We start from the raw sequence: 57,671 nt of genomic DNA on the forward strand, positions 1-57,671 counted from the left end.
GAAGGGTTGAGTAATGCTACTTTCTAAGGTCTTTAAACCCAGTGAAATATCCGCCAAACCACTAAAAAAATCGAGCGTCTGACTAGACTGATTTGACTTGGGACGGATATTTAAACTGGCTTTAATAAGATGTTCAAAATAAAAGTTACCGCTTTCCCCGATACTCTGTTGACCAGTCAATGCAGTCATATGAGTCAGCTGTGTTGCTTGAAATACAGCAGCTAACGCCAATGCACGATTTTGGCGAGTATTCAGAGTCTGAGGCTGTTGAAACGGTAACTCTGTCATCCGAAACAATCCTTATACAATAAAATCCGGTTTAGGCGCATTGGTATGATGAATCACACCGCCACCTAAACAAACTTCACCGGTGTAGAACACCACACTTTGACCCGGTGTAACAGCACGTTGTGGCTCATCGAATTCGACACGCACACCATTTGGCGCTGTAGAGTCTTTAAATAATGTACAGTCTTGGTCAGGCTGACGATAACGAGTTTTCGCTGTGCAGCGGAAACCTGATTCAGGAATCTCATGTTCACCAGCCACCCAATCAATCGCTTCAGACCATAAAATGGTGCTTTGCATGAGTGGATGTTCATGACCTTGACCAATGACTAGGCGATTACCTTCGATATCTTTATGCAGTACAAACCAAGCGCCTTCTTCAGCACCTTTTAGACCACCAAGACCGATGCCACCACGTTGGCCGAGCGTATAGTACATTAAGCCGTGATGTTCACCAACCTCTTTACCTGTGTCAAGGACGATTTTTCCGGGTTGAGCAGGTAAATATTGCTTTAAGAAGTCATTAAATCGACGTTCACCAATAAAGCAGATTCCTGTTGAATCTTTTTTCTTCGCGGTGATTAGACCTAATTCTTCAGCGATTTTACGCACTTGTGGTTTTTCAATTTCACCCACAGGGAACAAGGTCTTGTTAATTTCACGACCATGCACTGCATGTAGGAAATAGGTTTGGTCTTTATTGTTGTCTAGGCCACGCAGTAGAGGGGCATACTCTTCACCACGTGAATTTTTTAGTGTTTCACCACGGCGGCAATAATGGCCTGTCGCAATGAAGTCAGCACCTAAGTTCACAGCATGGTCGAGAAATGCACGGAATTTAATTTCTTTATTGCAGAGAATATCTGGGTTTGGTGTACGACCAGCAGCATATTCTTCTAAGAAATGCTCAAAGACACGGTCCCAATATTCCATCGCAAAGTTCGCGGTATGCAGTTTGATACCAATTTTGTCACAAACGGCTTGAGCATCGGCAAGATCTTCCATTGCCGTACAGTATTCCGTGCCGTCATCTTCTTCCCAGTTTTTCATGAAAAGACCTTCAACTTGATAACCTTGTTGAAGTAAAAGTGCTGCAGATACAGAAGAATCTACACCACCAGACATACCGACGATGACACGTTGTTGCATAGGATTAAGCATCCAAATTTGAAATTAAGGGAGAATTTTGGTGCTCGTAAATGAGCGATAAAGGAAATTTTTGACCTGAAAGAGCATCTTGCACTGCTTTAATCACTAATGGACTGCGCGCACGGGCAGATTCAATGAGTTCATCAAACGTCATCCATACTGCACCGACAATACCTGTGTCTAACTGTGCATCGGCATGGTGCTGAATGTCTTTAGCTAAGAAACAGAAACGGAAATAAGTACGATCAGGGAACATCGGGGGAGTATAAGTATACATGCCTAGAAGGTTCGTGATTTCTACATCGTGACCTGTTTCTTCCATGGTCTCTCGAATGGCGGCTTCAATAATGGTTTCGCCAGCTTCGACATGACCTGCAGGTTGATTAAATACAGTATGGGTCACACCTTCTGTATGTTCTTCAACAAATAGGAATTTTCCGTCTTTTTCAACGACTGTCGCAACAGTGACGTGAGCAGTCCAAGCGGTCATAGAAAAGCACCATGGGGTAAAAACGCTATTCTACAAAATTTAGGGAGCGGTGGCTATGATGTGAAGGGATTTCTTTATTTATAGGTGAATTGTGATGATTTTCTATAAAATTTTAGAAAAACGATTGGCAAAATTCTTACTATTATCATCTAGGTTTTTGCTGTAAAAGCAGATAAAATCTATATAAATTATTATTTTTAAATGTTTTTTAATTGGAAACATTACTTTATCTATTATTAAAAAGTGATTTAAGGGGAAATTTAGAGAATGTACATACCTATTAGTGAATTAAATTTTGGATTTAATGATGCAATTAACTATAGACGTCGTGAGAATAAGAACGCTTTTAATCAGCTATTTGTAAAGAATGAAAAGCTCGATGATTTAATGAAATTATCTACTTATTTTCTCATAGGAGATAAGGGTACTGGTAAAACAGCATATGCTGTATGGTTAAGTAATAACGAATATAAAAATACGAGCTCAACACTCAACTATATTGGTGAGACGGAATATCAAAAATTTGTAACTTTAAAAAGGGAAAAGAACCTAACTCTTTCTGACTATACAAATATTTGGAAAGTAATAATTCTTTTATTAGTTTCTAAGCATGTTTATGAGAAAGAAGGTAAAGAAAACATAATTAATAAATATATTAAATTCCGTGCAGTCAATAAAGCTATAGATGCTTACTATGAAGGTGCATTTTCTCCTGAAATTATGAATGCTATTGAGTTTGTACATGACTCATCTGTATCAGCAGAATTACTAAGTGAATACGCTAACTTAGAAGGAATTACTAGTGTTAAGAAAACATTTACAGAAAGCCGTTATCAAACAAACTTACTCTATATACAAAGAAAATTTGAAGACTCTTTAAGATCCTTGAATCTCTCAAAAAATCATACTATTTTTATTGATGGTATTGATTTACGCCCTTCTGGAATTGACTATAGTGATTATTTAGAGTGTGTGAAAGGTTTAGCGAATGCTGTTTGGTCGATTAATAATGATTTTTTCTCCACTATTAATGATTCTAAAGGAAGATTAAAAGCCACAATTTTATTAAGACCTGATATTTTTAATGCCATTGGACTTCAAAATGCTAATAACCGTATTCGAGACAATGCATTATATCTAGATTGGAGGATACCTTTTAACAGATTTGAATATTCTGAATTGTATAAACTTCCAAATCGACTTTTATCAATAGGGCAGCCCAAAGATCTCCCAGATGATTCATTCTGGGACCACTATTTCCCTTATAAAGTAAAAGTACAAGGTACTGAGGAACATTCTTTTATTTCATTTTTGAGATTTTCATATTTTAGACCTAGAGATATTGTAACTATGTTAAATATCTTGAAAGAACTCCATCGTGAAAGTGGATCAAAAAGAAACTACTTTATTGAAGAAGATTTCAGAGATCCTCATTTTAGAAGAAGATATTCAGAATACTTACTGGGAGAGGTAAAAGATCATTTATCTTTTTATTATTCAGATAAAGATTATGATCTTTTCCTTAAGTTCTTCGAGTTTTTAAAAGGTGACTACTCATTTACTTATGATGAATACACTATATGCTTCCAAAAATTTCTTCACTTTGTAGATGAACAAGATATTGCAAGACCGGCATTCTTAGATAAAGAGGGAGATTTCTTACAGTTCTTATTTGAATTGAATATCATTTTTTGCATAGAAGAAGCGGAAGATGGAAAAAAGTTTTTCTTTTGGTGTTTTAAAGATCGAAATGTTTCCAATATTAATCCACGTGTGAAAACTAATTGTAAATATGAAATCTTTTATGGTCTTGGCAAGGCGCTAAACATGGGCAAACAGTTCATAGAATCATAATACCTCTAGAATAAAAGGGTATCTATGATGCCCTTTATTTTAAATAATTTTTTTATGCAAAATCTATTTTATTTATAATTTCCCGACACCTTCACATAATTCTGCGCTGAATACGGTAAAAATGCTTTTTCTTTATCGGTTAGGGGGCGGACTTTTTTGACTGGACTGCCCACATATAAATAACCACTTTCCAAAACCTTATTTGGTGGAACAAGTGAACCAGCACCAATCATCACATCATCTTCAACAATTACATCATCCAAAATAATCGTGCCAATACCGACTAAAACACGATTACCAATGGTACAACCGTGTAATTTCACATGATGACCAATTGTCACATCTTCACCAATAATCAGTGGAGAACCTTCAGGCTTATCGGCTTTTTTATGACTCACATGCAACATTGAGTGATCTTGCACATTAGAGTTTTTACCAATACGAATATGGTTTACATCACCACGAATCACAGCAAATGGCCAAACAGAGACATTTTCAGCCAATACAACATCGCCAATCAAGACTGACATTTCATCGATATAACAAGAGTCAGCAATACGTGGAACAGTGTCTAAATAAGGGCGAATGTTTTGGCTCATAGGAAAGTCATCTACAGGTTTTTAGGCAGTATAAAATAAAAAAGCACCTAGACCGAAATCTAGATGCTTTCACTTTAGTCTTAATATCGAGTCTTCATCAAACTTAGAATAAGTTGCTAAAGAATTGTTTGATGTGATCAATCATTTTTGCAAAGAAACCAGCTTCTTCAACATTTTGTAGAGCCACAAGTGGTTTTTCAGCAATGACTTTGCCATTAAGCGTTGCAACGTATTTACCGACCACTTGACCTTGTTTTAAAGGAGCAGTTAATTTTGGTTGAACAACCAATTGAGTTTTAATGGCGTTCGCTTCGCCTTTAGGCATCGTCACGTTAAAGTTTTCAGCTAGACCTACTTGAACTTCATTGTCTTTACCGTACCAAACTTTTGCTTTTGCAAGCACTTGTTTAGCAGGTTGAACTTTTACAGTTTCAAAGTTTGCATAACCCCAAGCTAAAATTTCACGTGTTTGAGATGCACGCTCGTTCATGCTTGGCGCACCAAAGATCACTGAAATTAAACGTAAAGGACCACGTTTAGCTGAAGTCGTTAAGCAGTAGCCCGCTTCTTCAGTATGGCCAGTTTTTAAACCATCTACACTTGGGTCAGTATAAAGCAGGGCATTACGGTTGCCTTGCTTAATGCCATTGAACGTAAATTCTTTTTCAGAGTAGATCGGATAGTATTTTGAACTGTCATGAATGATATGTTGCGCTAGAGTCGCCATATCTTTGGCAGTCGAGAAATGACCTTCAGCTGGCATACCTGTCGCATTGATGAATTGAGTATTCACCATGCCAATACGTTTCGCTTCTTGGTTCATCATGTGGGCAAAGGTGCCTTCATTGCCAGCAATATGTTCTGCCATAGCTTTAGAAGCGTCATTACCCGACTGAATGATAATGCCACGTAACATTTCTAATGCAGTTGCAGTACCGTTGAGCGGAACGTACATACATGACTCAGTGCTGCTGCCGCGACACCAAGCCGACTCATTCATACGTACTTTTTCATTTTCAGTTAGTTCACCGCTTAATAACTTTTGCTCAATGATGTAACTGGTCATCATTTTTGTCATTGAAGCAGGAGCTAATTTTTCGTTTTCATTTTTAGAAGCAAGGATTTGCCCTGTCTCATAGTCCATCAGCACATAAGATTTATTATTTAATTCAGGTGGTGCAGAAAGGACAGTTGCCGCGAATGAAAAACTAGGTGCAAGTAGTAATGCGGCAAGGGCGGTTTTTCGGGTCATTCTGGGTGGTTCCAATAACTTAGGTATAAGCACAAAGAGCCTAGCATTTTAGGACAAAGCTAGGCGGACTGCTATGGGGTGCAAGCGCTTATTTTAAAAGTATTGTAACCAATTGGTATTATTTGCTGTAAGCAGTCAATTCTTTGCAAATCGTACCATTTTTCTTATCGCCAGCTTTCTTCGCATCAGACTGCGCTTCTTTTAAAGCGTCTTTAAAACTTTTTTGTTTGCTGAGCTGTTGTAAGGCATTTACAGGGTTCTTTTCATTCGGCATATATTCTTTGGCTAATTTTGCATAACCCGCTTCAAACTTCGGCTGATCTTTGTCATTCACCAGTTTTGGACAAACTTCAGAAAGTACATAAATAGCTGCAAGTTCTTGACTGGTCACTTGAGGTGTAGGAGTCACTTCAATTTTTTCATCTGCGGCATGTGCAGACATGGTGGTGAACGCAAAAGCAGAAAGGCTAAGGGCACAAAGAGATTTTACAAAAGAGTTTTTCATTTAAATAACCTGTTAAATAACCTAAAAGATATCAAATAGCTAAAATTTATTAGCCAAGCTTAATCATATTTTGGGTAGAGATCAGTAGAAAATTGTATTGAAGCTGTTTAGAAATCAATACATTGTGAAAGAAAAAAGGATGAGGCTATAAAGCGTCATCCTTTTTTGGCAGGTTTGATGCAATTAGGACTAACCTATTGAGAGGACGTCCAAATCTGAATGATCAATTAACCTTCATAATTTAAAACGTCATCACAAACTGATTTTTGTTCAGCTTTATCAGTTTCTTTAGCAGCTTGACGTGCTTCTTCAAGAACTGATTTATATTCGCTGTCAGACTGTAGTTTTTCTAAAGTCATTGATTTATCAGAATAATCAGCAAGATATGTTTTAGTGAGTGCTTGAATGTTGGCATCAAATTTTGCATTTTGACCAATAATCGCAGGGCATACTTCTAACATGACTTGTGCAGATGCAATGTCTTCTTTTACGATGGTATTGGCTTCTTCTTGAGTGAAGTCATTGTCTGCGACCACAGTTTGAGTCATGCAAGCTGCTAGAGCAAAGCCCAATAAACCACGAAGTGCTACGGTTTTATTCATTTTGTACACACACATTTATGCTGGATGTTGAAATGTAAATATATATAATTATTCATATATTTCAATAAAATGTTCTTGCGAGTCATTTTTAATTTTTTAGTAATGGAAATTTAGTTGTGAATATATTAATTGCCAATGATGATGGCGTTTTTGCTCCCGGTATCCAAGCTTTAGCACATGCATTGCGTCCTCTCGGTCGTGTGGTGATTGTTGCACCTGAAAGTGAACGCAGTGGTTTTTCAAGTGCACTGACTTTAGATCGACCATTACGACCTGTCGAAATTGCACCAAATATGTGGGCGGTAAATGGCACACCTGCGGACTGTGTGTATTTATCAATGAATGGTCTGTTCGATTTTGAATTTGATTTGGTGGTGAGTGGGATCAATAGCGGCGCAAATCTGGGTGATGATGTGCTGTATTCAGGGACGGTCGGTGCCGCATTTGAAGGTCGTCTAATGAAACAACCTGCGCTAGCCGTGTCTTTGGCTGGGCCGAATGTGCGTAGTTATAACAACCCTGAAGATTATGTCGTAGCTGCACAATGGGTGCATGACTTTATTGCCAATGGCTTACCTGCGCTACCTGCACGACATATTTTTAATATCAATATTCCAGATGTCGCTGAACTTCAAGGCACTAAAGTGACCTATCAAGGGCGACGTTTACAGTCCAAACCGATTACCAGTCATGTAGACCCGCGTGGTCGTCAAGTCTATTGGATTGGCTTGGCAGGCGAGGCAGTGGCAGAGCCTAAGAAAGGCTTAACCGATATCGAGTCAGATTTCTTTGCCGTGGCAAATGGTTATGTCAGTGTAACTCCTATACAAATGGATGCTACAAACTATGAGATTTTGAATAACTTACACGCAGAGTTATCTAAAATTTAAGTATTAGTGTTATAACTTTGTGAAAATGGTTATGCCGCAACTTTTTTAGAGTGGATTTTTGCTAATCTTAGCCCATTCATAATGACTATATTTGAATTATTAGTGAGGAAGATGATGTCCCTGGTGTCACAATATCGCGTTATTACCGCTCCTGCAGCATTATTTAAGACCCTTGTTTTATCTGCTGCGGTTGTTACGACTTTGGTCATGACTGGCTGTGCGTCAAAACCACAAATTAATAATGCGACCCGTTATGCGACTGCTCCGGATTATTATACAGTTCGTTCGGGAGATACTTTAAGTGGCATTGCCGCTCGCTATGGTTTGAGCTATGTCAGCATTGCAGAAATGAACGATATTGCGCAGCCTTATCGCATCTATGTTGGACAATCCATTCGCCTTAAAAATGGCGGCTCACGTCGTACAACGTCTACGCAAGCCATGACTCAAGCGGCACCAATTCAACGCCAAACGATTGCAATGCCAACGCAAACAGCGCCCGTGACTCAAGCTTCAACCACTCCATCGACAGTGACGCGAACTACAGTTCCAACTCCAGTGGTCAGTTCTTCAAGTTTACGTTGGGTGAGTCCAGTATCGCGTCCTACGGTATTACAAGGCTATAATTTAGCATCGAATGTGAAAGGAACACGTTACGCAGGTAATACAGGTGATCCTATTTTTGCAGCAGCTGATGGTCAAGTGGTCTATGCCGCCGATGGTCTTAAAGAGTACGGCAATTTAATTTTGGTGAAGCATATTAATGGCTATATCACTGCATATGCACATAACAGTAAAATGAATGTCAAAAGTGGCGATACTGTGAAAGCAGGGCAGCAAATTGGTGAGATGGGTTCATCGGGTACAAACCGTACGATGCTTGAGTTTCAGGTGCGTTTAGATGGTAAACCAATCAATCCAACTGCAGTTTTACCAAATAATTAAATATATAATGCAAAAGCAAAATATCCCCGTATAATACAATGAGTTGCTTTTATCGAAAGATGAAGCTTCTCATAAGTTTATGAGGGAAATTTATGTTAGATCAACTTCGAGCAATGGGTGTCTTTGCTTGCGTTGTGGAAAAAAATTCGTTTAGCGGTGCTGCTCGTGAGTTAGGTATTACCACGAGTGCCGTGAGTCAGCAAATCCGCTCACTAGAGCAGGATATGGAAGTCATTCTTTTACATCGTTCTACACGTAAGTTAAGTTTGACAGAAGCTGGACAAGCTTTTTTTCATAGTTGCCAAGAGATGCTATCTGCCGCAGAGCGCGGCAAAATTCGTATCAATGAACTTCGTGACGACTTAGTCGGTGAATTACGAATTGCATCGACACCAGAACTTTGTGCGAATCATGTGATTCCTGCATTGTCACATTGGATGTCTGCACATCGCGGTTTATCCGTTCATCTAGAAGCAGATAATCAATATATCGACTTAATTGATGGCCGCATTGATATTGCGCTACGCATGAGTTCAAAAATTGATGATCAACAGTTTCATGTGGTGCCATTGGCACATGTTGAACAAGTTCTCGTTGCTGCACCAAGCTATATCAACCAAACCAGTTTAATTACACGACCAGAAGATTTACAAAATCATGATATGGTTCAAATAAATTTGGTTAAAAACTTTCAGCATTTTGCATTTGAAAATGCAGTGACTAAAGAGCAGGTTGCATTGGATGTGCATTCCCGATTTACAACAAATAATGTATTTGCTGCAAAAGCAATCTGCCAACAAGGACATGGCATTGCAAGAATATTATATCTAGATACGCAAAAAGACTTATTAAACGGTTCTCTTGTTGAAGTTTTACCAGAATGGCGTTTACCATCATTCACTCTATATGCTGTGATGTCTAAACGTGATCAACAGCCTACTAAAATTCATCGTTGCCTAGATGCATTAAAATTGTATTTCAGTCAATTACCAGGCGGACGTGTATACCAAGAAGCCTCATAAAAACAAAAAAATTTGAAGAAGATATAAAAAAAGCCGCAATTAGCGGCTTTTTTTACTTTCGGCACATATTACGCTAGAAAGTTTTTCACCATTTTAACAATGCGTTCAATCAAGATATCCGCTTGTTCTTTATTGATATTCAGCGTAGGCAATAAACGAATCACTGAGCCTGCTGTTACGTTAATAATCAAGTGATGCTCATCACGTGCAATATTCACAAGTTCGCCACATGCTTTTGGTAATTCAATGCCGACCATTAAACCAAAACCACGAACAGTCACATTTTGCTCTGAAAGTTGCTCTGTGAATTGCTCAACAAGATACGCCCCCATATTTGCAGCATTTTCAACAAGGTTTTCTTTTTGAATGGTATCAATCACGGTATAAACCACACGTGAACCTAATGCTGTACCGCTATAAGTTGAACCGTGGTTACCCGCTGTTAAAACGCCAACACCACGACCTTGAGTCATGACTGCGCCGATAGGGAAGCCATTACCCAGACCTTTAGCTGTAGTTAGCACATCAGGAACAATATTAGTGTGTTGATACGCAAAGTATTTACCTGTACGACCATTACCTGTTTGCACTTCATCAAGCATCATTAACCAGTTGTGCTGATTACAGATTTGACGAATTTCTTCTAGGTAGCTAAAACCCTGAGGTGCAGTATTTACACCACCTTCACCTTGGATCGGCTCAACCAAAATCGCTACGATGTCAGGGTGGTGAATCGCCGCTTCCTCAATCGCTTCGATATCACCGAAAGGTACACGGATAAAACCTTCAACCAATGGGCCAAAGCCTTCTTGAACTTTTTTGTTACCTGTTGCAGATAAGGTTGCCATGGTACGACCATGGAAAGAATGATCAGCAACGATAATTTTTGGTGTTGCGACACCTTGCATATGACCAAATTTACGTGCAATTTTGATTGCACCTTCATTTGATTCTGCACCACTATTTGAGAAGAAAACTTCTTCCATACCCGCAACTTCAGCTAATTTTTGCGCAGCAGCCGTTTGCCAAGGCACTTCAAATAAGTTACTGGTATGAATGAGGGTCGCTGCCTGTTCAGCAATTGCAGCTGTAATTGCAGGATGTGAGTGACCTAAACCACAAACAGCGATCCCTGTCAGTGCATCTAAGTATTCTGTGCCATCTGCGGTATACAGGTGAGCACCTTGACCTCGGACAAAGCTGATCGGTTGGCGGCCAAATACTGGCATCAAGTGCGATGGTTGATCAGTTTGTACTGGGGCAAGGGTAATGTTATTCATGACTAACTCTAATTTGTCAGGTGATTGAAATAATATAGAGGAGACGCCATATATATATGAGCATCAAGAGGTCTATATAAGCAAAATATGACTCACTTGAAAAGCTGAAATGTAAATAAAACGTGAAATATTGCTTTAGTCATATTGTTTTACTCAGTTTTGGGTATAATGCGAAGCAGATTTATTGAGGATATATCAATGACTGAACAAGCACGCGATACAGAAGCGTTAATTCGTGACCAAATTGCTAAACATGCAGTTCTACTTTACATGAAAGGCACTCCACAGTTTCCACAGTGTGGTTTCTCTGCGCGTGCAGTAGAAGCGCTCAGTCAAATTGGTCGTCCGTTTGCTTATGTAAATATTCTTGAAAATCAAGATATTCGCGCAACTCTTCCACAAATTGCAAACTGGCCGACTTTCCCACAATTATGGATCAATGGTGAATTGATCGGTGGTAGTGACATTATGCTTGATATGTTCCAAAAAGGTGAATTACAACCTTTAGTTGAACAATATAGCCCAGCTCCTGAAGCTTAATTGGATATGTATTTGATGATTTTAATCATTGGATACAGATAAAAAATAGCGCCTTTAAGGCGCTTTTTTTATGACTTAATTATCTAAAAAGTCTGGGGTTATGCGTTTTTCCACCATTTCAAAGGCATTTAAAGTGCAATGAATGGTGGAAAAATCAACAAATGAATTATCTAATCGAACATTTATGACGGATTGTCTTCAGTCGGACTTTCTTCAACACGTTGCTCGTTTTCAGCAGTCCCATTTTTAGCAGTACTGTCTTGAGCTTCAGACTTCTTTGCCTTTTTATCTTTGTCCTTTTTTGACTTCTTCTTTTTTTTCTTTTTCTTTGGCTCTTCTTCCTCAAACTCAGCACCATCTTCAATCGCTTGCCAGTATTCAAGTTGCTCCATGACAGCAGCGTAGATTGAGCCTTTGCTATAATGACCTTTTCTATCAAGAGTGCCTACTGGACGCGCCATCAAAATTTCTAACGCTTGGTCAATGGTATCAATGGCATGGATATGGAATTGACCTTGTTGCACAGCTTCAATCACATCTTTGCGTAACATCAAGTGCTGCATATTTTGGCGTGGAATAATCACACCTTGCTTGCCTGTTAGCCCTTGTAATTTACATGCATCATAGAAGCCTTCAATCTTGGCATTTACACCACCAATCGGTTGAACTTGACCCAATTGGTTCATTGAGCCAGTGATTGCCCATGATTGATCGATCGGTAATTGGCTAATAGCGGAAATCAGAGCTGAAAGCTCTGCAACAGTTGCGCTGTCGCCATCTACTTGGCCATAGCTTTGCTCAAAGGCAAGGGCAGCAGAAAAATGTAAAATTTGTTCACGACCAAAGTGTGCCTTTAAGAAACTCGACATCAGCAGGACGCCTTTGGCATGTAAAGAACCACCAAGTTCTACACTACGCTCGATATCTAAAATATCGCCGCCGCCTTGATAAACCGAAGCCGTTAAGCGTGACGGTAAACCAAATTCAACATCTGCATATTGAATGACAGAGAGGGCGTTGATCTGCCCGAATCGATGACCTTTGGTTTCGATTAACTGTGTACCGCGACTGAGATCTTGCCAATACAATTCACGTAAGTAGCCTAGACGGTATTTACGATGATCAAGAGCGGTGTTGATATGTGTTTCTGTCACCATTTTATCGCCAGCAAGTGCTGCATGATGATGTGCTTCACGAATCAAATCACCTAAGGTGAGGGCATGTAATGACAAAGAGCTTTGATCTTCAGCTTGACGACTTGAATCAGTTAACAGTGCTGCGAGAGCCGTACGGTCAAACGGCAGAAGTTTGTCTGTTTGCACATAGTCAGCAATTAGCTGCATATATGCCTGCTCATTAATGTCATTACGTTGTAATGTATCGGTAAAATCTGCACGAATTTTAAAGACACTGCCCAGTTCTGGTTCGAGTTCTAAAATATCGTAATAAATATCAGGTTCAGCAAGCAGGATCACTTTGATATTTAAATCAATAGCTTCAGGTTCAATCGAAATACTGCCTGTCAATGTAAGCATATGTTCAAGTGAAGACAGCTTTAAATGTCCTGACTTTAATGCACGTTTTAGACCTTGCCATGCATAAGGCTGCTCTAAAAGTTGTTCAGCTTCCAAGATGAGGAATCCACCATTGGCCTTATGCAATGCACCAGGACGGATTAACGTAAAGTCTGTGGTGATGGTGCCATTTTGGGTCAGTTGTTCGACATGACCTAGCAAATTGTAATGGGTTGGGAAATCTTCAAAAATAACTGGCGCACCAGCATTTGGTTTGTGTGTAGCGATGATGTTAGCTTGGTAGCGAGATGGCACTCGATTAAATAGGCCAGGTGTAAAGTCATCTTCTTCTTGCTCAAGCACAAACTCAACATTTTGAATGATGTCATCTGCATATTGCTTCAGATAATCTTCCAAGCCTTCAACCATGCTAAATTTATTTTGAATTACATCAATACGCGGCATGACGACTTGTTTAGCAATTTCACGGTTTAAAACCTGAACTTTATCGCGTGCGTCATCTTCAAGATCACCAAGATGTAGACCAAGACGTTCAAGTTTTTTATCCATATAACGGACGTTTGATGCAATTTCAGCACGTTGTTTGCTGCTTAAAGCATTGATGTCTTCTTTCGACATTTCTTGGTATTTGTTATCGACCAAATGCATCGGAACGAAACAATGATCATCATCCTGAGAAATCAGTTTAAGATCGAGCTCTTCACCTTCTCGGGTTAATTCAACTAAAGCAAGATGTTGTTCATCACCAGCATGTTGGCGAATCATTTCAATGCGATTGTGATAGGTTTCTGCGGTGAAGCGACGTTCAAGCTGTTTTAATATGGTTTGCCAACTTTGATGTAATAACGCTTGGAATTTTGTCGCTTGACCAGAAGGAAGTTTTAGCGCAATTGGTTCACGCGGAAACTTAAAATTATTGACATAGACCCAATCTGAAGGCGTTGGCATATTTTTAGCGTGTTGTTGTAATAAGCGCTTAATCATGGTGCGCTTACCTAAGCCTGCGGTACCTACAGCAAAAATGTTATAGCCTGAATAGGGCAATGCAATGCCAGCTTCAACCGAAGCTCGGGCACGATCTTGTCCTAAAAAGTCATTGAGTGGTTTAATCCGCTTGGTAGACGTCGGTATTTTTTTAAGCTCAGGCGTATGCGTCAGCTGAAGCGGCTGCAACTGGGTTTTAGTTAAAGTATTCTGTATTTCGGGTTGATCAAAAGCGCTCTTTAGTGTCGTTACTGTTTCTGCTAAGTTTTTTGTGTTGGTTTCATTAATGGTGGTTGATAAAGAAGAGTGAATTTGTTCAAGTCGCTGGGTCACTGTTGAATCCAAAAAACTAAAGAATAGAGATATGTGATTAAGGTATACAGGTTTAATGCCAAAGATCAAGCAACAGCATGCGAAATATCGATAAAATAAAACAATGATTTCATAAATGTTGTTGAAACCGATGTCATTAAGCGCTTGAATAGCAACATTCGATTTTGACAAAAATAACTGAGTCATGACAACACAAGCTTCAGGATGGAAATCTGCTTTTACTGCATTTTTAGACCGACGTGCGCTGATTATGCTTTTTCTTGGCTTTTCGGCCGGTATCCCAATTTTACTGATCTTTTCCAGTTTATCGCTTTGGTTAGGTGAAGCAGGAATTGATAAAAGTGCAGTGACTTTTTTTAGTTGGGCAGCGCTTGGCTACTCATTTAAGTTTGTTTGGGCGCCATTAATTGATGAGTTGCCTGTGCCATTTTTAACTAAACAACTCGGACGGCGCCGTGCATGGTTGTTGATCGCTCAGGTTCTCATTATCTGTGCAATTTGTATCATGGCATTTTCAGATCCTGCTTTAGGACAAAGCTATATTTACCAAATGGCCGCTGGCGCTGTATTGCTAGGTTTTTCTGCCGCAACGCAAGACATTGTGATTGATGCTTATCGTATTGAGTTGGCAGAAACTGAAATGCAGACCGTTTTAGCTTCGACTTATAATGCAGGTTATCGTATCGGCATGATCGTGGCAGGTGCAGGGGCGTTATTTTTGGCGGCATATTTAGGCACGGCCAAAGGTAACTATATTTATGAAGCTTGGAAATATACTTACCTTGCAATGGCTGCTGTAATGGTTATCGGTATTATCACAACTTTATCGATACGTGAGCCGCAGGTTGACCGTGTACAAAAGCATTATAAACGGACCGATTATTATCGCTTAGTCGCTGTATTTTTTGCTGCGGTGGTTGCTTTTGTTTTGAGTTATATCTATTCAGGTGTTGCGGTTGAAAGCTTGAAAGAGCAGTGGCAAATTTCAGACTCATTTGCATTGTTCTGTTTAGAGGCTGTACGCTTTATTGGTTCAGCTATGGTTGCTTTTGGCATCGGTTCAGTTTTGGTGAAATCAGGTGCTGTAAATAAGCAGATGGCATTTGAAACTTGGGTTAATCCAGTTGCAGATTTCTTTAAGCGCTATGGTCTAAAACTGGCTTTAGTACTGTTGTTACTTATTGGTTTTTACCGTATTTCCGATATTATCGCCGGCGTCATTTCTAATGTGTTTTATCAAGATTTAAACTTCACCAAAGAGCAGATTGCTGAAGCTGTAAAAGTCTATGGTGTGATTTTCAGCTTGGTTGGTGGCTTCCTTGGTGGTTTGCTAGCGCAGCGCATGAACATTATGAAATTAATGTTTGTCGGTGCGATACTAGCAAGTTCAACAAACTTGATTTTTATCGGCCTGGTCAAATCAGGTCAGCCATTGAGCGATGTCACTGTAAATGTAGCAGGGCAGCAATATACAGCGACGCCGGATGACACGGGAGCTTGGGCAGTTCAAATTCCAAAAGCAGTCTTGGCGGCTGATCAAAATATTCAGGTCAGTGCGGATTATCAGTCTAAGAATCAACATCCAATACAGGTGAGTTTGCCGTATCTGAATAATGCTTTTGCAAACTCAGCAATGATGTTGTTGCCAGTGACTTCAGATAACACGATTTCAGCTCAAGAGACTGCAAATAGTATCGTGGTCCGTGGACAATACTTGGCAGGCGAGTTAAAAGAAAATCAAAAAATTCAAATTATTTTGGATGCTAAACCATTCGACGCGAAGCTTGATAAAACCGGTGTTTTTAGTGCTGCAATTCCAGGGCAAGCGCTCGAAACAGCAAAGCAAAAAACATTAACGGCTCAACTGCTAGAAAATGATGTAGTGAAAAAGAGTGTCGATTTAGCATATCAAGTGAATACAGCGGCCAATATGGCGGGTGTGCTTGGTGTTGATATTCAACCGATTAATTTGGCTAGTGCTGAACAAAATGTGGACATCAAAGGTAAGGTCATTAAGCCTTATAGTTCGCTGTGGCTATATTTCGCGATCATTGTCGATAACTTGGCGTCAGGTCTTGCAGGCGCGGCATTTATTGCATTTTTATCGAGCTTGACCAGTGTTTCTTTCACAGCGGTTCAATATGCCATCTTTAGTTCATTAATGACTTTAACCCCTAAAATTTTAGGCGGTTACTCAGGTACGATTGTGACCAATATCGGTTATCCAAACTTTTTCTTGATGACGACTTTAATTGGTATTCCGATTTTGATTTTAGTGGTTTGGGTCGCCAAGCTATTGAAAGAACATGAACAAAAATCCAATTCATAATTCAATTTAAATTAAAAAAGCCCATTCAATCTGGACGGGCTTTTTTATTCTAAGCTTATAAATAGCCTAAGCGTATCTGCGGTTTTGGACAAGGATATTTGAAATAAGCAGGTATATGCGTTCTAGACTTAAATTGAACTTTGCATGTTAAATCCCTATAGTATTCAGACATAATGATAGATTTAGGAAACTCGATTATGCGCATGCTGCATACCATGTTACGTGTAGGCAATTTAGAACGTTCATTGGCGTTCTATACTGAAGTACTCGGTATGACTTTGCTTCGTAAGCGTGATTATGAAGAAGGTCGTTTTACTTTGGCATTTGTGGGCTATGGTGATGAAGAAAATCATACTGTACTCGAATTAACGCATAACTGGGATACAGATAGTTATGATTTGGGAAATGCGTATGGCCATATCGCTATTGCAGTAGATGATGCCTACAAGGCTTGTGAAGAAATTAAAGCACGTGGCGGAAACGTGGTACGTGAAGCAGGACCAATGAAAGGTGGTGTGACCGTCATTGCCTTTGTTGAAGATCCCGATGGCTATAAAATTGAGTTGATCCAACAAGACTCAAATGCACGAAATAATTAATGTGCAATCATTAATATAAAGTCATCTGTAATTCTGAATATTCTTATTTATAAATTTTTTTGCGTTGAGCTCACTATCAACGTTTAAAATAATGAATATATCGGAGAAAAGCTGGCTTTATTTATATGGCCCAGTAAGATGAAATTTACTCAATGGTAAATTTAGCTTATTGGGCATTTTTGTGCCGATCAGCTTTAAAGGGAAATTTGTACAGGATGTTGTTATGCTAAAAATGTTGGCTTTGGATCGTTTTACCATTCTACTTTTTGTAATGGTCATACTTGCGACTTTTTTGCCTGTCAGTGGTCAAGCTGCAGAAATTTTTGGCTATATTACAACGGCTGCAATTGCCATTTTATTTTTTCTCCATGGTGCAAAGTTATCTCGTGAGGCTGTGGTTGAAGGCATAATGCATTGGAAGTTACATGCTTTAGTTTTTGCTTTTACCTTTGCATTATTTCCATTATTGGGTTTAATGGCGAAACCAATCCTCGTGCCGATGTTAGGGCAAGAGTTGTATTGGGGCTTTTTGTTTATGTGCTTTTTACCTTCGACAGTACAGTCTTCCATTGCATTTACTTCGGTAGCACAGGGTAATGTTGCTGGTGCAGTCTGTAGTGCATCATTTTCAAATATTATTGGTATGTTTATTACCCCAGTGATGGTGGCCTATTTTATTCTCGGCCAGTCACAACATAACTACGATCCGACAGCATCTATTATTCAAATTACGCTGTTATTACTCATTCCCTTCATTTTAGGGCAGCTCCTCCGTCCTTGGGTGTTTCCTTATATGAAGAAAATGCCAAAAATCGTGAAGGTATTTGATCAGGGCTCAATTTTGATGGTGGTCTATGGTGCATTCAGTAGTGCAGTGGTGGCAGGGCTATGGCATCAAGTGAGTGGTATGACCTTATTCCTATTGATTGTGGCGTGCTCTGTCTTGTTAACAATCATTATGTTATTGGCGCTATATGTACCACGTTGGTTGGGCTTTAGCCGAGCTGATCAAAAGACGATTTTCTTTTGTGGCTCTAAAAAAACCTTGGCGAGTGGTGTGCCCATGGCACAAATTCTCTTTATTGGTCAGCCGATGGGGATGATAGTTTTACCAATTATGATCTTTCACCAAATTCAGTTGATGGTCTGTGGTGTGATTGCCAACCTTTGGGCAAAACAAAGCCGTGGGCAAGAATAAGGGCGAGATGAATAGGTCCTTTTAAAATACCTTATATAGATGAAAAAAAATCATGAAAATTAAACAAGGTGTCTTTATTTTATTCTTGGGTCTGAACACAGTCGTTCATGCCCAAGAGGATTTATCCGTAAATAGTAACCGTGATGTCATTGAAAAAATGCCGCTCATCAGCCTGCAGCCCATGTTGGATTTTTGTCGTGATCGACAACCACAGATGAATACGGAATTAGATCAGGCTTATCAAGCTGCCAAGCTAAAATTAATTGCTGCGGTTCAGGCTGTCCGTTTTAATGGTGTAGAGCCATTAAAAGCAAAAGATGTTGATTTGCCAGTCGATGCACAATTTAAACAGCAGCTTCAAGGCATGTTAGAGGGCATGAGCAAATCATTACAGCCAGTAAATGCAGCGACGTTTTGTCCTGAATTTATTGAAAAATTAAAACATTTTGATCAAGCCCAATCTCAGCGTACAGTCGAATTACAATATCAGAAATATTTAGAGCAAGCTCAACCTAAAGAGTAGAGTGATTCAGCCTTGAATATCTATTTATTAACAATAAAAAATCAGCTATAATTTGCCCCAACTTGTTGTGCTTAGCTCTGACGGTATCCGTCTCGGTGGGCCAAAAGAATGGTCTGTTATGGTGTTGGTCTGCTTTTTTAAGCCTTCCTTGTAGTGATGCAAGAGTGATCAATTGCGATGACAGCTAAACCTTCTTAAATCTTAGGAGTAATCGACGATGCGCGCCGATATTCACCCAAAATATGAAACTTTAGTTGCTACATGTTCATGCGGTAACGTAATTGAAACTCGTTCAGCTCTTGGTAAAGAAACTATTTACCTAGACGTATGTTCTGCTTGCCACCCATTCTACACTGGTAAACAGAAAAGCGTTGACACTGGCGGTCGTATCGACAAATTCAAACAACGTTTTGCTGGTATGTCACGTTCTATCAAACGTTAATATCCAAAACGAAAAACGGGCTTTATGCCCGTTTTTTTTGTGCCGATAAAAAAGATAAACCTTAAATCGGCAATGTTCAGAACCTTATTGGTCCTGAACATCGATGAGATGGTCGAGTTTCTTCTGGAAATAATCGCCTTGAATAAAGCGAGCTTCGACATTCCAAGCATTGGCAAATAGGGTCATGTCATTTAATTCACGTAACATGATTTCAACAGTTTTGATTTCATGATAAGTGGTAATTTTTTCTTGGAGCTCTTGGCACGACTTATCGTTTGCAAGCATTTTGGTCAAACTTGAATCTAATGTTAAGCAGTGAACATCCATTTGGCGTAATAATGATTCACTAAACATCGAATGACCAAAATTGCGTAAAGCCAGTTCGGCACCATTTTTACGAAGTTCTACAAATGCTTTTTGAGCGGCATCGATATTGAGCTGAATGTCTTCTTCGGCAAATTGTAAAATCAGTGGATTTTTCAATTTACTACGAATAATCGTAATTAGTTTCGAAATAAACTCAGGGAAGGTGCGGTCGTTATATAGCACTTCTTTGTTCAGGTTAACGATTAATTTAGCTTCAGGGAACTGAGTGATGAAGTTGTGTAGTTGTTTACACGATTCAACTAAGATCCAACGATCCAATTTAATGGAAAGCTCAGAGTCTTCAGCCAATTCACGTAGTTGGGCGATATCTTTCCATTTATTTTCAAAAATAAAGCCGCTGGTTACTTCATAAGTATAAAGATGTGAATCTTCTTTATCATACAGTTGCTGATATTTAAGATGAATTTCACCGCGTTCTAAGCAGTTGCGAAGGGCCTTGATAACAGGAGCTTCATCACTAACGACAATCGGCGCAATTTGTGCTTCTGGTGTACCGAAATCTAAACTTGGTATGTCAATTTCTAATGGAATCGTTAAGTCGATTTCAGGTGCTTGTTGGTTGGTTGGTAGCGCAGTATTAAAGGCTTTCGCAATAAAGGTATCAAAATGTGCTTCATCACGAATATCGCTGTCTAAAACACTGTATCCTATGCGTAAATTTAATGGATAAGTTTCATTGTTTACACTGAGTAATTGAGGTTTGCTCAGGGTGTTAAGACCAATCAACTTAGAATCAAGTTTGAGCTGATTATCCGCTTGGAATAAGGCAACGATTGCACCATTATCTAAACTAAATAATGGAGCATGAGTCTGATCTTTCAAGAAGTCTTTAATATTGGTGAAATAGCTCTTATAGGTATTCCAATCTTTTTGAAAAATCGCATCAGAACAAGAAGCCAATGTAAATAGAACCAATGCATTTACATTAGCAGGTTGCTGGCCAATGGTGCGGTTGAGTTGTTGAAATGCTTTTGGTTTTTGTGGGCTAGCTTCAACTGGAGCGTTGCTTACAGCATTGCTGCTTTGACTGCCAATTTCAATTGCGAGCTGTAAAGCATCTTCTTCAGCCGCGGCAATAAATTCGAGTTTTAGTGGGTTTTGCCCAGCCACTGCGATATTTTGCGAAACAAGATCAAAACGTCCTAAATCGAGCTGTCCTTGGCTGATTTTTTTAAAGCGTTGTTTAAAGTCGTTGAGGTCAGTAGGTTGTAATAGATCGAGTAAAGGCAGACCAATTACATCATCTTCATTCTTTAGACCAAACAAAGTGAGATATTCAGCATTGGCTTGAATATGAATGCCTTCTTGAATCACGGCAACCGCTTTACGACTATCTTCAACTAAAGACTGGGTTTGGATTTGAGCTGTTTCGAGCTCTTCCATTAAATGTTGTTGAGATTGTTGTAGGCGACTAAAGGATAAAGCACGGATTAAACCAAAATAGAAACTCTCAGGTTCAGCAATATCGACAATGTCATAAATCCCTTTTTTGACTAAACTTGCATATTGTTCTGCTTGATAGTCTTCGGGTTTAAGTAAAATAATCGGTAAATTCGGTTGGCTCGATAGTTGAACTAAACTTAAAGCTTGTTCATATTTTAAATCATAAGCACGTCCAAAAATGATCAAGTCCCAATTGAGATTCAGCTGTTTTTCGAAATTTTGTAAATCATCAAGTAATATGGCATGAACTTGATGTTCGCTGTCTGTCAATAAATCACGTATCTGGTTAAAACGTATTTGATTATCATCAATAATGAGTAATCGAGTTTCCGTACGTTTTAGTTTTTTGGATAGTAATGGATTTCTCACTTTAATGCTTCCCATAAGTCGTTATTTTTGATCTCATTGCTCTGTTTCGCAATATAGTCTTTAACGACATTTTCTTGCTCTTCATTCAATAATTCATATTCAAAGCGAATAAAGCTTTGTGTCACCAACTGCGCTTTGGTGAGATAGACTTTGATGTCTTCTTTGCCTAAGCGAAGGTGGATCGTTTGTTTCTCTCGGAAGAGATTTGCCCCAGGTAAAATTAAGGTCGTAGACACTTGATCAAGTTGTGTGGTCTGTACCAATAAAGCAGGTTGATGATTTGTTGTATTGCGGTCGGTACGAATATGGGCTGAACATGGATACAAATCTTGAGCCAGTACTTCGAGACCCAATTCCAAACTTTTTTCAGTCGATTGTTTGATCCAACGAACAACACCGCCACGCCATTGGCTTTGAGCATTTTCTTGGATCAAAATAAATTCGCCGGTTTTTAAATTAGCAGGGGTAGGGCCAGTCCATTTAATGCGATAACCATTCACACTAATATCTAATACGTCAGCGGTATGAATCTGTTTTGCTTCACGATCTAGCGCTTTCGCATTAGTCATGCCTGTTGGCATATTTGAATCATGCGAATTGACAAAAGAGGCTTCATTGTGGAATTGATAATTGCCTTCCAAATCTAAAGTTTCGTGGAAGTTTTTACCTTTAGAGAGATAGAAATGCGCCACCATTAAGCTAAAGCAAATATTAATTTGCGCAGAATATTCATAACGTTCATGACGACGTTCAGTGTTGTTGGTCAAAATATTATGAATATGGAAATATAGCGCTGGAGTTAAAAATAACTTTTCATTTTTAGATAAATAATTGGCATTTCTAGTTTGCGTTTCGGTCAAATGATCGAGCAAGTTTTGCGTTGAAATGTATACATTGGCTTGATAAGACCGATCTTGTTTTGAGTTATAAATCGGTGGGTGATCTTTTTTCGTGTCTACAATATAGCGTGAAAGCGTGGTTTCTTTCGGTAGGATTTGAACCAATTTTGCCCAGTCAAAGCTACATAAATACAAACCTTGGATTTCAGCAGGGCGAATCTGATGATTATTGAAAATATCTAATAAGATTAATTGTGCATAAGCTTGAGCAATATTTGCAATTTGATGTTGAGTACCCAGTAACTGATTGACATTACTTTGATAGAAATTGTGTTCAATGGCACATTCAATCAGTTGATGTGCTGCAATCCATTGACCTGCAGTCGGGGTGGTATACAACATGTGTTGTTGATACAACAATAGTGTCAGTTGTTGCAGTGCATAGTAAATCGACGCAATTCGAGCAGTTTGTAAGCTTTTTTTATGGCCGAATGAAAAAATCGAAAACTTTTGTTGATTGAGCTGCTGATTACATCGTTTGGCAATATCAATATAGATTTTGGCAAAGTGACTACGTAAAAGCATCGCCAATTCAATGATTTGATCATTACGATCCGTGGTAATGAGGCTTTGATTGGTAAAGTGTTTTTCTAAGCTTGTGAGCACACTTTCCATAGTCGGATGTAAAATTTGAACCAAATCAAAACGTAACATCTCTTGGCATTTCAGCTCGGAGATTTCAAGTAAGGCATTGAATAAAGCTTTAGATGAGGTACCCAATTGTAAAATTGAAATACCGTTTAACCACTCTTGCAGACCTTTAGCATTGGTCGGACAAAAGCTTAATTTATCCAGCTTTAATTCAGTCGGATTGTAAAACGTATCTGAAGTATGCGTGGTCATCTTTATTATTTAACTCAAAAAGTTGAAGCCCCAAAAAGCGGTGTCTTGTTTTTTTCGCCCGCTATTTCCCGTACAAGTTTAGGAACCAAATAACCTGGTAGGTTCTCTAAAACTTTTTTATAAATTAAATCAATATCCTGAGCTGGTGTATCAAAATGATGAGCACCTTTTACTTTATCCAGAACATGTAAATAATATGGCATTACACCTGCGTCGAATAAGCGGTAACTTAAATCGACCAATACATCTGCAGAATCATTAACCCCTTTTAATAAGACTGCTTGGTTCAGCACGGTGATTCCTTGTTTGACAAGCTGTTGAAGCTGGCTACAGGTGAAGTCATCTAGCTCTGATGCATGATTTGAGTGTACCACTAGAATAATGCGTAGCCTACTGTTTTTTAAAATAGAAACCAGCTCTTCATCGACACGGTTGGGGATTACGATAGGAACTCGTGAATGAATTCTCAAAAATTTAATTTGTGGCAAAGTCGATAAACGTTCAATCCACACTTGAAGTTTACGATTTGATAGTGTGAGCGGGTCTCCACCACTTAAAATCACTTCATTAATATCGGGTTGTTGTTCGATATATTGCTTAATGTTTACCCAATCGTCATTTTTAGGCAGGTTTTCTTGGTAGGGAAAATGCCGGCGGAAACAATAACGGCAATGGACCGCGCAGGCACCGGTTAAGGTCAGTAAAAAACGAGACTTGTACTTATGTAATACACCAGGCTGTTGGTTGGCTTGTTCTTCACCTAATGGGTCGGTAACAAAACCGGCGTGTTCTTCGAGTTCTAAATGATGCGGTAGGACTTGGAGTAAAAGCGGATCGAGCGGATTACCTTTTTGCATTTTTTCAACAAAAGCTCGCGGCACGCGTAGGCGAAACTCATCTGCTGCGAACTGAGCACCCGATAATAACTGATCATGCGAAAGTTCTAATACATCGAGTAATTCTTGAGGATTTGTTATCAAATCACTCAATTGGGTTTGCCAGTTTTGCTCTTGAAATAAATAGTTTATCATGCTGAATGTTTAAAAAATGCAGAAAGGTGAGTGGGGAATATTGCTGAAATTAATGCGTCGAACTTTGAAGTGTAAGCTGAAATAATTCCGATAAAGCTCACAACGGATGAAGCCTACGAAACATTTATTAAGTTTCAGTCAACAGCAATTTTACCTGTTTGTGGGCATTGTATAAACAAAGTTCTTTAATGTCTGAGTGTAAGTTAAGCAGCTTGACCCCTTTAATGGGGATTTTTTCGTTGCGACATGGTGCATTGGTCATTTAGAATACGCAATATCACATTAATGTGCATGTGGCAGCCAATGTTACAGTCAGTACTTGCTAAATGACATGTTACAGCCCATAGCATCTATAGATTAAAGTTAGTAAGTTTGGAGTGAGCCAGTCATGGCCTATTATTCTACGAATGATTTCAAGTCAGGCCTTAAGGTCATGCTTGACGGTAACCCATGTTCAATCATGGAAAACGAATACGTAAAACCAGGTAAAGGCCAAGCTTTTAACCGCGTAAAATTACGTAACCTTAAAACTGGTAAAGTTTTAGAAAAAACTTTCAAATCTGGTGATTCACTAGAAGCTGCTGACATCCAAGAAGTTGAAATGAACTACTTGTATAACGACGGTGAAATGTGGAACTTCATGGATCCAGAATCTTTCGAACAAATCGCTGCTGATAAAGTTGCTATGGGCGACGCGGCTAAATGGTTGAAAGATGACTCAAATGAACTTTGCACAATCATGTTATGGAATGGTGTTCCTTTAACTGTGAGCGCGCCAAACTTCGTTGTATTAAAAATCGTTGAAACTGATCCAGGTGTACGTGGTGATACTTCAGGCGGTGGCGGTAAACCTGCTAAGCTTGAAACTGGTGCAGTTGTACGTGTTCCATTATTCGTACAGCAAGAAGAAAGCGTTCGTGTAGACACTCGTACTGGTGACTATTTAGAACGTGCATAATGGTTTAAAAATAGACTATTATCGAAAGGGATGAAGTGATTCATCCCTTTTTTTATACCTATTGGTTTAAATTTTTATGCCAAAGTATTAGATGAAAAAACCTATAACAGGAGTAGAGTTTCAAGGGAAGAAACAGCAGTACCTCGAACAAGAAAAATCAAGCTGATTTATTTCAACATTTATGAGGGATTGAGATGGAAAACATTCAACCGAAGTCAGGAATGGCTTCGAAGATTATCTGGCTGTTTGTAGCCATTCTAGGTGCCGTTTCATTCGGCATACTAGCACTCAGTCGAGGCGAGCATGTCAATGCAGTTTGGCTGATCCTTGCAGCAATCTGTGTGTATAGCATTGCATATCGTTTTTATAGTTTATTTATTGCCAATAAAGTCTTTGAACTGAATGAGCGACGTTTAACGCCTGCCCATCGCTTAGCTGACGGCTTGGATTATGTACCGACAAATAAAAGCGTTCTATTTGGTCACCACTTTGCTGCGATTGCAGGTGCAGGCCCATTAGTCGGACCGATCCTTGCTGCGCAAATGGGTTATTTGCCGGGAACAATTTGGCTCTTGGTGGGTGTTGTTCTTGCCGGTGCGGTTCAAGACTTTTTAGTCTTGTTCATCTCAACGCGTCGTGATGGTCGTTCACTCGGTGAAATGGCAAAACAAGAACTAGGTTCTTTTGCCGGAATCATCGTGATGCTTGGTGCACTTGGCGTGATGATCATCATTCTAGCGGTACTTGCTTTGGTTGTTGTAAAAGCGTTGACCAACAGTCCGTGGGGTGTTTTCAGTATCGCGGCCACTGTACCGATTGCGATTTTCATGGGTATCTACATGCGATTTATCCGTCCGGGTAAAATTGCAGAAGTGTCAATCATTGGTTTTGTACTGATGATGGCAGGGATTATTTATGGTGGTGACATTGCACAGCATCCGTACTGGGGGCCATTCTTTACACTTTCAGGTACTGAACTGACTTGGTGGCTGATCGGTTATGGTTTCGTAGCATCTGTGTTACCCGTATGGTTACTGCTTGCACCACGTGATTACCTATCGACCTTCTTGAAAATTGGTGTTATTGCAGGTTTAGCAATCGGGATTATGTTTGCTTTACCTGAAATGAAAATGCCAGCGGTGACGCATTTTATTGATGGTACAGGTCCTGTATTTGCAGGCTCAATGTTCCCATTCTTGTTTATTACCATTGCCTGTGGTGCAATTTCAGGTTTCCATGCGCTCGTTTCTTCAGGAACGACACCGAAACTTGTGAATAATGAAAAAGATATTCGCATGATCGGTTATGGCGGCATGTTGATGGAATCTTTTGTTGCGATCATGGCTTTGGTCTGTGCAACGATTCTTGAGCCTGGTGTGTATTTTGCGATTAATGCGCCAGCAGCTGTGATTGGTACAACGGTTGAGTCCGCTGCAGAAGCAGTTCGTACATTAGGCTTCGTGGTAACACCTGAAGCATTGACCTTACTTGCACAAGAAGTGGGTGAAAACTCGATTCTGTCTCGTACAGGGGGGGCGCCAACATTTGCGATTGGTATGGCGCATATCATTACGGAAATTTTTAATAACCGTTCAATGATGGCGTTCTGGTATCACTTTGCGATTTTATTCGAAGCACTCTTTATTTTAACTGCTGTGGATGCAGGTACGCGTGCATGTCGTTTCATGGTGCAAGATACAGTGGGTATCGTGGTTCCTGCGGTTAAAAACTCACATAATTTCTTCGGAAATCTGTTAGGTACAGCGGTAGCTGTTGCAGGTTGGGGCTTCTTCGTTTACCAAGGTGTGGTTGATCCACTCGGCGGTATTAATAGCTTATGGCCGCTATTTGGTATTGGTAACCAAATTCTTGCTGCGATGGCTTTGATCTTGGGTACAGTGATTTTATTCAAGATGAAAAAACAAAAGTATGTTTGGGTGACGATTATCCCAACAGTATTCTTGTTTATTACTTCCATGACCGCTGGTTGGCAGAAGATTTTCCACGAAAATCCAAAGATTGGTTTCTTGGCTCAAGCAGATCGTTTTAATGCAGCAATTGCGAAAAATGAATTGTTGGCACCAGCAAAAACCATGGCTGAAATGCATACGGTTGCATTATCGAATCAAATCAATGCTGGTCTGTGTGCATTCTTTATGATCGTAGCTTTTGTAATGTTATTTGCAGCGATTGGTGTGGTACGTCGTGCCTTAGCAAATCCAAATCCATCAGTGAATGAAGCAGAAGCGATTTACCGTGACCCAGCTGAAATTGAGCCATCAAAGTCAGCACATTAATAGGGGAATATGAATGAACCTGAAGTTTGCAAAAAGTGGAAAAACGGTGATTTATAAAATCATTAAAATGACCATTATGTCGCAGAAGGATTTAATTCTGAACCCGAAAAATTGGTCACGTATTGCGACTTTGTGGCAACGTTTACAGCAAAGCTTCCGCCTGATGGTGGGTGTGCCAGATTACCAAAATTATTTGGAACATATGGCAAAACATCATCCTGATTTGGAAGCGATGGATGCAAAAACATTTTATCGTCACTGTGTAGATGCACGTTATCCATCAGCTGGTGGTGACATGAAGAAGTGTCCTTGCTAATGCCTTGACTCGTGCTAAAAAACAAATAAAAAGCGTTCTTCGGGACGCTTTTTTTATTGTTGAATTTTGATCAGTCGAAGCGAAACCAACGCTTTTGTATACTCAATAAATATCAAGCGTATGTATTTAAGGTATTGAACTGGGTATGGCTTGGAGATAAACACTGTATTTTTAAATAAAACCCTGTATGTTAGTCATTCATTTAACTTTTTTATTGGGGAATAAAAGGTGTTTTGGGGATCAGAGAAAAGCCAACAAAATAATACATCAACGCTTTTAAGTGAGCAGAGCCTTGCGCCTTTTTACCCGAAAATAAATACATTCCTCGAACAAATTAACCAAATTATTTTGGATAAAAACCAGCAAACCAAATTGGCTTTAGCTTGTCTATTGGCAGGCGGGCATGTGCTATTTGAAGACTTACCCGGTTTAGGGAAAACGACATTATCTAGCGCCTTGTCACATTTGGCGGGATTAAAGTTTCAACGGATTCAATTTACCAATGACATGCTGGCCAGCGATGTGATTGGGGTAAATATGTTTAATCAAAAAGAACATCATTTTGAGTTTAAATCAGGGCCGATTTTTACCCAAATTTTATTGGCAGATGAAATCAACCGTTGTAGTCCAAAGACCCAAAGTGCATTATTGGAAGCAATGGAAGAGGGCTACGTGACTGTCGATGGTGTGCGCTATGCTTTGCCTCAACCATTTTGGGTGATTGCGACACAAAATCCCTTATTTCAAAGCGGTACGTATGCCTTACCTGAGTCCCAGCTAGACCGTTTTTTAATGCGGTTGTCTTTAGGTTATCCATCGCGTCAGGCAGAGAAATTATTGCTCCAACAAACTTCACGCCATGATCTGATTGCGGCATTAGCACATATCTTTAATGAAGCTGAAATTTTACAACTGCAAGGCTTTGTCGAGCAGATACATCTGAGTGATCGTTTAATGGATTACATTTTGGATCTTGCTGCTGAGACACGTAAAGGGAGACATGGTCTCTCTACGCGTGGTGTTTTAGCCTTAAAGAAAGCTTCGCAAGCCTATGCGCTGATTGAGCAGCGAAATTATGTGAATCCTGACGATGTGCAAGCGGTTTTTGCAGCGGTGGTGTCTCATCGAATTGGTTTGTCAGATCTTGAAGCCTTTAAGCTTTTAGAACAAGTTTCAATTCAATAAGGGAGTTGAACCTTGGCTTCAATGTGGCAGCAATGGATTGAACGTCGATTTAAAATTGATCAGCATAAACAGCTGACTCAAAAAGACGTCTTGATCTTTATCTATCAGCAAGGCTACTTGTATTTGGTGTTAATTTTCATCACCTTTATTGCTGGTGTGAATTATGCCAATAACTTGATTTTAGGCTTTTGTTTTTTAATTAGCGCCGTATTGTGTATTAGTTTCTATATAACTTTTAAACAGCTTCATGCGTTGCAGATTCAAATAAATGTTGTTGATACACCGCAAGCAGGTGAATTACTTTCGGTCGATATTTACTTTAAGCAAGATGCTGAACAGGCAAGATATTTGTGGATTAAAACTGAAAATCAGCTACATAAATTATTGTTCAATACGCAACAGCAATGCTTTCAATTAAATTTTACAACCAGCCAACGCGGTGTTTTTCAGATTCCACCCATACACATTTATAGTGTTTATCCCTTTGGTTTAGTACGGGCCTGGACGTATTTATATGCACAGCAGACTGCGTGGGTTGCCCCACAAGCCAGTTTGCATTCCGTTGAAAATAAGCAACAACAGCAAAACTTTGAACCTGATCTTGATGAATTTCGCGAATTACGCAGTTTTCAGACGGGGGATTCACTTCATGCGGTGTCTTGGAAACAAGCAGCACGAGGACAAGGCTTATATATCAAAGTCTTTGAACAATATGAAGATCTAAAGAAATTGGAGATTCATTATCACCATATGCCAGCTCAAAGTCATGAAGAAAAACTTAGCCTCATGATGGGTTTGGTCGAGCAGGCTGAAAAAAACCACGATCAATATGCACTGTATTTACCTAATGCTGAGTTAGCATCAGGCACTGGAGCACTGCATTTTTCCGAAGCAAAACGGTTATTGGCGCAGGCTTAAGAGATGATTGAAAATACCATACGCCGCTCAATATTACTCACTTTAGCCTTGGTGCTCATTGCACAAATGCTTTATATTCCTGTGGCAACATCATTGGTATTTTTAGTCATTTGGCTTATTTTATTACTCAATACTCGCGCCAGTAAAAAACCATTTTCTAAAATTTTAACCTATGTGCTGACATTGACTGCTTTATTCAGCATTTACTTAAGCCATAAAACCTTTATTGGTGTTGATGCAGGAGTTGCAGTACTTAGTACATTTTTATTTGCTAAATCTTTAGAAACAAAAACACGTCGTGATGTAATTATTTTATTTAACTTTGCGATGTTTGTGATAGCCAGTAGCTTTCTATTTAGCCAGTCCTTTGCCATGGCACTGGTTATTTTATTGGCACTGTTGAGCTGTTTTATTGGATTATACCGTTTACAGACCGTTGGTTTTAGCCAAAACTCAGGCGGTGAAATACAAGCGATTAAACAAGATATTGGGCATGTGGGAAAATTTATTGCCTTAGCTGTTCCATTCTTTATTTTGCTGTTTCTCTTTTTTCCACGCCTGCCGCCGCTATGGCACATTCCTATTCCTGAAAATAAAGCCACAACGGGAATCAGTGACAGCATGTCTCCGGGCGATATTGCTCAGTTATCCCAGTCGAGTAGTTTGGCTTTTCGTATAATTGGAGATATTCAAGCCTTGCCACCACGTACAGAGCTGTATTGGCGGGCGATGGCATTAGATGAATATGATGGTTCTAAATGGACCAGTCATTTTTTTAACCAGAACGTTATACAGCTGAATCCAGCCGAGTTAAAACCCAAACGGACATTGAATTATCAATATTTGGCTGCCGACCCAAGTGTGATGTGGATTATGTCGTTGGAGCAATCCGTTCCCAATGAAGCACGTTTTGCTTTAGGTCAAGATGGTCGAATTACACCCTACCGGTTAACAGCACGCACGGAGCCGATTCAACTGAAATGGTTAGGAAGTGCAGAGCCGCCACAAATAAAAAATGTGACTTTACTTAAAAAATTAAACACTCGCTATGTTGAAAACTTGGATGTTCAATCACAACAATTGGCCCAAACTTTATGGCAGCGAAGTCGTCAAAATCCTGAGCGTTATATTGCAGAAGTTATGCAATGGTATAAACACAATCGCTTTGCATATACCTTAAGCCCAGGTGTATTGGGGCAAAATCGGATAGATGATTTTTTATTTGGATCAAGAAAGGGGTTTTGCGAACATTTTGCATCGAGTTTTGCAATGTTGATGCGCTATGTGGGTGTTCCATCGCGTATTGTTGTGGGATATCAAGGTGGTCAATTAGCACCAGATGGAAAAAGTTGGGAAGTTCGTCAACTTGATGCACATGCGTGGACTGAAGTTTATGTCAATCAACATTGGCGTCGTATTGATCCGACGGCCATGATCGCACCGCAGCGTATCGATGGGGGGATGCAGGATTATATGGAACAAGATCGGACAATTTTTGGGAGCCAGCAGTCGACTTGGGCCTATCAACAATTTTCGATGTTGAAAAAAGTCCGTGTATGGAGTGATTATGCGAGTTACCAATGGCAAAGCAAAGTGGTGGGTTATAATGCTGAATCTCAACAACAATGGTTTAAAAAGCTCGGGGTAAATTCTGCTTATGCAGTTGTTTTAATTCTTATTTTGAGTATTGGTGGCATTGTAGCATTATATTTTATATGGATTTTGTGGAAAAAAAGAAAAAGTTTAAGCCCTCTTGAAAGAGAAATTACCAATTTCGCAAAGAATTTACCCTTGAGCCAGCAAAAATTGACTTCTGAAAGTTTTCGGCATTGGTTACAACGTTTGGCTGAAAATGTACCTGAACATGAAAGGCGTTCATTTGAACAATCCATCAAGTTATTTGAGCAGGAAATTTACGTAGGTACTCCGCTAAGTTCTCAAGATATTCAATGTTTTAAGACTTTGCTTAAAACTTGTACGCAAAGTTTAAAAAACTCAGAAAAGGGCTTGTCATAAAAAATAAAAATGAATATGATGCTTGGACTTCAGGTGTATAGCTCAGTTGGTTAGAGCGCTACGTTGACATCGTAGAGGTCAGCAGTTCGAGTCTGCTTATACCTACCAAATTCAAAAAGCAGAATCAAAATGATTCTGCTTTTTTTTTATCTGAAATTATTAGGGTCTGTTGACATTTACTGTTCATAATTAACCCTATAAAGGTAGCCATAAAAATATACAGGCTAAAGCAACAGAACTTTGATAATTGCTTTTGAGCTTGTCATATCGAGTAGCTATTCCTCTAAATTGCTTTAATCTACAAAACATATTTTCAACTAAATGCCTGATTTTATATAAATACCAGTCCATATGGTCATTGTTCGATTGGCTATTCGTTTTCCTTGGTATATTCGCTACTTCTTTGGCTCATATTTCTGCGTTTATGACTATATAGCAGTGCTTTATACAATGTATGCTATAGCGGATTATTTGAAACAAAAAAGCCGCATTCTATGCGGCTCTTAATTGAACAAATAAATTATGCATCTTCAGTTTCTAAAATTTCGAAGTCATGGGTAATTTCTACACCACCATCCATCAGCATTTTACTAGCAGAACAGTATTTTTCAGCAGAAAGTTCAACCGCTTTTGCAACTTGCTTTTCCTTCACGCCATGACCAGTGACTACAAAGTGCAAATGAATTTTAGTGAATACAGCAGGAATAGTGTCGGCACGTTCTGCATTTAATTCACAACGAACATCAGTAATGTCTTGGCGTGCTTTCTTTAAAATCGTCACAATATCGAAAGATGCACAACCACCAAGTCCTGTTAAAATCAGTTCCATTGGGCGCGGACCACGGTTTTCACCGCCATATTCTTGTGATCCATCCATCATAACAGTGTGACCACTTTGAGTTTTTGCTTCAAAAGCAACATTCTCTAGCCAATGAACACTAGTTTGCATTGCAAGTCCCTAAAAAAAGCTATAAATTTACGCAGTACCTGTACACTAACATAAATTGAGTTGATAAGGAATTTCAACTCTTACGTGTGACAAGTTCACTTTAGGTCTTGTGCGATCTATAAATTATCCATATTCGGAAACTGTTAGCATGACTTCAAACTTTTCACAACTTAGCACAGATGCGCTATCTCCGGGGCAGTTACCTGAGTCGGTGAAGGCATTATTAAAACGTGCATATATTAATCGTTACCCAAAACGTACAACAATCATTGATGCGGGCTCAGAATCTAAATCTTTGTATTTAATTCTTAAGGGTTCAGTATCTATCATTTTACGCGAAGATGATGAGCGTGAAATTGTGGTTGCGTACTTAAATGCGGGTGACTTTTTTGGGGAAATGGGTCTATTCGAAGCAAATGCACAGCGTACTGCAGAAGTGCGTACGCGTGATGTATGTGAAATTGCTGAGATTACCTATGAAAACTTTCATGAATTAAGCAAACAATACCCAGACTTAAGTTATGCGGTATTTGCACAGCTTGTACGCCGTCTTAAAAATACGACGCGTAAAGTAACTGACCTTGCGTTTATTGACGTATCAGGTCGAATTGCACGTTGCTTAATTGATTTATCTTCACAACCAGAGGCAATGATTTTGCCGAATGGTCGTCAGATTCGTATTACTCGTCAAGAGATTGGTCGTATCGTGGGTTGTTCCCGTGAAATGGTTGGTCGTGTTCTAAAAACACTTGAAGAGCAAGGCATGATTGAAACTGATGGTAAAGCGATTCTAATTTTTGATGCATCGCTTGAAGATAAAAGCCAATTGGCTTCTGACGAATTTGACGACGAAGAATAATCATTCTTCTAAATCAAAAAAAGCAAACTCAGGGGTTTGCTTTTTTTATGTCTATTCATTTCTCACCATTATAGCTGAACAAGCCTTTCTCACATTTTTTGACAAATAAACAGAAAATTATGATTTAAACAAAGCCGATATCTTATGTAAGCTACTTTGTGACTTATATATTGATATTTAAAATAAAGAGGGAATTTGCGGCATGCAATTTAAACCATTGGCACATAGCGGAATTTTAGTTCCAGAAATTTGTTTAGGCACTATGACGTTTGGTGAACAAAACACCCAAGCAGAAGCTTTCGAGCAACTGGATTATGCTTTAGAGCGTGGTCTTAACTTTTGGGATACTGCAGAAATGTATCCTGTCCCACCGAAACCTGAAACCCAAGGTTCAACTGAAACTATTATTGGTAACTGGATTGCAGCTCGCGGTGGACGTGATAAATTAATCTTAGCTTCAAAAATAGCAGGACCGTCACAAGGCGGTAGTCATATTCGTGACGGGCAAACTAAATTTATTGCTTCGGAAATTGAGTCTGCACTGGATCATTCTCTTCAGCGCTTACAAACAGATTATCTTGACTTATACCAGTTGCATTGGCCGCAACGTCCAACCAATTTTTTCGGTAAATTGGGTTATGGCAATGTCGAAGCAAACAGTACGCAAACTATTACCAATTTAGAAGAAACATTGGTTGCTTTAAGTCATGAGGTGAAAAAAGGTCGAATTCGCTCAATTGGACTATCTAATGAAACGCCATGGGGAACGTTAAAATTCCTACAACTTGCAGAAAAGCATGGTTTAGAAAAAATTGTCAGTGTGCAAAATCCATATAGTTTATTGAACCGTACTTATGAAATCGGTTTATCTGAAATTGCACACTACGAAGGCGTGGGCTTATTGGCATATTCACCTTTAGCATTTGGTTATCTAACAGGTAAATTCCGTCATGGTGCACGTCCTGCCAATGCTCGAGTGACACTATTTTCACGCTTCAGCCGCTATTCAAATGCGGAGAGTGAATGGGCAACAGAACAATATGCACAATTGGCTGAACAGCATGGTTTAACGTTGACACAGTTAGCACTAGCATTTATTAAGCAGCAATTTTTTGTCACCAGTACAATTATTGGTGCGACAAATCTAGATCAGTTGAAAGAAAATATTGATGCTTTTGAGGTGAATTTATCAGAAGACATTTTAAAAGGGATTGAAGCTATTCATCGCCTACAGCCAAATCCTGCACCTTAAGCTGAACTTTTCAGTGGATTATGTAAAAGCCTGCATGTAAATGTGGGCTTTTTTGACATTTGTATTATTTAAGCAAATGGAAAATCATTGAATTTTATTGTCAGAAAGTCAGTTGAGTTGACAAGAAAATTGTTTAAAAAAACATATGCATTTAAACAACATAATAAAGTACTAAATTCTTCAATAAATGACTTGAAAAGTATTCTATTTATACCAATATTATAATTGAGATTTATCTTTATCTTAAAATTAACTCATTGAAAAATATTTAAAAAATGTATTTGAAATTTTAAATATGACTCCCATATATGCTTCAAGTACAGAATTTGTTGTGAGGAATAACAAGAATGCGATTTGAAAAATTCACAAACCGTTTGCAGCAAGCATTATCCGATGCCCAATCTTTAGCAATGGGGAAAGACCATACAGCCATTGAAGGAATCCATATTCTTTCGACATTGCTTGAAGAGCCGTCGAACCAAAACTTGTTACAACAGGCAGGTGCTAATCTTCCTGAGTTAAAAACCAAGCTTCAGCAAGCCCTACAGGATACCGCCACCATTGCTACGCCGACAGGGGACATCAACCTAAATCCTGAAGCAGTCAAGGCGCTGAATTTAGCTGACAGTTTTGCTCAAAAAGCTGGAGATGAGTTTCTTTCTACAGATTGGGTGATTCTCGGTTTAGCTGAAACGGGTAAAACCAAAACCTTATTAAATAGTGTAGGCGTAACGACAGATAAATTACGTAGTGCAATTGAACAAATACGAGGCGGTGAACAAGTCATGAGTAATAACCACGAAGATCAACGTGATTCACTCAACAAATATACCTTAGACCTCAATGCACGTGCATTAGAAGGCAAGTTAGATCCAGTTATTGGTCGTGATGAAGAGATTCGCCGTACCATTCAGGTTTTATCACGTCGTAGCAAAAACAACCCGGTATTGATTGGTGAGCCTGGTGTGGGTAAAACAGCAATCGTTGAGGGCTTAGCACAGCGTATCGTCAATGGCGAAGTTCCTGAAAGTCTGAAAGGTAAACGTGTACTTTCACTCGACCTTGGTTCATTGCTTGCAGGTGCAAAATACCGTGGTGAATTTGAAGAACGTCTTAAAGCAGTTCTAAAAGATTTGGCCAAATATGATGGCGAGATCATTCTCTTCATTGACGAATTACATACGCTTGTTGGCGCAGGTAAAGGCGATGGTGCAATGGATGCTGGTAACATGCTTAAACCTGCATTAGCGCGTGGTGAGCTACGCTGTGTAGGTGCAACCACCTTAGATGAGTACCGCCAATATATTGAAAAGGATGCGGCATTAGAGCGTCGTTTCCAAAAAGTGATCGTTGATGAACCGAGTGTGGAAGACACCATTGCGATTTTACGTGGTCTAAAAGACAAATATGCAACCCATCATGGTGTGCAAATTTTAGACTCTGCGATTATTGCTGCGGCAAAAATGTCGCATCGTTACATCACAGACCGTCAGTTGCCAGATAAAGCCATTGATTTGATTGATGAAGCTGCATCACGTATCAAAATGGAAATTGACTCAAAACCTGAGCCACTTGACCGTTTAGACCGCCGTTTAATTCAGTTAAAAATGCAACTTGAAGCGGTGAAAAAAGATGCAGATTCAGTCTCAAAAGCTGAAGTTGAGCACCTAGAGAAACAAATTGCTGAAGTTCAAAAAGAATATAGTGATTTGGAAGAAGTTTGGATTGCGGAAAAACGTCTGGTTGACGGCACGAATCAGGCTCAAATCGAGCTAGATAAAGCACGTACTGCCTTTGAAAAAGCACAACGTGAAGGTGATTTAGCAGAAGCTAGCCGTTTGCAATATGGTGTTATTCCTGAGTTGCAAAAACGCTTGAATGAAGAAGAAGTTGCCGAGGTGAATGAAGAACCGAAACTGATTCGTACCAAAGTCACTGAAAATGAAATCGCTGAAGTGGTAAGTGCGGCTACAGGTATTCCTGTTGCGAAAATGCTGCAAGGTGAACGTGAAAAACTCTTACACATGGAGGAGTTCTTACATAACCGTGTAGTGGGTCAAGATGAAGCTGTCGTAGCAGTGTCGAATGCGGTGCGTCGTTCTCGTGCAGGATTATCCGATCCAAACCGCCCAAGTGGTTCATTCTTATTCCTTGGGCCAACAGGTGTAGGTAAAACTGAGTTAACCAAAGCTCTAGGTAACTTCTTATTTGACAGTGATGATGCGATTATTCGTATCGACATGTCAGAGTTTATGGAAAAGCATTCGGTGAGCCGTTTAGTAGGTGCTCCTCCGGGCTATGTGGGCTATGAAGAAGGCGGTGTATTAACTGAGGCTGTTCGTCGTAAACCTTATAGTGTGGTGTTGTTTGATGAGGTTGAAAAAGCCCATCCAGACGTCTTTAACATCTTGCTTCAAGTGTTAGATGATGGTCGATTAACTGACTCACAAGGTCGTGTGATTGATTTCAAAAACACCGTGATCGTGATGACCTCGAACTTAGGTTCAACCGATGTTCGTGAATTAGGTGAAAACCCGTCGAAAGACGAAGTTCGTGCTGTGGTCATGGCTGCTGTATCTGAACATTTCCGTCCTGAATTTGTGAACCGTATTGATGAGCTGGTGGTTTTCCATTCTTTACAAAAAGCGCAAATTCGTGGCATTGCGGATATTCAGTTGGATCGTTTACGTTCACGTTTGGCTGACAAAGACATGAGTTTGGCAGTTGAAGATAGTGCCTTTGAGTTACTTATCGATGCTGGTTTTGACCCTGTATATGGTGCACGTCCTCTAAAACGTGCCATCCAACAACAAGTTGAAAATACACTGGCACAGAAAATCTTGTCAGGCGCGTTCCAACCGGGCGATACGATTGTTGTTCAAGCGGAAGGAGATCACCTAAGTTTTGACAAGATGAAACTCAATTAAAAGGTACAAATTAGCCACGTTCAGTTGTAAAAACAGAAACCCGGTTTAGGCCGGGTTTTTTTATTTTACGCTTTTCGTGATTTTCGTTTAAATACGTAAAGTTGATTGCATTTCATCATTTTCACCCACTAATATGACGTCCGCACGCATCCAACGAGATGACTGTGTTCTGTAAAACAAAAACAATATCGCGCGTTCATCAAGAATGAATGGCAACAGGAAATTATGATTATGATGGAATTTAAACTGCTTAGGCAGATCAAAAAAGAACCTTATAGTTTATATAAACATACTGGTGACATCACTGTTCAAGAACTCAAACGCATGTATGGTATTTATCAAAAGTATTATGCCAATACCCGTTATGAAATTTTTGAACGCGACTTCTTAGAAAAAACCGGTGTTTTTTTTATTATTGAACCGAAAAATAATCAAATTGTCGGATTTTCGACGGTTATGGAACGTGACTTTGTTGTTGATGGTAAAGCCCGACATGCTTTTTTCAGTGGTGATACCATTATTGAGAAAGAGTATTGGGGGAATCGTGCATTAACTCGAGCAATGTTCCGTTATATTATTAGTTTTAAATTTCGTCATCCAAGAACCCCTGTATATTGGATTTTAATCTCTAAAGGCTTTAAAACTTATCTGCTCTTAGCCAATAACTACTACAGCTACTATCCACATTATGGTGAGAAAAATGCTCATCTCAAAGACTTTGTCGAATCGTACTGTAAAGAATATTTCTCAGAATATTATAACCACGAAACGGGTCTTCTGAATTTTGGCGAAGACTACCAGCCACTCAAAGCAGATGTTGCGCCAATCACCCATGAGATGCGCGAAAATAATACCAAGATAGCTTTCTTTGAAGATAAGAACCCAACGTGGGTCGATGGAACAGAACTTCCGTGCATTGGTGAATTACGCTGGTGCGATTTATACCGTTATGTGAATCGATTCTTAACCAAGACCACCAGTGTGAGCAAACATGATAGCAAGTTACGTTATAAGTCACGTACATTACATATTGCGACAGGTTCTGACTCGAAGGTGGCCTAATGGGATTGCTTCTCACCACTGCACATCAAGTTTTGAATATTGCCTGCCGCAAAGCGTTTCAACGCTATACACAGCAGACAAATCAGCTAGAAAATGTGCAACGTAAAAAATTAAGCCATTTTTTAAAGCAGCACATTTCGCAAAATTTAAGCTATGAGCAATTTGCCAAAAAGTATCCGCTTTCTCGTTATAGCAATTGGAAAAGCCAAATTGAACAATCCAGACAAAGTGGCAAAAATAGTTTGGGGCCTGAAAAAATTGTACGGTTTCAACCGACCAGTGGGTCGAGTGAAGCAATTAAATTCATTCCCTATACTCAGGCTTTTTTAGATGAACTGGATGAGGCTATTGGTTTATGGCTGACTAATTTATATCGGACACACCCACAACTTAAAAATTCAACGCATTATTGGTCGGTTTCATGGTTGCCTGAAAGCCAGCGAAAGCTTTTAGAAAATAGTAATTTAAATGATGACAGTGCGCTGCTTAATCTGTCGAAGCGAGTGTTGAGTAAAATTACTCAATCGGTACCGACTGAAATTGCGATGGCAAATTCAGCCGAAGATGCCATGTTTGCAACCGCGGTGTATCTCGTTGCAGATAAGCATTTAGGCATGATTTCGGTATGGAGTCCTACATTTGCATTGCAATTGCTGGATATTATTCAAGAACATCAAGCTGAAATTGTACAGGTCTTAAAAACTGGACAATGGCAACGTGATGGTTTGAGTTTTCTGCAAGTTCCTAAATCTTGTCAACAATGCTATCGCTTACAAGACTTGGATTTAACCCAAGCAACGGCGTGGAAAAAACTGTGGCCTAAACTCAGTCTGGTTTCGAGTTGGGATACAGCGAGCGCAGAGCAATGGGCAGTACAGCTACAGCAACGAATTGCAGGGGTGGCATTTGAGGGTAAAGGTTTATGGGCAACTGAAGGCGTAGTGACGATTCCATTTGCAAACCGTTTTACCTTAAGTTATCAGTCACATTTTTATGAATTTATTTTGCAAGACAGCCAAAAAGTGGTGCCATCTTGGCAACTGAAAATAGGCGATATCGTTAGTCCTGTGATTACTACAGGTTCAGGATTAATTCGTTATGTGATTGATGATGAATTAGAAGTCACTGACTTTTATCAGCAAGTGCCATGCTTCAAATTTTTAGGTCGCAAAATGACGGTAGATTTGGTCGGAGAAAAGCTCGACCACAATGCTGCAGTTAAAGTCCTTGCAGAGTTTAAACAAGCGGATTATTTGCCGATTAGTATCTTGGGTATCGAACAATGTTCGGTTAAAAAACCGCACTATATTTTACTCAGTGAAGGCAATGTAGACAAACAACCGTCTGCTCAAGCGCTAGATCGGTTACTAAAACATAATTTTCATTATGAATTGGCACGGGATTTGGGACAACTTGATGAACCAGAAGTGGTTCATGTGCAAGATGCATGGGATTACTACAAAACATTAGCCATGAATAATGGCATGATTGAAGGGAATATTAAGCCTGAACCACTTAAAAAAATGAAAACAAAAATAATTGAGTATTAATATGGATATCGATGTGTTAGATGCACCGTTCGACGAAACGGTGCTATATCATTCAAAGAACGAGACTAAGTTTGCGGTTCGAAACGCGACGGTAGAAGATGATGTGCAACTAATGAAAATTAGTGCAGAGACTATGCCAAGTAATGGTATTACCTTATCTTATGCGCGTCACCCCAGTTATTTTGATGCCAGCCACGCACAGTATAATCGTCCAGATTTAAAAGTGGTTGTCCCTGTGGAAGATCCATCTATCGTGATTGCGATGATGAATTTGGGATGGCGTTATTGTTATATCAATGGTCAGCCTGACCTGATGCGTTATGTCGCCGATTTAAGAATGAATCCAGCGTATCGTGGTGCTAAAGTCATGCGCTTATTGATGGACTATCTCCATGATGAAATACCACAAGACACGATTTTTGAAAGTGTGGTTTTAAACGACAATATTGTCGCTGCCAGTATTTTACATCATGAAAGATCTGGATTTCCGCTGCCATATTTTTATGATGAAATTCGAACCTTTACCGTTTCACAGGCAGTGAAACCAAAAACTTTCAATCAATATCAATTTAAAACCCTGACTGCTGAACGTGTAGATGAAGCGAATGATTTCATTTTAAAAATGAAAGACCATTATAATTTTTTACCTAGCTATGATTTTAATGCTTTGGTAGATGGTCAAAATCCATTTTGGGCATGCTTAAATCTAGATGACTTCTATTTGATTTACGATCAGCACAATCAGTTGGTTGGACTTTATGGCTTATGGAATCAAAAAAGTTTTAAACAAACTCGAGTGATCGATTATTCAAGGTCATTAAAGTTGATGAAACCTTTTTATAATGCCTATGCCAGTGTGCGTGGTGTTTTATCACTGCCAAAAATTCATGGAACCTTTGATTATTTAATGTTGCATAGTCCGCTATGTCATCCTGAACATCTGGACGTATTTGCAAGTTTGATTTTTCATGCAAAACAGCAGACAAAGCAACGTGGTAAAGAAACCTATTGTATTACTTTGGCAGAGAAGGACCCGCGTATTGAGTGGATGAAAAATACGACCTCACATGTGTTAAAAGCCAAGCACTATTTTCATAGTTTTAAAGCCAATCCATACGCTGCTTTTGATCGTAAACGTATTAGTTATTTTGAGGTTGGGCGTATATAGAGGAAGTGATAACGATCAAAAAATCAATTAAAACTGCCAAATCAATCATTTAAAATCATTCTAATTGTGTACTTATGTAACTGAGTTCTTCAGTATACTGCGCAAAGAATAATCAGAATGAGAAAGACATGTCGAAGTTGATGTGGGGAATTGGCAGTTTAGCGGTGCTTTCAGCAGCAGTGGTGGGAGGGAATTTATATGCAGATAAATCTCTTGCCCAATTTTATACACAGAATAATTGGTCCGCAGCTGTACAAGATGTTGATGTAAAGTACAGCAATTATCAAATGGGCTTGATGGGTGGAACAGTCGATTGGGTATTAACCCTGAAAACAGACCCGTGTAAACCGAAAGAAGTGATCGTGTTGAAGGGTACCGATCAGATTCAACGTGGGTTGAAAGGCTATAACATCAACTCGAATTTTAAGATTGTTCAACAACAAAGTACGTCTGAATATGCCAAGCTTTTTGGTTCGGATTTAACTGCAAAAACCTTGGTCAATTGGATTGGTCAAAGTAAAACAGATTTACAGATTCCTGCATTTAAAACGACTGCACAAGGTGCAACGGTACAAGCTGATGCCAGCCAATTGCAAATTCGAATCAATAGTTTACCGGGGCAAGCCACTAAGGTATCCGAACTTTCAATCCATTTACCTGTGGTTCGGTTGAGTGAAGGTCCAATGCAAACCATGGTGCAAAATTTTTCGATGAAGACCAATCAAGGTTTAAATCAGGAAAATCTTGAAAATGGTTTTGTTGAAATTCAAGCGGGTTCTATCAAACGTTTAGATCAAAAGTTCTCAGGCGGCATGCGTGGTATGCAACTGCGTTGGGAGACCGAGCTAAATGAACATGATGTGGACTTTGAAGGCTATTTAAAAGCAGATGAGATGGATTTCCCAGGTTCACCGGTCACCAAAGATTTCGCACTAAATTTGGCATTGCATAAAGTCAATCTGGATAAAGTCCGTGCATTTAGTGAACTTTTGCATCAGGTGGAAAATTCATGCGATGCAGTGGGTGAATCAAGTGAAGAAATGACTCAAGCTTTCTTAGCAATCGCAAGCCAAGGTTTTGATTTTGAGTCTAAAGATAACTCGATCAGTATTGGTGGAGGTAAAGCCTCTGCAAATGTCGTGGGGAAAGTCATGCCGGGACACCATGCTTCAATGGAGTCTTTTATTAAAATGGTACCGAGCTTACTGGATTTTCAAGCAGACTTAAGTTTTGATAAAAATATGATGACTGCAATCATGAATAACTTTTTACAATTACAGGGCAAAAGTTTGTCAGGACAGGAAGCTGAAGCCATGTTTGCAGGTTTTGAAACATCAGGGCAAGGCAAGCGCGATGGCAATAACATGGTCATGAGTATGCAATATAAGTTCGGTCAAAAGCTTTTTGGTCAAGCCATACAAAATAAATAAGCAACAAGTCGTTAGTCGTTTAGTTTGAAAATATAAAACCGTCATTGATTGACGGTTTTTTATTTTGAGCTGCGGAATCATGATGTTCACTTTATCGGAACACAGCGGCCTAGCCATTGTTGAACAGTTGAAAAGTTGCTAGCGTCAATGGGCAACTAGCCAATCAAAACAACAATAGGAAAGACACGATGTCACACGATTATTTTTTTAGACGGAAACTTGTTCAATCATCCATGCCTAAATGTTCTTGGGTAAAACACAGTCTTATTAGTAGCATTTTTCTGATCGCTGTTCAGTCTACAGTTTTTGCGGGTACTTCAATTTCAGATCAACGTTTGTCGAATGAAACGCAAGGTAAAAAACAATTTAGTGAAGAAACCTTAGATATTATTGAGAGTGAAGCAGCTAAACCCAAAGAAGAGCAGCAGAACAATTCAAATCATAAATCTAATCGTAATAATAAGATCATTCAGGAGACCCAGCTTGAAGGCTCAACCATGAGTGATTATTTGCTTCAAAAGAAAAGGGCAGCGGATCAGGTCGGGTTAATACAATCTCCAGAAGTTGCACCGATTAACCGTATTGTGCTGCAAGAGCGACATGAAAATATTCGAGTAACGTATCCAGATGGAGTCGTGGTTGAAATGAAGCACTGACGTGCTTCATTTCATAGATCAGGAATTTCTAAAGTCAAACCTTAGATTTGTGGATGAGTGATTTTCCATGCACGGTGAATTTTGGTATTACGTTTAAAGTCTAGGCCAATGGTTTCATTGCTGATTTCCTCAACGTCAAACATTGCCATGATCACATCGTCCATCTCAAAACCACGGTAGTTGTTTGAGAAGTAAAGCGTTCCGTCAGTGGTTAAACGGTTCATGGCACGTTTAAGCAAAGACATATGGTCGCGTTGGACATCAAACGTACCATAGAACTTTTTAGAGTTAGAGAATGTTGGTGGGTCAATAAAGATCAGGTCATATTGCTCGTGACCTTCTTTCAACCATTCAAAACAGTCGCTAGAGAAGAACTGATGTTGTTCATCTGCATGATCTACTGTCAAACCATTCAGTACAAAGTTCTCTTTAGACCAGTTTAGGTAGGTATTTGACAAATCGACACTGGTCGTACTTGCTGCACCGCCAAGCGCTGCATGTAAGCTCGCTGTAGAGGTATAGCTATATAAGTTCAGGAAGTGTTTACCTTTGGCTTCTTTGGCAATCCGTAGACGCATTTGACGATGGTCAAGGAACAAACCTGTATCGAGGTAGTCTGTTAGGTTCACCAAAATCTTTGCTTTGCCTTCTTGAACGATAAAACGTTTAGACGCAGTACTTTGTTTGGTGTACTGATTTTTACCTTCTTGGCGGGCACGTGTTTTAATGAAAATCGCATCACGACCTAAGCCGGTCACTGCACGAATCGCTTGCAGTGCTAAGTTAAAGCGTTTTTTGGCTTTTTCTGGGTCAATTTTTTTCGGTGGTGCGTATTCTTGTACGTGTAAACGATCACCATACAAATCGACCGCGACATTAAAGTCTGGCAAATCGGCATCATATAAACGTAGACAGAAAATATTTTCTTTGACTGCCCATTTTTTAAGATTCTGCATGTTTTTTTGAAGACGGTTGGTAAAGTCTTCTGCACCTTCAATTTTTTCAAATTGTTGCGGTTCCCAATGCTCTAGGAAAGGCTTTTGAACTGCCGCAGGTTTAACTGTACCAAAACGGACGTAAATTGGCAGCTTACCATTCATCAAACGCAAAATTTGCGGATCATTAAAGGCAAGGACATCGGCCTGTTCAACTTGTGCTGCAATAATCGCAGCAGGCTGGTTCGGGAAGTTCTTTTGTAATAGTGCCGATAGACCTAAATACAGTGCGCGGTTAGAGGCTTTATCACCTAAACGCTCGCCGTATGGAGGATTAGTGACAACAAAGCATTTCTTACCTGTTGCTTGGAAATCTGGCCAGTCTGCAAGTGTACGTTCTTCAATTTTAATTTGATCAAGTACAGATTCGAAACCTGCAGCGATAATATTTTGTTTGGTTGCTTTTACTGCTTCCCAGTCTGCATCAAATGCATAGAATTGTGGGAGAGGGTTTTCAAGTGCGGCTTTATGACGTTCAGCAGCTTCGCCTTTGATCGACATCCAAAGTTCATGGTCATGACCATTCCAACCATTAAAACCAAAACGACGAACAAGGCCTGGCGCGCGGTCAGTCAAAATCATTAAAGATTCAATGATAAAGGTCCCTGAACCACACATTGGGTCCAAGATAATATCAGGTTGATGTTGTTTAAGTTTTGCTTTCTGTAAGATAGCAGCCGCTAAGTTTTCTTTAATCGGTGCATCTGTCATGTAGCGACGGTAGCCGCGTTTATGCAGAGAATCACCTGATAAATCTAAGCAATAAGTATGTTCAGTTTTGCCAGCTAATACATACAACGTAATTTCAGGTTGCTTAATGTCAATGCTAGGACGTTTGCCCACAGCTTCCATAAAGGAATCGACCACACCATCTTTAACACGTAAAGTTGCGAACTGAGAATTGACTTTAATGTCACGTTCGATGTGTAAACGAACGGCAAATGTACTTTGTGGTGCAAAAATAAGTGACCAATCAAAGTTTATTGCACCTTCATAGAGCTCTTCCGCTACATCACGTGCATCATGCGTGAACTCTAATTCATGTGTATGAATCGGGGTGAGTACACGTGAAGCCAAACGTGACCACATGCAAATACGGTATGCATCTTCAAGTGTGCCTTTGAATACAAGACGACCCGGGAACTGTTCAATATTTTGAACACCTAAACCTTCAATTTCCTCGCGGAGTAAGGTTTCCAGTCCATCTGCACAGGTAACCCAATATGTAGAAAGACGCGGTTTCGAATTCATGTAAATTTCCAAAGGCAAAAAAGCAATCGCATATTTTAACGTATTTTCGTGGATTTGGGCGGACGATATTGCGCTGAAACGGGAGAAATATCGGTAGATTTGAATGACTTTATCAAATTTATTCTGTGTACATTGTGAGAAATATCACTTAATGGTACAAAAATTGCTATAACCCTGATCAAAATTCGATCTTTATAATATTGATATCATTAGGGGTATTTATGACAGGGCTGGCAATCAATAGTCAATCAAACGCATTTTCAATCGCCACTTTAATCTACGCGCGCTTACGTCGTGTGTCAGGACGGGTTATTGACGCATTATATGTGGTTGAAAATGTCGAATATGCACGCTTTGTTTCTAACTTGGCTTTGGAAACGGCTGATCCTGAATTATCTCGTTTAGTTGCACGTTTATATAGTGAGTTGAATTTGCATGAAGTTGCAGTTACAGCACCAGAAGAACCAATAGTTAGCTCAGTTCAATCTGAAACAGCAGAAATTTTAATGAGCGAACCGACTGCGGAAGATATCTATAAAGCACAGGTTGCACATCGTTATATCGGCGCATTGCGTTAATTCAATCCTGCTGTGAGCAGCGGCATATATTTTCTGCTGCACGCAGCCTGACGTATCAACTCTCTTTCTTCATTTCACAAGTTATTGAACTGCGCAGAAGGCGGCTGTTTATAGCTGAACTTTATCTGTTTGAAAGTATTCAATTCAATCAAGAATAAGAACGGATAGAAGTTCTGTTTGAAGGCTTTATGAAAGGGGAAAGGTGAAGTTTAATTTAAAACGTTTAATTTATCTAATTGAAATGATAGATAGGAATTTGAAAATTCATTTTGAATAACATCATGCGTTTGCATTGAACGTTGAAAACTTCAACTGCCATTTGCCAAGATTCTCTGTATAATGCGTTAACTTAACGATAAGGAATCTCTCATGCACTTGGCGGCATTGCATACACCGAGCCAGATTCAACTCAACCAAGATGGTAACTTAAAACATTTCCTCACCATCGAAGGCCTTTCTAAAGAAACTCTCACAAAAATATTGGACACTGCGCAGTCCTTTTTTAATGACCAAAATCAGCTGATTACCAACAACCTTTTAGAAGGCCGTACGGTAATGAACCTGTTTTTTGAAAATTCAACACGTACCCGTACCACTTTTGAAGCGGCAGCAAAACGTCTGTCTGCAAACGTATTGAACATTGATATTGCGCGTTCAAGTACATCAAAAGGCGAGACACTGCGTGATACCTTGTGGAATTTAGAAGCGATGGCGACCGACATTTTTGTGGTTCGTCATTCATCGTCAGGCGCGCCGCACTTTATTGCCAAAGATGTTTGTCCGCATGTGGCAATCATCAATGCAGGCGATGGCCGTCATGCGCATCCTACGCAAGCCATGTTGGATATGTTGACGATTCGCCGTGAAACCAAAAAGAATTTTGAAGACATTTCCATTGCCATCATTGGCGATATTAAGCATTCGCGTGTTGCCCGTTCAGATGTCGCTGCATTACAAACATTGGGCTGTAAAGATATTCGTGTCATTGCGCCTAATACTTTGCTGCCTTACGGTTTTGATGATTATGGCGAAGGCATTCGTCTGTTCAACAACATGGAAGCCGGTATTCAAGACTGCGACGTGATTATTACTTTACGTATTCAAAACGAACGTATTGATTCTCCTGCGCTGTCATCTCAAGCCGAATTCTACAAAATGTATGGTTTGAATAAAGAGCGTCTGGCTTTGGCTAAACCTGACTGCATCGTGATGCATCCGGGACCAATGAACCGTGGTGTTGAAATTGACTCAAGTATTGCCGATGGCACTCAGTCAGTGATTTTACATCAGGTGACCAATGGTATTGCGGTGCGTATGGCGGTACTGGCTTTGGCAATGCAAGGTCAGTTGCAAGAAAAAGGTTTAATTGAAGCGATTGCGGTTTAAGGGATAGTCATGAGTATTGTTAAAGTTGAAAATGTACGTGTCTTAGATCCAATCAATCAAACTGACAGCGTACAGACAGTTTATATTGAAAATGGCCGATTGGTTGCCGAAAGCAATGCCGCTGAAACCATTGATGGTCAAGGCAAATGGCTGATGCCAAGTATGGTTGACCTTTGCGCGCGTTTACGAGAGCCGGGTCAGCAGCAGCACGGCACTTTAAAGTCAGAAGGTAAGGCTGCGCGTGCGAATGGTATTTTGCATGTGTTTACCCCGCCAGACTCTAAACCGATTGTGCAAGACAATGGTGCATTGATTCATGGTCTGGTGGAAAAAGCCATGCTGGACGGCGGTATTTATCTGCAGGTGATTGGCGCGCAAACTCAAGGCTTGTTAGGCAAGCAGCCGGCGAATATGGCAGGTTTGAAAAAAGGCGGCTGTACAGCAGTATCGAATGCCAATGCGCCATTTATGGACAATGATGTGGTGATTCGTACCTTAGAATATGCTGCGGGTCTGAACATGACCGTTGTGTTCTATGCCGAAGAGCCGCAGATTGCCAAAGATGGCTGTGTGCATGAAGGTTTTGTCGCATCTCGTCAAGGTTTACCGATGATCCCTGCATTAGCGGAAACCGTAGCCATTGCAAAATATTTACTGATGATTGAAGCTACTAAAGTGCGTGCGCACTTTGGTCTGTTGTCATCAGGCGCATCTGTCGAATTAATTAAACATGCTAAAGCGAAAGGCTTACCGGTGACTTGCGATGTAGCCATGCACCAATTGCATTTAACTGATCAGTTGATCGACGGCTTTAATTCACTTGCGCATGTGCGTCCGCCGCTGCGTTCTGAGCAAGATAAAGACTTGCTCCGCCAAGCAGTGAAAGACGGTGTGATTGATGCAATTTGTACGCATCATGAGCCGCTGAGCAGCTCAGCGAAAATGGCGCCATTTGCTGAAACACAGCCCGGTTTTACTGCATTTGATACCTATGTACCTTTTGGTATTCAATTGATTCAAGAAGGCCTATTAAGCCCACTGGAATGGGTTGAGAAAGTCACACTCGCACCGGCAAAAGTGGCCAATATGCAACAGCGTTGGGCAGATGAAGCGGGTTGGGTACTGGTCGATCCAGAGCTTGAGTGGACTATTAATAAAGACACGATTGTATCAAATGGTAAGAACACACCATTAATTCAGCACACTGTTAAAGGTAAAGTGCTTCAAGCTTTTTATGCCGTTTAAGCTGAAGCTCAATATGGAAAATGTTGAGTCTTAGCATTTTAATTTGATATCTAAAAGTCAGCTTCGGCTGGCTTTTTTTATGAGGATTGAAATTAATAGATTGAAAATAAAAAAGAAATTAACACGCTGACAAGTCCGAACAAATTACTACATTTGATCAAAAAATAAACATATAAACTAAAGTACACATGAAAATAATGACAACTGCATGGAGTACAAATATGAATATAGACTTATTAGCGCTGATTAAGCAGCACGTCTCCTCGATTGTGCTGGACGGTGATACACAACACTTAACTGAAAAAAATTCAGCCATTAGCCAGTTTGTTCCAGTCCTGTTGAATATTTTTCGATCCAAACCTGAATTTATTGATGCGTTCCAAAAACAGTTAAATCCACGAATTAGTGATATTTTCTCGGCGAATCCCACATTAAAAGATCAATTTCTGCAACATCTTGGTGGCGGTGCTGCTCCAGCGTCAGAAATAGAGCAGACCTTGAATCATTCGATCGCCCCAACCATAGGGGTGCTTGAAAATGAAGCGGGTTCATCTGATCCTGTCGCAATCACGCATTTACTCGATAATCATGCAGATAGCATTTTGGCAGCACTCCCACAATGGGCAGTGCCTTTACTCGCAGGTTTAGGGGTAAACACTGCAGCTGGCCGTACATTACACCAAGCGCCTGTTGTTGAACCAACACCTGTTATCGTTGAAGAAAAACGCTCGAATTGGTTATTACCAATTATTGCGCTGCTTATATTATTGGGTCTGATCGCATTTTGGTTTAAGTCTTGTACTAATAAAGAAGAACCAACCACCTCTGCAACAACGGTTGCACAGCCTGCTGCATCTCAGCCAGCACATTTGCAATTTAGCACCGGTACAGATGGGCAGTTAACCAACTGTCAAATTCAAACTGGTGATTCAAATTATCTTGAAATTTTGCAGCAACAAGTCAAACAGATCTTTAACTTTAATACGGGTTGTGGTGCTTCATCTGATGCCAGTTACCATACTCAATTTATTGATCAAGATACCATTCCAACGGTTCTGCAAAAACTTAAAGGTGTGCCAAATACCACTTTAACCTGGACAGAAAATCAGTTATCGATTTTGTCGCAAAATCCTGCGGATGCTCAAAGCCTTGCCAATCAAATTAAGCCTTTAGCAAAAAATATGACGGTATTGGTTCAAGAAGGCGTGAGCGAACAAACTGCAGTAGATAACAGTATTACTGATGCACAAAAAGCATTAGCGAGTATTAACCCTGAACAAGTTCGTGCTCTAGATGTTGCGACTGCGCTGAACTTACAAATTATTAATTTTGCGACAGGTTCATCTGATATTCCTGACGTGAATAAATCGATTTTGGATCAAGCGGCAGCGTTAATGCAGCGCGCAACACAGGTACATCTGACTGTACAAGGTCATACCGACGCTGTGGGTAATGCGGAAGCGAATAAAGCTTTATCGCAAGAGCGTGCACAAGCTGTGGTGGATTATTTGGTGTCGAAAGGCGTTGATCCTGCACAGCTTCAAGCGGTGGGTTATGGTCAAGAAAAACCGGTAGCAGAAAACAGCACCAAAGAAGGTCAATTCAAAAACCGACGTATTGAGTTTGAAGTTTTAAATACCGAGAATGGCAAAGTACGAGATGTTACCAATGAAGGCGTAACTGAAAAAACCAATTAAAACCGTACTAAATGAGATGATATATAAAAAATCCCTGCACATGCGGGGATTTTTCTCGTCAAAGCGCTGTAATTTTGAGTAAAATACGCGCGAAGAATAAAATCATAATGGTAATTATACAATGAAAAAAATAGTCATCACGAGCCTCATGTTGTCTGCGGCATTGATATCCGGCTGTGATAATTTTAAAAATAAAAAAGATGTTGAAGCCAAAACGGAAGCGCCTGCTTTGGAAGATTGGAGTTGTACTGCACAAGCCAATATCGACCAATTGCAAGATCACTTAAAAAACGAATATCTCAAAGAATTAAACAAAGAAATACGTCAGTCCGATTATGAAGCCGATCAGCAACTCATGGATCTGATTGTAAAAAATCTAAAATTTAACATTCAAAATGTCACGACCTTAACTGAAGACCCTAATAAAGCCAAAACATTGGAATGTAGCAGTCAACTGTTGGTGGTTTTCCCGAAAGGATTACAAAAGCGTGCTGAAAATGCCTTTGCTGAACGACCATGTGACGAAGGCTGTGAAGAACGTGGTAATTATACTTTGAATGATTCACTCGAAGATGGGGAGTCAGGCTTAAGCATGGATAATGATCAGCTTAAAGGGAATTTTAGCTATAGCATCACTAAAACGGACAAAGATGGTTTGAGCCTAAGTGTCCCAAGTCAAAATGACGTAATTGATAGCGTTGTAACAGTGACACGTCATGCGGTGCTATATGCGGCATATAGTGCTCAAAATAAGCGAGACGAAGAATCCTATCAGCAAGGGATGGAGAGTCAATCTCAACAAATGAGCCTTGCACAAAAGGCGATGGATATTCGTAAGAAAGAGCTAGATCAGGATAATGCCAAAGTGGTGGACCGTCTCAATCAGACTTGGGATCGTTTTAGTGATGAACAAAAGGCGGAGTTACAGCAAGATCAAGCAGACTGGTTTGAAAAGCGTGATATCGACTGTAAAGTGCTTGCACAAAAAAGTGTTTATTCATTAAATGAAAGTGAAAAAGAGACTTATCAAAAGCATTCGCAATACTGGGATGATGCGATGAATACGCAAAATCAGGAGTTGCAATATACCAAATGTTTTAATCAGAAAACTACAGAACGAATTGTGTATTTAAATAACGTGTTTAATTGATCTAAAAGAAGAAAAGCCCTCAATGAAGGGCTTTTTTTTGAATCTTAGTTTATTGCTTGATGATCAAAACAGGAATTGGGCACTGCGTTAAAATATTTTGTGCTACGCTGCCCAGCATGGCTTTTTTTAAACCTGTGCGTCCATGTGAACCCATGATGATTAAGTCTGCAGAGATTTCATCAGCCACTTGTAAAATCCCTTCGGTTGGCGATACACCATGAATCAAACGGGTTTTAACTTCGATACCATCACGTACAAAGGTTTGTTTGATATCTTCTAAACGCAGCTGAGCACTTTTTTCAGCTTGCATAAAATATTCAGTGATTGCAGGTGCCACAGCATAGAAATCGACACCAACGAATGGATCAACAGCAACAACACTGACAATGGTCACTTGTGCATTTTGACTTTTAGCCAAGCTGAGGGCATGTTCAACAGCAGAATATGAAATTGGAGATTCATCCACAGGGACTAAAATTTGTTGATATTGACTCATATCTGCTTCCTTAATATTTTAAATGTTATCAATCTAATCTTGCTCTATTCACGATATTGTATGAATTAGACAAAAGGGTAAGCTTATTAGTGAAGGGTGTGCTGAATACAAAAAAGCCCACATGATGTGGGCTTGGTCATCTTAAGCTTTTACAACCAACACGGGTAATTCAGTATTGCTGAGTACATCTTGTGCGAAACTACCGAGTAGCATTTTCTTAAATCCTTTGCGACCATGTGAACCCATCACGATCAAATCGGCTTTCACTTCATTGGCTGCTTCTACTACACCTTCAGCAGAAACTTGACCTTTAATAATCTTACTTTGTGCATCTATACCAACTTCAGTCGTGATTTGCACAGCTTCTTTTAATGCAGATTCTGCATTTGCGTAAGCTTGTACGAAATATTCTTTCATGATTGATGAAGAATAATAGAAGTCTGCATCGGTAAATGGGTCTTCAGCAACAAGGCTGATTAAAGTGAGTTGGCTGTTAAATGCCTTGGCAATAATTGCAGCTTTTTTTACTGCAGAAAACGAGATTTCTGAACCATCGACAGGTACTAAAATGTTTTGATATGACATGGAACAATCTCCTGTAATTTTGCTTTTAAACCCTATAGATTATTGATAACACATTGTCGTGCATGGTTCAATTTATTAATCTAAAAAATATTGTAAATTCATAAAATTACATAAATTAATGTCGATAAGTCGTCAAATAAATCTGAGCGGAAAACTCGGACTTTGCTCAAAAAATATTAAAATAAAATCGACTAATTTTCTCGGATTTTGAGCCTAAATGATCAATTTGAACTTTATAAAAATAAGCCTAAACTATATACAGTTTTAAATCTAAGATTTATAACAAAATTGATGCGATTGGATAGTTTGATATGTCATATAAAGCAAGGTTGGTTGTACTCAGTATGTGTTCAGTGTTGTATTTGTCTGGTTGTCAAAACACGCAAAGTAGTACCAAAGTGATTGCAGGTGCTTTTAACTTATCGACACAAGTTCAAAAGACCTTCATCAACCTACATGCTCCTGACAATGTTATTGTGCAGTCAAATATTCAATATCTACAAAATCCAAATTTAAACTTGGATATCTATCAACCTGAAACAAGTATGGCGATTGCACCAAGACCAACGATTGTTTGGATCCACGGTGGCGGTTGGGTCTCAGGTTCAAAAGAGCATGCAGGTGGATATTTTAAACGGCTCGCAGCCCAAGGTTATAATGTGGTTTCTGTTCAATATCAGTTTGCACCTGAAGCCATTTATCCCACACAGCTCAACCAAATAGATGCAGCACTGACGTTTTTGAATCTACATGCGGCACAATATGGCATTGATTTGCAAAATATGTATTTGGCAGGGGATTCTGCCGGTGCAAATATGGCCAGTCATTATGCCGCCTTGGTTACGAATCCTGATTTTGCGCAAGCGTCAAAGATTCAGCCAGTATTAAAGCCTTCACAGCTTAAAGGGCTGATTTTACATTGTGGTATTTATGATTTAAACAGCTTTGTAAATACAGCACCCGACGAGATTGGATTGATCGAGTGGGGCGTCTATAACTTGGTTCAGGCGTATACCGGAGACAAAAAAGATGATGCCGAGTTTTTAACGCGTATTTCAACGGCCTCAAATATTAATTCAAATTATCCGCCTGTATTTATCAGTGGTGGCAATAAAGATTTTTTAACCAAAACGCAATCTGAGCCTTTTGTAGAAAAATTGAAGGCAAATAATGTACCTGTGACAGCGGTATTTTATCCAGATTCGAAAGAATTTTTGGTACATGAATATCAATTTATGATGAGTAAAAAGGCCAGTCAGCAGACCTTTGATCGTACTTTAGAATTTTTGCAACAACACACACAGACCGTCAAAAATTAAAAACAGACTTAAAAGGCTTGCAGAATAATCTTTAACTTAATAACATACCTACCAGTCGGTATGTTTATTTGGAATGATTAATGAATTCGGTAACATTGGCCTATGGCTTACTGTCATTGGCGATTATCTCAGAAGTAATTGGTTCGACATTTTTGGTGAAGTCAGAAGGGTTTACCAAACTTGCGCCTTCATTGGCTGTCGCAGTTTTATTCTGTTTGGCATTTTATTTATTGTCTCAGGTGATTAAAGTCATACCACTTGGTATTGCTTATGCCATTTGGGCAGGCGTTGGTATTGTTTTAACTGCACTAATTGGCTACTTTATCTTTCGTCAAAGTTTAGACCTCCCAGCCATGTTAGGGATAGGCCTGATTGTTTCAGGTGTGGTCGTGATCAACCTGTTTTCAACTTCAGCTGGACATTAATATGGATAATCCGCATCAGCGCAAGAAAGAGCCTCAACTGATACGCCAAAGTATTTTGCAGCACGCAATCCTTCTTGCTGCTGATAAAGGTGTTAATGGGGTGTCGATTCAAGCCGTTGCTGATTTAGTTGGGGTTACAAAAGGTGGTGTATTTCATCATTTTTCAAACAAGCAAAAGCTCTTAGAGTCCATGATTGTGATGCTTTTGGCTCAATTAGACGAGGTCGTTGACCGATTAATTGACGAAGACCCTGAGCCATACGGTCGTTTTACCCGAGCCTATATTGAAATTACCTTAGAAAAACAAATCATGGGTTTGCAACAGTCATGGTCAGCGATTTCGATGACCATGCTGACCGATAAAACTTTTAATGAATTTTGGATCGAATGGATGAAATCACGTTTAGAGCGACATCATCAGACCGATTCAGATATAGAACTGAAAATTGTACGTTATGCAGCTGATGGTATTTGGCTCACCGCTTTTACAGAAGTGGAAGACGAAAGCGAAACCCAATTATTAAAACAAGAACTGATCGCCCGAACGTATCGAGCGAAATAGATTAAATAACTGATTTTACATACGTAAAAGTAATTACGCATTTTTAAAATGATTTTTAAGTCTATTCGACAGAGTCTTACATCTAGGGATTGAATAAAGGGATTAGCCTTCGGCTGGAGGTACTCTTGAAATGTTGTTTCTCATTCGGCAAAATGAGAAGCGTGCTACGTAAGGAAACCATCTTGCGGAGCATTGCTCCTCACCGCAAAACTTGTTCGCTAGTGTCTAATTATTCAAAGTACCGCAAAAACATTTTTGATTAGAAATAGTCCTATCTCAAACACATGCGGATAACGTTACCGCGTATCATTCTTTATTTGAAGCAAATTATTTAACTGAGGGCTTAATTTCTTTTATATTTGAAAATAGCATGCACGACTAAACCAAAGACCAAACCCCAAAATGCAGAGCCAATACCAAAAAATTGTACGCCCGATGCACTAAACAAGAAGGTGAGTAGAGCGGCTTCACGTTCACTCGCTTCTTGGAAAGCAATGACGATGTTGTGTCCAATGGTGCCAAGTAGGGCAATCCCTGCTAAAGCGGTAATAAACACCAGTGGAAAAGCGGTTAAGAAACTCACCAAAGTGGCTGCAAACAGGCCCATCAAAATATAAAAGACGCCACAGGTCATACCTGCGATATAGCGCTTTTTCTCATCGGGGTGGGCTTGGTCATCTAGACTGATTGCCGCACTAATCGCAGCAATATTGACACTAAAACATCCAAATGGCGCGAGTAGCGTTTGGGCTGTCCCAGTCCAACCGATCAGTTGATTGACGTGGGGTTGATAACCATAACTTTTAATCATGGCTAAACCCGGTAAATACTGAGAGGCCATATTGATTACAAAGAGTGGTAGCGCTAAACCCAGTATTGCTGAGATCGAAAATTCAGGTGTGACCCAAACTGGCTGTGCGAGTTCTAAATTAAGCGCCGGTAATTGAAAGCCAAGTAACAATGGACAAAGCATAATGCCAATGATCACCGTAATGACAATGCTATAACGTGGTAACAGTCGTTTACTGATAACATAAGCCGCGAGTAAACCCAGAACGAATACCCATTCATTTTGTAAATTGACAAATAGCTCAATACCAAATTTTAGAAGTACGCCCGCCAACATTGCACTGGTTAGACTTTGCGGGATATAGCGCAGTATTTTTTCAAAAATGCCTAAAAATCCGAGTACTGCTGTCAATAGGCCACAGACCAAGAAAGCACCTAGGGCGGCATTCATGCTGTAACCATTTGCAGTCGCTAAAATCAGTGCCAGTCCTGCAGTGGACCATGAAGTCGCAACGGGATATTTAAATTTCCAAGACAGAATCAGCCCGCTTAAGCCGATACCCAAACCTAGAGCCCAAAACCAAGAGGTTATTTCTGCTGTGTTGGCACCGAGCATTTGTGCAGATTGGATCACCAAAACAGCCGAGACACTGATCCCGACTAAGAACGTAATAAAACCTGCAAAAGCAGCTGGAATGGAGAAGTCTTGTAGTAGTTTTTGCATAATGATCGAGCTATGACTATTGTTGGCGCAGATTTAAGATGACATTTTTCAGGATGATACGCTCAAGTCCTGTACAGTAAAAGTGCTCATCGAGATATTATGGAAATACTTTATTTATTCACAAATGACACTTTAACAAACGGCACTTTAATAGAACGAATCGACAACCTACATTGTGGATGTTTCATTCATTCAAAATTTAAGGGCATTGTAGATTTTTCTGGTTTAAAAACTAAGCTATGTCTTACATGTCATTTACATCGTAGATGTCGCAAGCTTTAGACCAAATCCACAAAATAGAAGACCAACCGCTGCTACACAGCATGCCGTAAATTTATAACGATGGCTAAAATAGGTGGCCAGTTTTGCACCCGAAAAGATCAAAATCGTTAAATAGCTCATACTGATAATTTGCAGCACGATCGCGAGTGCGGTGAATGTAATCGCTGGATATGGATATGCAGGATCGACGAATTGCACAAAGAACGATAAGTAAAAAAGAATGGCTTTAGGGTTTAAAATACTGATGGTTAATGCAGTCTTAAACGGTTTCAATTCATTCAAACTCAGTTGCTTGGTGTCGAGTTGTTCTGGC

50 protein-coding genes, 1 tRNA gene and 1 pseudogene (2 of these 52 running past the window's edge) are annotated in these 57,671 nt (G+C 39.6%); 33 read left to right on the plus strand and 19 right to left on the minus strand.

Annotated features, from left to right (window positions below):
* The 3 genes in view from hflD to AC4CU0_RS05875 are tightly spaced (at most 12 nt apart) and all read right to left on the minus strand, a layout consistent with a single transcriptional unit that may run on beyond the window.
* On the minus strand, positions 1-288 hold the beginning of the coding sequence (gene hflD / locus AC4CU0_RS05865; protein ID WP_078190181.1) for a high frequency lysogenization protein HflD. Its footprint begins 444 nt before the window's first position; only the first 288 of its 732 coding nucleotides appear in the window; its start codon is at positions 286-288; its stop codon lies off the left edge, out of view.
* Positions 289-300: 12 nt separating this feature from the next.
* A complete protein-coding gene (mnmA, locus tag AC4CU0_RS05870) occupies positions 301-1,437 on the minus strand; it encodes a tRNA 2-thiouridine(34) synthase MnmA (RefSeq protein ID WP_490742684.1) in 1,137 nt (378 codons plus the stop codon).
* 4 nt (positions 1,438-1,441) lie between these two features.
* The gene (locus tag AC4CU0_RS05875) at positions 1,442-1,927 is read right to left on the minus strand and encodes an NUDIX hydrolase (protein ID WP_490742685.1); all 486 of its coding nucleotides are present in this window, start codon (positions 1,925-1,927) and stop codon (positions 1,442-1,444) included.
* 267 nt (positions 1,928-2,194) lie between these two features.
* On the opposite strand from AC4CU0_RS05875, the gene AC4CU0_RS05880 reads away from it, so the two are divergent.
* Positions 2,195-3,781 (plus strand): P-loop ATPase, Sll1717 family, encoded by a 1,587-nt coding sequence (locus AC4CU0_RS05880; protein WP_490742686.1) that lies wholly within the window; start codon positions 2,195-2,197, stop codon positions 3,779-3,781.
* Positions 3,782-3,849: 68 nt separating this feature from the next.
* Here AC4CU0_RS05880 and AC4CU0_RS05885 read toward each other — a convergent pair whose 3' ends face one another.
* From AC4CU0_RS05885 to AC4CU0_RS05900, 4 genes are all read right to left on the minus strand, one after another.
* Positions 3,850-4,380, minus strand: coding sequence for a gamma carbonic anhydrase family protein (locus tag AC4CU0_RS05885; protein ID WP_168377838.1), 531 nt, complete (start codon positions 4,378-4,380; stop codon positions 3,850-3,852).
* A 103-nt stretch (positions 4,381-4,483) separates the two neighbouring features.
* The gene (gene dacC / locus AC4CU0_RS05890; protein ID WP_078191838.1) at positions 4,484-5,632 is read right to left on the minus strand and encodes a D-alanyl-D-alanine carboxypeptidase PBP5/6; all 1,149 of its coding nucleotides are present in this window, start codon (positions 5,630-5,632) and stop codon (positions 4,484-4,486) included.
* 118 nt (positions 5,633-5,750) lie between these two features.
* The gene (locus AC4CU0_RS05895; protein WP_180105583.1) at positions 5,751-6,137 is read right to left on the minus strand and encodes an MCR_0457 family protein; all 387 of its coding nucleotides are present in this window, start codon (positions 6,135-6,137) and stop codon (positions 5,751-5,753) included.
* Positions 6,138-6,364: 227 nt separating this feature from the next.
* A complete protein-coding gene (locus AC4CU0_RS05900) occupies positions 6,365-6,739 on the minus strand; it encodes an MCR_0457 family protein (RefSeq protein WP_168377836.1) in 375 nt (124 codons plus the stop codon).
* 116 nt (positions 6,740-6,855) lie between these two features.
* Between AC4CU0_RS05900 and surE the strand changes: the two genes are divergently transcribed.
* The 3 genes from surE to AC4CU0_RS05915 all read left to right on the plus strand — a co-directional run bounded on the left by surE (position 6,856) and on the right by AC4CU0_RS05915 (position 9,596).
* A complete protein-coding gene (gene surE, locus AC4CU0_RS05905; RefSeq protein WP_490742687.1) occupies positions 6,856-7,629 on the plus strand; it encodes a 5'/3'-nucleotidase SurE in 774 nt (257 codons plus the stop codon).
* Between the two features lie 114 nt (positions 7,630-7,743).
* Entirely contained in the window at positions 7,744-8,574 is an 831-nt protein-coding gene (locus tag AC4CU0_RS05910) for a peptidoglycan DD-metalloendopeptidase family protein (protein ID WP_180063556.1), read from the plus strand.
* Between the two features lie 92 nt (positions 8,575-8,666).
* A complete protein-coding gene (locus tag AC4CU0_RS05915; protein WP_490742688.1) occupies positions 8,667-9,596 on the plus strand; it encodes a LysR family transcriptional regulator in 930 nt (309 codons plus the stop codon).
* 68 nt (positions 9,597-9,664) lie between these two features.
* Here the strand turns inward: AC4CU0_RS05915 and AC4CU0_RS05920 are convergent, their stop codons facing one another.
* Positions 9,665-10,876 (minus strand): aspartate aminotransferase family protein, encoded by a 1,212-nt coding sequence (locus tag AC4CU0_RS05920; RefSeq protein ID WP_180004879.1) that lies wholly within the window; start codon positions 10,874-10,876, stop codon positions 9,665-9,667.
* Between the two features lie 198 nt (positions 10,877-11,074).
* Between AC4CU0_RS05920 and grxD the strand changes: the two genes are divergently transcribed.
* Positions 11,075-11,416: a Grx4 family monothiol glutaredoxin gene (gene grxD, locus AC4CU0_RS05925; RefSeq protein WP_067762767.1), complete on the plus strand. Its 342-nt coding sequence runs from the start codon at positions 11,075-11,077 to the stop codon at positions 11,414-11,416.
* Between the two features lie 182 nt (positions 11,417-11,598).
* Here the strand turns inward: grxD and AC4CU0_RS05930 are convergent, their stop codons facing one another.
* Positions 11,599-14,247, minus strand: coding sequence for a Lon protease family protein (locus AC4CU0_RS05930; RefSeq protein WP_490743468.1), 2,649 nt, complete (start codon positions 14,245-14,247; stop codon positions 11,599-11,601).
* 205 nt (positions 14,248-14,452) lie between these two features.
* Here AC4CU0_RS05930 and AC4CU0_RS05935 point away from each other — a divergent pair, with 205 nt between their 5' ends.
* The 5 genes from AC4CU0_RS05935 (at position 14,453) to rpmE (ending at position 19,359) form a co-directional block, all read left to right on the plus strand.
* Complete coding sequence (locus AC4CU0_RS05935) at positions 14,453-16,597, plus strand: AmpG family muropeptide MFS transporter (protein WP_490742689.1); 2,145 nt, start codon at positions 14,453-14,455, stop codon at positions 16,595-16,597.
* A gap of 197 nt (positions 16,598-16,794) precedes the next feature.
* Positions 16,795-17,196, plus strand: a complete 402-nt coding sequence (gene gloA / locus AC4CU0_RS05940) for a lactoylglutathione lyase (RefSeq protein WP_490742690.1) — start codon at positions 16,795-16,797, stop codon at positions 17,194-17,196.
* Positions 17,197-17,419: 223 nt separating this feature from the next.
* Positions 17,420-18,394, plus strand: a complete 975-nt coding sequence (locus AC4CU0_RS05945) for a bile acid:sodium symporter family protein (protein WP_078190167.1) — start codon at positions 17,420-17,422, stop codon at positions 18,392-18,394.
* A 52-nt stretch (positions 18,395-18,446) separates the two neighbouring features.
* Positions 18,447-18,917, plus strand: a complete 471-nt coding sequence (locus AC4CU0_RS05950; RefSeq protein ID WP_490742691.1) for a hypothetical protein — start codon at positions 18,447-18,449, stop codon at positions 18,915-18,917.
* A gap of 217 nt (positions 18,918-19,134) precedes the next feature.
* The gene (gene rpmE, locus AC4CU0_RS05955) at positions 19,135-19,359 is read left to right on the plus strand and encodes a 50S ribosomal protein L31 (RefSeq protein WP_078190165.1); all 225 of its coding nucleotides are present in this window, start codon (positions 19,135-19,137) and stop codon (positions 19,357-19,359) included.
* Between the two features lie 84 nt (positions 19,360-19,443).
* Here the strand turns inward: rpmE and AC4CU0_RS05960 are convergent, their stop codons facing one another.
* The 3 genes from AC4CU0_RS05960 to epmB are packed head-to-tail and all read right to left on the minus strand — an operon-like array spanning position 19,444 to position 24,331.
* Positions 19,444-21,573 carry an EAL domain-containing protein gene (locus tag AC4CU0_RS05960; protein ID WP_180107514.1) on the minus strand — a complete coding sequence of 710 codons (2,130 nt, stop codon included), beginning with the start codon at positions 21,571-21,573 and terminating at the stop codon, positions 19,444-19,446.
* On the minus strand, positions 21,555-23,300 hold the full coding sequence (locus AC4CU0_RS05965; RefSeq protein ID WP_490742692.1) for a cyclic-di-GMP receptor FimW-related protein: 1,746 nt from the start codon (positions 23,298-23,300) through the stop codon (positions 21,555-21,557). The genes AC4CU0_RS05960 and AC4CU0_RS05965 overlap by 19 nt, the downstream gene beginning before the upstream one ends.
* Before the next feature lie 14 nt (positions 23,301-23,314).
* Positions 23,315-24,331, minus strand: a complete 1,017-nt coding sequence (epmB, locus tag AC4CU0_RS05970; RefSeq protein WP_180055123.1) for an EF-P beta-lysylation protein EpmB — start codon at positions 24,329-24,331, stop codon at positions 23,315-23,317.
* A 388-nt stretch (positions 24,332-24,719) separates the two neighbouring features.
* Here epmB and efp point away from each other — a divergent pair, with 388 nt between their 5' ends.
* The 7 genes from efp (at position 24,720) to AC4CU0_RS06005 (ending at position 32,129) form a co-directional block, all read left to right on the plus strand.
* A complete protein-coding gene (gene efp / locus AC4CU0_RS05975) occupies positions 24,720-25,289 on the plus strand; it encodes an elongation factor P (RefSeq protein WP_067762759.1) in 570 nt (189 codons plus the stop codon).
* 194 nt (positions 25,290-25,483) lie between these two features.
* Positions 25,484-27,586: a carbon starvation CstA family protein gene (locus AC4CU0_RS05980; RefSeq protein ID WP_490742694.1), complete on the plus strand. Its 2,103-nt coding sequence runs from the start codon at positions 25,484-25,486 to the stop codon at positions 27,584-27,586.
* Between the two features lie 13 nt (positions 27,587-27,599).
* Positions 27,600-27,902: a YbdD/YjiX family protein gene (locus AC4CU0_RS05985; RefSeq protein WP_078190160.1), complete on the plus strand. Its 303-nt coding sequence runs from the start codon at positions 27,600-27,602 to the stop codon at positions 27,900-27,902.
* 228 nt (positions 27,903-28,130) lie between these two features.
* Positions 28,131-29,087, plus strand: coding sequence for an AAA family ATPase (locus AC4CU0_RS05990; RefSeq protein WP_490742695.1), 957 nt, complete (start codon positions 28,131-28,133; stop codon positions 29,085-29,087).
* Between the two features lie 12 nt (positions 29,088-29,099).
* Complete coding sequence (locus tag AC4CU0_RS05995; protein ID WP_180084773.1) at positions 29,100-30,005, plus strand: DUF58 domain-containing protein; 906 nt, start codon at positions 29,100-29,102, stop codon at positions 30,003-30,005.
* A gap of 3 nt (positions 30,006-30,008) precedes the next feature.
* The gene (locus AC4CU0_RS06000) at positions 30,009-32,021 is read left to right on the plus strand and encodes a transglutaminase TgpA family protein (RefSeq protein ID WP_490742696.1); all 2,013 of its coding nucleotides are present in this window, start codon (positions 30,009-30,011) and stop codon (positions 32,019-32,021) included.
* A 31-nt stretch (positions 32,022-32,052) separates the two neighbouring features.
* A tRNA-Val gene (locus AC4CU0_RS06005) sits at positions 32,053-32,129 on the plus strand.
* Between the two features lie 68 nt (positions 32,130-32,197).
* Here the strand turns inward: AC4CU0_RS06005 and AC4CU0_RS06010 are convergent.
* Together AC4CU0_RS06010 and AC4CU0_RS06015 are read right to left on the minus strand one after the other, a co-directional pair.
* Positions 32,198-32,417 (minus strand): annotated as a pseudogene (locus tag AC4CU0_RS06010) (IS5/IS1182 family transposase); the annotation flags it as partial.
* A 124-nt stretch (positions 32,418-32,541) separates the two neighbouring features.
* Complete coding sequence (locus AC4CU0_RS06015; protein WP_078191820.1) at positions 32,542-32,970, minus strand: OsmC family protein; 429 nt, start codon at positions 32,968-32,970, stop codon at positions 32,542-32,544.
* 148 nt (positions 32,971-33,118) lie between these two features.
* On the opposite strand from AC4CU0_RS06015, the gene crp reads away from it, so the two are divergent.
* The 8 genes from crp to AC4CU0_RS06055 all read left to right on the plus strand — a co-directional run bounded on the left by crp (position 33,119) and on the right by AC4CU0_RS06055 (position 43,874).
* Positions 33,119-33,829, plus strand: a complete 711-nt coding sequence (gene crp / locus AC4CU0_RS06020) for a cAMP-activated global transcriptional regulator CRP (protein WP_180004890.1) — start codon at positions 33,119-33,121, stop codon at positions 33,827-33,829.
* A gap of 202 nt (positions 33,830-34,031) precedes the next feature.
* Positions 34,032-35,081 carry an NADP(H)-dependent aldo-keto reductase gene (locus AC4CU0_RS06025; RefSeq protein WP_490742697.1) on the plus strand — a complete coding sequence of 350 codons (1,050 nt, stop codon included), beginning with the start codon at positions 34,032-34,034 and terminating at the stop codon, positions 35,079-35,081.
* A 347-nt stretch (positions 35,082-35,428) separates the two neighbouring features.
* Complete coding sequence (gene clpB, locus AC4CU0_RS06030; RefSeq protein ID WP_180134857.1) at positions 35,429-38,008, plus strand: ATP-dependent chaperone ClpB; 2,580 nt, start codon at positions 35,429-35,431, stop codon at positions 38,006-38,008.
* Positions 38,009-38,233: 225 nt separating this feature from the next.
* Positions 38,234-39,070, plus strand: a complete 837-nt coding sequence (locus AC4CU0_RS06035) for a hypothetical protein (RefSeq protein ID WP_490742698.1) — start codon at positions 38,234-38,236, stop codon at positions 39,068-39,070.
* Positions 39,070-40,620: a GH3 family acyl-acid amido synthetase gene (locus tag AC4CU0_RS06040; RefSeq protein WP_490742699.1), complete on the plus strand. Its 1,551-nt coding sequence runs from the start codon at positions 39,070-39,072 to the stop codon at positions 40,618-40,620. The genes AC4CU0_RS06035 and AC4CU0_RS06040 overlap by 1 nt, the downstream gene beginning before the upstream one ends.
* A gap of 1 nt (position 40,621) precedes the next feature.
* On the plus strand, positions 40,622-41,788 hold the full coding sequence (locus AC4CU0_RS06045) for a GNAT family N-acetyltransferase (protein ID WP_180065483.1): 1,167 nt from the start codon (positions 40,622-40,624) through the stop codon (positions 41,786-41,788).
* 128 nt (positions 41,789-41,916) lie between these two features.
* Positions 41,917-43,218 (plus strand): DUF945 family protein, encoded by a 1,302-nt coding sequence (locus AC4CU0_RS06050; RefSeq protein ID WP_490742700.1) that lies wholly within the window; start codon positions 41,917-41,919, stop codon positions 43,216-43,218.
* Between the two features lie 233 nt (positions 43,219-43,451).
* Positions 43,452-43,874, plus strand: coding sequence for a hypothetical protein (locus tag AC4CU0_RS06055; RefSeq protein WP_490742701.1), 423 nt, complete (start codon positions 43,452-43,454; stop codon positions 43,872-43,874).
* Between the two features lie 41 nt (positions 43,875-43,915).
* On the opposite strand, the gene rlmKL is transcribed toward AC4CU0_RS06055, so the two are convergent.
* Entirely contained in the window at positions 43,916-46,120 is a 2,205-nt protein-coding gene (gene rlmKL, locus AC4CU0_RS06060) for a bifunctional 23S rRNA (guanine(2069)-N(7))-methyltransferase RlmK/23S rRNA (guanine(2445)-N(2))-methyltransferase RlmL (protein WP_078191812.1), read from the minus strand.
* Positions 46,121-46,341: 221 nt separating this feature from the next.
* Between rlmKL and AC4CU0_RS06065 the strand changes: the two genes are divergently transcribed.
* The 5 genes from AC4CU0_RS06065 to AC4CU0_RS06085 all read left to right on the plus strand — a co-directional run bounded on the left by AC4CU0_RS06065 (position 46,342) and on the right by AC4CU0_RS06085 (position 52,176).
* Entirely contained in the window at positions 46,342-46,698 is a 357-nt protein-coding gene (locus tag AC4CU0_RS06065; RefSeq protein ID WP_490742702.1) for a hypothetical protein, read from the plus strand.
* Positions 46,699-47,067: 369 nt separating this feature from the next.
* Complete coding sequence (locus AC4CU0_RS06070) at positions 47,068-48,084, plus strand: aspartate carbamoyltransferase catalytic subunit (protein WP_180023479.1); 1,017 nt, start codon at positions 47,068-47,070, stop codon at positions 48,082-48,084.
* A 9-nt stretch (positions 48,085-48,093) separates the two neighbouring features.
* The gene (locus AC4CU0_RS06075) at positions 48,094-49,329 is read left to right on the plus strand and encodes a dihydroorotase (RefSeq protein ID WP_490742703.1); all 1,236 of its coding nucleotides are present in this window, start codon (positions 48,094-48,096) and stop codon (positions 49,327-49,329) included.
* 221 nt (positions 49,330-49,550) lie between these two features.
* Positions 49,551-51,026 carry an OmpA family protein gene (locus AC4CU0_RS06080; protein WP_490742704.1) on the plus strand — a complete coding sequence of 492 codons (1,476 nt, stop codon included), beginning with the start codon at positions 49,551-49,553 and terminating at the stop codon, positions 51,024-51,026.
* A gap of 121 nt (positions 51,027-51,147) precedes the next feature.
* A complete protein-coding gene (locus tag AC4CU0_RS06085) occupies positions 51,148-52,176 on the plus strand; it encodes a DUF1311 domain-containing protein (protein WP_490742705.1) in 1,029 nt (342 codons plus the stop codon).
* A 49-nt stretch (positions 52,177-52,225) separates the two neighbouring features.
* Here the strand turns inward: AC4CU0_RS06085 and AC4CU0_RS06090 are convergent, their stop codons facing one another.
* Both AC4CU0_RS06090 and AC4CU0_RS06095 read right to left on the minus strand, forming a co-directional pair.
* Complete coding sequence (locus AC4CU0_RS06090; RefSeq protein WP_078188616.1) at positions 52,226-52,672, minus strand: universal stress protein; 447 nt, start codon at positions 52,670-52,672, stop codon at positions 52,226-52,228.
* A gap of 141 nt (positions 52,673-52,813) precedes the next feature.
* On the minus strand, positions 52,814-53,257 hold the full coding sequence (locus AC4CU0_RS06095; RefSeq protein ID WP_078188615.1) for a universal stress protein: 444 nt from the start codon (positions 53,255-53,257) through the stop codon (positions 52,814-52,816).
* A gap of 311 nt (positions 53,258-53,568) precedes the next feature.
* On the opposite strand from AC4CU0_RS06095, the gene AC4CU0_RS06100 reads away from it, so the two are divergent.
* The 3 genes from AC4CU0_RS06100 (at position 53,569) to AC4CU0_RS06110 (ending at position 55,563) form a co-directional block, all read left to right on the plus strand.
* A complete protein-coding gene (locus AC4CU0_RS06100) occupies positions 53,569-54,576 on the plus strand; it encodes an alpha/beta hydrolase (RefSeq protein ID WP_490742706.1) in 1,008 nt (335 codons plus the stop codon).
* An 80-nt stretch (positions 54,577-54,656) separates the two neighbouring features.
* On the plus strand, positions 54,657-55,001 hold the full coding sequence (locus AC4CU0_RS06105; protein ID WP_078188613.1) for an SMR family transporter: 345 nt from the start codon (positions 54,657-54,659) through the stop codon (positions 54,999-55,001).
* 1 nt (position 55,002) lies between these two features.
* Positions 55,003-55,563, plus strand: a complete 561-nt coding sequence (locus tag AC4CU0_RS06110) for a TetR/AcrR family transcriptional regulator (protein ID WP_180157148.1) — start codon at positions 55,003-55,005, stop codon at positions 55,561-55,563.
* A gap of 343 nt (positions 55,564-55,906) precedes the next feature.
* Here the strand turns inward: AC4CU0_RS06110 and AC4CU0_RS06115 are convergent, their stop codons facing one another.
* Positions 55,907-57,076 carry a benzoate/H(+) symporter BenE family transporter gene (locus AC4CU0_RS06115; RefSeq protein ID WP_490742707.1) on the minus strand — a complete coding sequence of 390 codons (1,170 nt, stop codon included), beginning with the start codon at positions 57,074-57,076 and terminating at the stop codon, positions 55,907-55,909.
* A gap of 255 nt (positions 57,077-57,331) precedes the next feature.
* On the minus strand, positions 57,332-57,671 hold the 3' portion of the coding sequence (leuE, locus tag AC4CU0_RS06120) for a leucine efflux protein LeuE (RefSeq protein ID WP_180170168.1). The gene runs 311 nt beyond the window's last position; 340 of the gene's 651 nt are visible here — the last part of the coding sequence; its start codon lies off the right edge, out of view; its stop codon occupies positions 57,332-57,334.

This window comes from Acinetobacter sp. LipI_15 (assembly GCF_058242865.1).

Coding starts and splice junctions, on each gene's coding strand:
- AC4CU0_RS05950 (WP_490742691.1), top strand. CDS start 18,447: ATGAAAATTAAACAAGGTGTCTTTATTTTATTCTTGGGTCTGAACACA.
- efp (WP_067762759.1), top strand. CDS start 24,720: ATGGCCTATTATTCTACGAATGATTTCAAGTCAGGCCTTAAGGTCATG.
- AC4CU0_RS05960 (WP_180107514.1), bottom strand. CDS start 21,573: ATGGGAAGCATTAAAGTGAGAAATCCATTACTATCCAAAAAACTAAAA.
- AC4CU0_RS05945 (WP_078190167.1), top strand. CDS start 17,420: ATGCTAAAAATGTTGGCTTTGGATCGTTTTACCATTCTACTTTTTGTA.
- AC4CU0_RS06100 (WP_490742706.1), top strand. CDS start 53,569: ATGTCATATAAAGCAAGGTTGGTTGTACTCAGTATGTGTTCAGTGTTG.
- gloA (WP_490742690.1), top strand. CDS start 16,795: ATGCGCATGCTGCATACCATGTTACGTGTAGGCAATTTAGAACGTTCA.
- rlmKL (WP_078191812.1), bottom strand. CDS start 46,120: ATGAATTCGAAACCGCGTCTTTCTACATATTGGGTTACCTGTGCAGAT.
- AC4CU0_RS05915 (WP_490742688.1), top strand. CDS start 8,667: ATGTTAGATCAACTTCGAGCAATGGGTGTCTTTGCTTGCGTTGTGGAA.
- grxD (WP_067762767.1), top strand. CDS start 11,075: ATGACTGAACAAGCACGCGATACAGAAGCGTTAATTCGTGACCAAATT.
- dacC (WP_078191838.1), bottom strand. CDS start 5,632: ATGACCCGAAAAACCGCCCTTGCCGCATTACTACTTGCACCTAGTTTT.
- crp (WP_180004890.1), top strand. CDS start 33,119: ATGACTTCAAACTTTTCACAACTTAGCACAGATGCGCTATCTCCGGGG.
- rpmE (WP_078190165.1), top strand. CDS start 19,135: ATGCGCGCCGATATTCACCCAAAATATGAAACTTTAGTTGCTACATGT.
- AC4CU0_RS06080 (WP_490742704.1), top strand. CDS start 49,551: ATGAATATAGACTTATTAGCGCTGATTAAGCAGCACGTCTCCTCGATT.
- AC4CU0_RS06075 (WP_490742703.1), top strand. CDS start 48,094: ATGAGTATTGTTAAAGTTGAAAATGTACGTGTCTTAGATCCAATCAAT.
- AC4CU0_RS06105 (WP_078188613.1), top strand. CDS start 54,657: ATGAATTCGGTAACATTGGCCTATGGCTTACTGTCATTGGCGATTATC.
- AC4CU0_RS06015 (WP_078191820.1), bottom strand. CDS start 32,970: ATGCAAACTAGTGTTCATTGGCTAGAGAATGTTGCTTTTGAAGCAAAA.
- AC4CU0_RS06040 (WP_490742699.1), top strand. CDS start 39,070: ATGGGATTGCTTCTCACCACTGCACATCAAGTTTTGAATATTGCCTGC.
- AC4CU0_RS06000 (WP_490742696.1), top strand. CDS start 30,009: ATGATTGAAAATACCATACGCCGCTCAATATTACTCACTTTAGCCTTG.
- AC4CU0_RS05985 (WP_078190160.1), top strand. CDS start 27,600: ATGAACCTGAAGTTTGCAAAAAGTGGAAAAACGGTGATTTATAAAATC.
- AC4CU0_RS06085 (WP_490742705.1), top strand. CDS start 51,148: ATGAAAAAAATAGTCATCACGAGCCTCATGTTGTCTGCGGCATTGATA.
- AC4CU0_RS06055 (WP_490742701.1), top strand. CDS start 43,452: ATGCCTAAATGTTCTTGGGTAAAACACAGTCTTATTAGTAGCATTTTT.
- clpB (WP_180134857.1), top strand. CDS start 35,429: ATGCGATTTGAAAAATTCACAAACCGTTTGCAGCAAGCATTATCCGAT.
- AC4CU0_RS05965 (WP_490742692.1), bottom strand. CDS start 23,300: ATGACCACGCATACTTCAGATACGTTTTACAATCCGACTGAATTAAAG.
- AC4CU0_RS05935 (WP_490742689.1), top strand. CDS start 14,453: ATGACAACACAAGCTTCAGGATGGAAATCTGCTTTTACTGCATTTTTA.
- AC4CU0_RS06115 (WP_490742707.1), bottom strand. CDS start 57,076: ATGCAAAAACTACTACAAGACTTCTCCATTCCAGCTGCTTTTGCAGGT.
- AC4CU0_RS05910 (WP_180063556.1), top strand. CDS start 7,744: ATGTCCCTGGTGTCACAATATCGCGTTATTACCGCTCCTGCAGCATTA.
- mnmA (WP_490742684.1), bottom strand. CDS start 1,437: ATGCAACAACGTGTCATCGTCGGTATGTCTGGTGGTGTAGATTCTTCT.
- AC4CU0_RS05875 (WP_490742685.1), bottom strand. CDS start 1,927: ATGACCGCTTGGACTGCTCACGTCACTGTTGCGACAGTCGTTGAAAAA.
- AC4CU0_RS06050 (WP_490742700.1), top strand. CDS start 41,917: ATGTCGAAGTTGATGTGGGGAATTGGCAGTTTAGCGGTGCTTTCAGCA.
- AC4CU0_RS05895 (WP_180105583.1), bottom strand. CDS start 6,137: ATGAAAAACTCTTTTGTAAAATCTCTTTGTGCCCTTAGCCTTTCTGCT.
- AC4CU0_RS05880 (WP_490742686.1), top strand. CDS start 2,195: ATGTACATACCTATTAGTGAATTAAATTTTGGATTTAATGATGCAATT.
- AC4CU0_RS06045 (WP_180065483.1), top strand. CDS start 40,622: ATGGATATCGATGTGTTAGATGCACCGTTCGACGAAACGGTGCTATAT.
- AC4CU0_RS05885 (WP_168377838.1), bottom strand. CDS start 4,380: ATGAGCCAAAACATTCGCCCTTATTTAGACACTGTTCCACGTATTGCT.
- AC4CU0_RS06090 (WP_078188616.1), bottom strand. CDS start 52,672: ATGAGTCAATATCAACAAATTTTAGTCCCTGTGGATGAATCTCCAATT.
- AC4CU0_RS06095 (WP_078188615.1), bottom strand. CDS start 53,257: ATGTCATATCAAAACATTTTAGTACCTGTCGATGGTTCAGAAATCTCG.
- AC4CU0_RS05980 (WP_490742694.1), top strand. CDS start 25,484: ATGGAAAACATTCAACCGAAGTCAGGAATGGCTTCGAAGATTATCTGG.
- AC4CU0_RS06065 (WP_490742702.1), top strand. CDS start 46,342: ATGACAGGGCTGGCAATCAATAGTCAATCAAACGCATTTTCAATCGCC.
- AC4CU0_RS05920 (WP_180004879.1), bottom strand. CDS start 10,876: ATGAATAACATTACCCTTGCCCCAGTACAAACTGATCAACCATCGCAC.
- AC4CU0_RS06025 (WP_490742697.1), top strand. CDS start 34,032: ATGCAATTTAAACCATTGGCACATAGCGGAATTTTAGTTCCAGAAATT.
- AC4CU0_RS06110 (WP_180157148.1), top strand. CDS start 55,003: ATGGATAATCCGCATCAGCGCAAGAAAGAGCCTCAACTGATACGCCAA.
- AC4CU0_RS06070 (WP_180023479.1), top strand. CDS start 47,068: ATGCACTTGGCGGCATTGCATACACCGAGCCAGATTCAACTCAACCAA.
- AC4CU0_RS05900 (WP_168377836.1), bottom strand. CDS start 6,739: ATGAATAAAACCGTAGCACTTCGTGGTTTATTGGGCTTTGCTCTAGCA.
- epmB (WP_180055123.1), bottom strand. CDS start 24,331: ATGATAAACTATTTATTTCAAGAGCAAAACTGGCAAACCCAATTGAGT.
- AC4CU0_RS06035 (WP_490742698.1), top strand. CDS start 38,234: ATGATTATGATGGAATTTAAACTGCTTAGGCAGATCAAAAAAGAACCT.